The sequence below is a fragment of the Comamonas sp. F1-6 genome (assembly GCF_039581415.1).
Lineage (GTDB): Bacteria > Pseudomonadota > Gammaproteobacteria > Burkholderiales > Burkholderiaceae_C > Comamonas > Comamonas thiooxydans.
The window spans coordinates 1-57671 of record NZ_JBCPWN010000018.1 but is presented as its reverse complement, the minus strand read 5'-3'; the positions used below and the strand labels follow the sequence as shown (position 1 = coordinate 57671).

Annotated in this window: 49 protein-coding genes; 14 read left to right on the top strand and 35 right to left on the bottom strand. The window is 61.1% G+C overall.

What is annotated here, in order from left to right:
* Positions 1–58 precede the first annotated feature (58 nt).
* Positions 59–913, top strand: a complete 855-nt coding sequence (locus tag AAIL66_RS17515; protein WP_034353610.1) for a symmetrical bis(5'-nucleosyl)-tetraphosphatase — start codon at positions 59–61, stop codon at positions 911–913.
* Between the two features lie 60 nt (positions 914–973).
* On the opposite strand, the gene AAIL66_RS17510 is transcribed toward AAIL66_RS17515, so the two are convergent.
* From AAIL66_RS17510 to AAIL66_RS17500, 3 genes are all read right to left on the bottom strand, one after another.
* On the bottom strand, positions 974–2395 hold the full coding sequence (locus AAIL66_RS17510) for a DEAD/DEAH box helicase (protein WP_034353612.1): 1422 nt from the start codon (positions 2393–2395) through the stop codon (positions 974–976).
* A gap of 210 nt (positions 2396–2605) precedes the next feature.
* Positions 2606–3481: a neutral zinc metallopeptidase gene (locus AAIL66_RS17505; protein WP_034353614.1), complete on the bottom strand. Its 876-nt coding sequence runs from the start codon at positions 3479–3481 to the stop codon at positions 2606–2608.
* A 143-nt stretch (positions 3482–3624) separates the two neighbouring features.
* Positions 3625–3954, bottom strand: a complete 330-nt coding sequence (locus AAIL66_RS17500; RefSeq protein WP_034380505.1) for a hypothetical protein — start codon at positions 3952–3954, stop codon at positions 3625–3627.
* A 157-nt stretch (positions 3955–4111) separates the two neighbouring features.
* Here AAIL66_RS17500 and AAIL66_RS17495 point away from each other — a divergent pair, with 157 nt between their 5' ends.
* The 3 genes from AAIL66_RS17495 to nadB all read left to right on the top strand — a co-directional run bounded on the left by AAIL66_RS17495 (position 4112) and on the right by nadB (position 7960).
* On the top strand, positions 4112–5071 hold the full coding sequence (locus tag AAIL66_RS17495; protein ID WP_343497344.1) for a delta(1)-pyrroline-2-carboxylate reductase family protein: 960 nt from the start codon (positions 4112–4114) through the stop codon (positions 5069–5071).
* A 213-nt stretch (positions 5072–5284) separates the two neighbouring features.
* Positions 5285–6418, top strand: a complete 1134-nt coding sequence (gene nadA / locus AAIL66_RS17490; RefSeq protein ID WP_045839990.1) for a quinolinate synthase NadA — start codon at positions 5285–5287, stop codon at positions 6416–6418.
* Between the two features lie 15 nt (positions 6419–6433).
* Entirely contained in the window at positions 6434–7960 is a 1527-nt protein-coding gene (gene nadB / locus AAIL66_RS17485; protein ID WP_343497319.1) for an L-aspartate oxidase, read from the top strand.
* A gap of 77 nt (positions 7961–8037) precedes the next feature.
* Here the strand turns inward: nadB and dcd are convergent, their stop codons facing one another.
* From dcd to AAIL66_RS17470, 3 genes are all read right to left on the bottom strand, one after another.
* Positions 8038–8604: a dCTP deaminase gene (gene dcd, locus AAIL66_RS17480; protein WP_003052512.1), complete on the bottom strand. Its 567-nt coding sequence runs from the start codon at positions 8602–8604 to the stop codon at positions 8038–8040.
* Between the two features lie 63 nt (positions 8605–8667).
* Complete coding sequence (gene guaD / locus AAIL66_RS17475; protein ID WP_012839483.1) at positions 8668–9960, bottom strand: guanine deaminase; 1293 nt, start codon at positions 9958–9960, stop codon at positions 8668–8670.
* 242 nt (positions 9961–10202) lie between these two features.
* Positions 10203–11099: a LysR family transcriptional regulator gene (locus tag AAIL66_RS17470; protein WP_012839484.1), complete on the bottom strand. Its 897-nt coding sequence runs from the start codon at positions 11097–11099 to the stop codon at positions 10203–10205.
* A gap of 104 nt (positions 11100–11203) precedes the next feature.
* Between AAIL66_RS17470 and glaH the strand changes: the two genes are divergently transcribed.
* From glaH to AAIL66_RS17455, 3 genes are all read left to right on the top strand, one after another.
* Positions 11204–12127, top strand: coding sequence for a glutarate dioxygenase GlaH (gene glaH / locus AAIL66_RS17465; RefSeq protein ID WP_034353626.1), 924 nt, complete (start codon positions 11204–11206; stop codon positions 12125–12127).
* Positions 12128–12227: 100 nt separating this feature from the next.
* Positions 12228–13469: an alpha-hydroxy acid oxidase gene (locus AAIL66_RS17460; protein ID WP_343497318.1), complete on the top strand. Its 1242-nt coding sequence runs from the start codon at positions 12228–12230 to the stop codon at positions 13467–13469.
* A gap of 52 nt (positions 13470–13521) precedes the next feature.
* Entirely contained in the window at positions 13522–13962 is a 441-nt protein-coding gene (locus AAIL66_RS17455) for an HIT family protein (RefSeq protein WP_039049061.1), read from the top strand.
* 106 nt (positions 13963–14068) lie between these two features.
* Here AAIL66_RS17455 and AAIL66_RS17450 read toward each other — a convergent pair whose 3' ends face one another.
* The 20 genes from AAIL66_RS17450 to AAIL66_RS17355 all read right to left on the bottom strand — a co-directional run bounded on the left by AAIL66_RS17450 (position 14069) and on the right by AAIL66_RS17355 (position 40768).
* Positions 14069–15112, bottom strand: a complete 1044-nt coding sequence (locus AAIL66_RS17450; RefSeq protein WP_034380519.1) for an adenosine deaminase — start codon at positions 15110–15112, stop codon at positions 14069–14071.
* A 186-nt stretch (positions 15113–15298) separates the two neighbouring features.
* On the bottom strand, positions 15299–16273 hold the full coding sequence (locus tag AAIL66_RS17445; RefSeq protein WP_343497317.1) for an aromatic ring-hydroxylating dioxygenase subunit alpha: 975 nt from the start codon (positions 16271–16273) through the stop codon (positions 15299–15301).
* 181 nt (positions 16274–16454) lie between these two features.
* Positions 16455–17612, bottom strand: a complete 1158-nt coding sequence (locus tag AAIL66_RS17440; protein WP_034353641.1) for a BMP family ABC transporter substrate-binding protein — start codon at positions 17610–17612, stop codon at positions 16455–16457.
* Positions 17613–17807: 195 nt separating this feature from the next.
* Positions 17808–18953, bottom strand: a complete 1146-nt coding sequence (locus AAIL66_RS17435; protein ID WP_034409599.1) for a BMP family ABC transporter substrate-binding protein — start codon at positions 18951–18953, stop codon at positions 17808–17810.
* A 52-nt stretch (positions 18954–19005) separates the two neighbouring features.
* Positions 19006–19926, bottom strand: coding sequence for an ABC transporter permease (locus tag AAIL66_RS17430; RefSeq protein WP_003052482.1), 921 nt, complete (start codon positions 19924–19926; stop codon positions 19006–19008).
* Between the two features lie 3 nt (positions 19927–19929).
* Complete coding sequence (locus AAIL66_RS17425) at positions 19930–21024, bottom strand: ABC transporter permease (protein ID WP_034353645.1); 1095 nt, start codon at positions 21022–21024, stop codon at positions 19930–19932.
* On the bottom strand, positions 21017–22576 hold the full coding sequence (locus AAIL66_RS17420) for an ABC transporter ATP-binding protein (RefSeq protein WP_063664127.1): 1560 nt from the start codon (positions 22574–22576) through the stop codon (positions 21017–21019). The genes AAIL66_RS17425 and AAIL66_RS17420 overlap by 8 nt, the downstream gene beginning before the upstream one ends.
* A gap of 76 nt (positions 22577–22652) precedes the next feature.
* Positions 22653–23585 carry a LysR family transcriptional regulator gene (locus AAIL66_RS17415; protein WP_003067150.1) on the bottom strand — a complete coding sequence of 311 codons (933 nt, stop codon included), beginning with the start codon at positions 23583–23585 and terminating at the stop codon, positions 22653–22655.
* 155 nt (positions 23586–23740) lie between these two features.
* A complete protein-coding gene (locus tag AAIL66_RS17410; RefSeq protein WP_343497316.1) occupies positions 23741–25816 on the bottom strand; it encodes a diguanylate cyclase in 2076 nt (691 codons plus the stop codon).
* 248 nt (positions 25817–26064) lie between these two features.
* Complete coding sequence (locus AAIL66_RS17405; RefSeq protein WP_034353656.1) at positions 26065–26703, bottom strand: Crp/Fnr family transcriptional regulator; 639 nt, start codon at positions 26701–26703, stop codon at positions 26065–26067.
* Positions 26704–26868: 165 nt separating this feature from the next.
* The gene (locus AAIL66_RS17400) at positions 26869–29409 is read right to left on the bottom strand and encodes a TonB-dependent receptor (protein WP_343497343.1); all 2541 of its coding nucleotides are present in this window, start codon (positions 29407–29409) and stop codon (positions 26869–26871) included.
* A 143-nt stretch (positions 29410–29552) separates the two neighbouring features.
* Positions 29553–30506, bottom strand: a complete 954-nt coding sequence (locus AAIL66_RS17395; protein WP_343497315.1) for a FecR family protein — start codon at positions 30504–30506, stop codon at positions 29553–29555.
* A 1-nt stretch (position 30507) separates the two neighbouring features.
* Entirely contained in the window at positions 30508–30987 is a 480-nt protein-coding gene (locus tag AAIL66_RS17390; RefSeq protein WP_034353742.1) for a sigma-70 family RNA polymerase sigma factor, read from the bottom strand.
* 328 nt (positions 30988–31315) lie between these two features.
* Complete coding sequence (locus AAIL66_RS17385) at positions 31316–33520, bottom strand: TonB-dependent siderophore receptor (protein WP_343497314.1); 2205 nt, start codon at positions 33518–33520, stop codon at positions 31316–31318.
* Positions 33521–33618: 98 nt separating this feature from the next.
* Positions 33619–34560: a siderophore ABC transporter substrate-binding protein gene (locus tag AAIL66_RS17380; RefSeq protein WP_343497313.1), complete on the bottom strand. Its 942-nt coding sequence runs from the start codon at positions 34558–34560 to the stop codon at positions 33619–33621.
* Positions 34557–35333, bottom strand: a complete 777-nt coding sequence (locus AAIL66_RS17375; RefSeq protein ID WP_034348195.1) for an ATP-binding cassette domain-containing protein — start codon at positions 35331–35333, stop codon at positions 34557–34559. Before AAIL66_RS17375 ends, AAIL66_RS17380 begins: the two co-directional genes overlap by 4 nt.
* Positions 35330–36286 (bottom strand): iron chelate uptake ABC transporter family permease subunit, encoded by a 957-nt coding sequence (locus tag AAIL66_RS17370; protein WP_034391445.1) that lies wholly within the window; start codon positions 36284–36286, stop codon positions 35330–35332. Before AAIL66_RS17370 ends, AAIL66_RS17375 begins: the two co-directional genes overlap by 4 nt.
* Positions 36286–37227 (bottom strand): iron chelate uptake ABC transporter family permease subunit, encoded by a 942-nt coding sequence (locus AAIL66_RS17365; protein ID WP_034353672.1) that lies wholly within the window; start codon positions 37225–37227, stop codon positions 36286–36288. The genes AAIL66_RS17370 and AAIL66_RS17365 overlap by 1 nt, the downstream gene beginning before the upstream one ends.
* Positions 37227–38996, bottom strand: coding sequence for an ABC transporter ATP-binding protein (locus AAIL66_RS17360; protein ID WP_034380546.1), 1770 nt, complete (start codon positions 38994–38996; stop codon positions 37227–37229). Before AAIL66_RS17360 ends, AAIL66_RS17365 begins: the two co-directional genes overlap by 1 nt.
* Positions 38990–40768 (bottom strand): ABC transporter ATP-binding protein, encoded by a 1779-nt coding sequence (locus tag AAIL66_RS17355; RefSeq protein ID WP_034380549.1) that lies wholly within the window; start codon positions 40766–40768, stop codon positions 38990–38992. Before AAIL66_RS17355 ends, AAIL66_RS17360 begins: the two co-directional genes overlap by 7 nt.
* Before the next feature lie 159 nt (positions 40769–40927).
* Between AAIL66_RS17355 and AAIL66_RS17350 the strand changes: the two genes are divergently transcribed.
* On the top strand, positions 40928–41569 hold the full coding sequence (locus AAIL66_RS17350; protein ID WP_034380552.1) for a TetR/AcrR family transcriptional regulator: 642 nt from the start codon (positions 40928–40930) through the stop codon (positions 41567–41569).
* Between the two features lie 59 nt (positions 41570–41628).
* Here the strand turns inward: AAIL66_RS17350 and AAIL66_RS17345 are convergent, their stop codons facing one another.
* The gene (locus AAIL66_RS17345; protein WP_233425220.1) at positions 41629–42300 is read right to left on the bottom strand and encodes an MSMEG_1061 family FMN-dependent PPOX-type flavoprotein; all 672 of its coding nucleotides are present in this window, start codon (positions 42298–42300) and stop codon (positions 41629–41631) included.
* A gap of 94 nt (positions 42301–42394) precedes the next feature.
* Between AAIL66_RS17345 and AAIL66_RS17340 the strand changes: the two genes are divergently transcribed.
* A complete protein-coding gene (locus AAIL66_RS17340) occupies positions 42395–43192 on the top strand; it encodes a helix-turn-helix transcriptional regulator (protein WP_343497311.1) in 798 nt (265 codons plus the stop codon).
* A gap of 240 nt (positions 43193–43432) precedes the next feature.
* On the opposite strand, the gene AAIL66_RS17335 is transcribed toward AAIL66_RS17340, so the two are convergent.
* Positions 43433–44749 (bottom strand): urate hydroxylase PuuD, encoded by a 1317-nt coding sequence (locus AAIL66_RS17335; RefSeq protein WP_034396604.1) that lies wholly within the window; start codon positions 44747–44749, stop codon positions 43433–43435.
* 292 nt (positions 44750–45041) lie between these two features.
* Positions 45042–45872: a xanthine dehydrogenase accessory protein XdhC gene (xdhC, locus tag AAIL66_RS17330; RefSeq protein ID WP_003067126.1), complete on the bottom strand. Its 831-nt coding sequence runs from the start codon at positions 45870–45872 to the stop codon at positions 45042–45044.
* A gap of 265 nt (positions 45873–46137) precedes the next feature.
* Between xdhC and AAIL66_RS17325 the strand changes: the two genes are divergently transcribed.
* Positions 46138–46548 (top strand): hypothetical protein, encoded by a 411-nt coding sequence (locus AAIL66_RS17325; RefSeq protein ID WP_080746019.1) that lies wholly within the window; start codon positions 46138–46140, stop codon positions 46546–46548.
* A gap of 86 nt (positions 46549–46634) precedes the next feature.
* Here the strand turns inward: AAIL66_RS17325 and AAIL66_RS17320 are convergent, their stop codons facing one another.
* Positions 46635–47219 carry a YSC84-related protein gene (locus AAIL66_RS17320; RefSeq protein WP_034353706.1) on the bottom strand — a complete coding sequence of 195 codons (585 nt, stop codon included), beginning with the start codon at positions 47217–47219 and terminating at the stop codon, positions 46635–46637.
* A gap of 326 nt (positions 47220–47545) precedes the next feature.
* Here AAIL66_RS17320 and AAIL66_RS17315 point away from each other — a divergent pair, with 326 nt between their 5' ends.
* Positions 47546–47935, top strand: a complete 390-nt coding sequence (locus tag AAIL66_RS17315) for a DoxX family protein (protein ID WP_034353709.1) — start codon at positions 47546–47548, stop codon at positions 47933–47935.
* A 135-nt stretch (positions 47936–48070) separates the two neighbouring features.
* On the opposite strand, the gene uraH is transcribed toward AAIL66_RS17315, so the two are convergent.
* On the bottom strand, positions 48071–48421 hold the full coding sequence (gene uraH / locus AAIL66_RS17310) for a hydroxyisourate hydrolase (protein ID WP_003070903.1): 351 nt from the start codon (positions 48419–48421) through the stop codon (positions 48071–48073).
* A 304-nt stretch (positions 48422–48725) separates the two neighbouring features.
* Here uraH and ggt point away from each other — a divergent pair, with 304 nt between their 5' ends.
* Positions 48726–50555, top strand: coding sequence for a gamma-glutamyltransferase (ggt, locus tag AAIL66_RS17305; RefSeq protein WP_343497310.1), 1830 nt, complete (start codon positions 48726–48728; stop codon positions 50553–50555).
* 96 nt (positions 50556–50651) lie between these two features.
* Here the strand turns inward: ggt and glxR are convergent, their stop codons facing one another.
* The 3 genes from glxR to gcl form a co-directional block, all read right to left on the bottom strand.
* On the bottom strand, positions 50652–51563 hold the full coding sequence (gene glxR, locus AAIL66_RS17300; protein ID WP_343497309.1) for a 2-hydroxy-3-oxopropionate reductase: 912 nt from the start codon (positions 51561–51563) through the stop codon (positions 50652–50654).
* A gap of 84 nt (positions 51564–51647) precedes the next feature.
* On the bottom strand, positions 51648–52451 hold the full coding sequence (gene hyi / locus AAIL66_RS17295) for a hydroxypyruvate isomerase (protein WP_003063993.1): 804 nt from the start codon (positions 52449–52451) through the stop codon (positions 51648–51650).
* A gap of 149 nt (positions 52452–52600) precedes the next feature.
* The gene (gene gcl, locus AAIL66_RS17290; RefSeq protein ID WP_034383047.1) at positions 52601–54391 is read right to left on the bottom strand and encodes a glyoxylate carboligase; all 1791 of its coding nucleotides are present in this window, start codon (positions 54389–54391) and stop codon (positions 52601–52603) included.
* 109 nt (positions 54392–54500) lie between these two features.
* Here gcl and AAIL66_RS17285 point away from each other — a divergent pair, with 109 nt between their 5' ends.
* Entirely contained in the window at positions 54501–55418 is a 918-nt protein-coding gene (locus AAIL66_RS17285) for a LysR family transcriptional regulator (RefSeq protein ID WP_003052436.1), read from the top strand.
* A 250-nt stretch (positions 55419–55668) separates the two neighbouring features.
* Here AAIL66_RS17285 and AAIL66_RS17280 read toward each other — a convergent pair whose 3' ends face one another.
* Positions 55669–57021, bottom strand: a complete 1353-nt coding sequence (locus AAIL66_RS17280) for a glycerate kinase (protein WP_343497308.1) — start codon at positions 57019–57021, stop codon at positions 55669–55671.
* Positions 57022–57233: 212 nt separating this feature from the next.
* On the opposite strand from AAIL66_RS17280, the gene AAIL66_RS17275 reads away from it, so the two are divergent.
* Positions 57234–57671, top strand: a 438-nt coding sequence (locus AAIL66_RS17275; RefSeq protein WP_343497307.1) for a GntR family transcriptional regulator, incomplete at its 3' end; no start/stop codon positions are given.

Sequence of the window (57671 nt, the reverse complement as noted above, 5' to 3'; positions counted from 1 at the left end):
GCAGTGTCAGCAATGCAAACAGCAGAAAATCCCTGACTCGTCCACCAGAAAGAAGACCATGGCACTTTACTGTATCGGGGACATCCAGGGCTGCGATGACGCTTTCGAGCGCTTATTGCAAACCGTGGATTTTTCCGCAAGTCGGGACACACTTTACGTGCTCGGCGACCTTGTCAATCGCGGCCCCAAATCCGCCGAGGTATTGCGCCGCTGCATGCAGGGCGGCGATGCCATTCGCCCTCTGCTCGGCAATCACGACCTGCACCTGCTGGCCGCAGCCCGGGGCCTTCGCCGTCAAAGCAAGCGCGACACTCTGGCCCAGGTTCTGAGCGCACCCGATTGCGATGCCCTGCTGCACTGGCTGCGCCAGCAGCCTCTGGCTCGCCTGCACACCAATGCGCTGGGTGAGAACCTTCTCATGGTGCATGCCGGCGTGCTTCCTCAATGGAATGTGCAGGATGCCGTGGCCTTGAGCACCGAAGTTCAGGCCGTGCTTCAGCATGCCGACCATGCGCGTTTTTTGCAGAATATGTACGGCAACCAGCCCGATCGCTGGTCCGCCGACCTGCAAGGCGATGACCGGCTGCGCTGCATCGTCAACGCCTTTACCCGCCTGCGTTTTTGCAGTGCCGACGGCGTTATGGATTTTGAGAGCGCGGAATCCGCCGATCACGCACCCGAAGGACTGATGCCCTGGTTCGATGTGCCGGGCCGGCTCACTGCCGATACACCCATGGCTGTTGGGCACTGGTCCACGCTGGGCCATGTCAACCGGCCCGATCTGATGGCCATGGACACCGGTTGCGTCTGGGGAGGCTGCCTCAGCATGATGAGAATCGGGGAGCGCATGAACGAACGAGAGCTGATACAGCTGCAGTGCCCACAGGCTCAGGTGCCTGGCAGCAAGGGCTGATGCTTCAAAAAAGAAACGCCTGCATCCGCAGGCGTTTCTTGTGGCGCGATGACCCCGTGTTCAGGAAGCCACGACGGGAGCCTTGAACAAAGCGGCAATCTTGCGCTTGGGCTTGATGCTTGTGCTCTTGACCGGGGCTGCATGCTTGCTGTCCCAGGATGCGGTCTCGCTGACGCTGCTGGCCTCATAGGGCTTGTCAAAGAACGGATCCAGATTGACAGGACGCTGGGCCATGCGCGATGGACGATGCGCATGACCGCCACGCGATGCTGCATCGAATTCGCGCTCGCGACGCGGACGATATTCCTCGTCGCTGCGGCTGCGGCGTGCGGGACGAAAATCCAGCATGGGCGCGGGCTCGACTTCGATCTTCTTCTTGGTGAGCTTTTCGATGTCGGCCACATTGCGGCTGTCATGATCGGTCACCAGAGTCACTGCCAGGCCCGATGCGCCGGCTCGGCCGGTACGGCCGATGCGGTGCACATAGTCTTCCGCATTGAAAGGCACGTCGTAGTTGAAGACTGCGGGCACGTCCTTGATGTCCAGACCTCGCGCGGCCACATCGGTACAGACCAGCAGATCCACCTCGCCGGCTTTGAAGGCTTCCAGCGCCTTCAGGCGCTCGTCCTGGCTCTTGTCTCCATGCAGTGCGGCGGCACGCAGACCGTCACGCTCCAGGGCACGCGTCAGACGCGCACAACCCAGCTTGCTGTTGGAGAAGATGAAGGCCTGGCGAATGTCGCGCTCCTTGAGCACGGAACGAATCGCGTAACGCTTGTCGTCATCCGTGACCTTGTAGAAGCGCTGCTCCACGGTGGATGCAGTCTCGTTGGGACGAGCCACCTCGATGGTCACAGGATCCTGCAGATAGCTGCCGGCCAGACGCTTGATCTCGGGCGAGAACGTGGCCGAGAACAGCAGCGTGGTGCGGCTCTTGGGCAGATAGGAGAGGATACGCTGCAAATCGGGCAGAAAGCCGATATCCAGCATGCGGTCGGCCTCGTCCAGCACCACATACTCCACCTGATTGAGCACCACATTCTTGGCCTCGATGTGGTCCAGCAGACGACCGGGCGTGGCCACCAGCACCTCGACGCCTTTTTTCAGCTCGATGGTCTGGGGCTTCATATCCATGCCACCAAACACCACGGTGCTGCGCAGCTTGGTGTGCTTGGCGTACAGGGCAATCTGTTGTGCCACCTGGTCGGCCAGCTCACGCGTGGGCAGCAGCACCAGGGCACGCACCGGATGGCGGGCAGGCGATGCCGAGGCGTTTTCATGGCGCATCAGGCGCTGCAGCAGGGGCAGGGAGAAAGCCGCCGTCTTGCCTGTGCCGGTCTGGGCTGCGCCCATGACGTCCTTGCCGGTCAATACCACCGGAATGGCCTGCGCCTGAATCGGAGTCATGGACTCATAGCCCATGTCGGCCACTGCGCGTGCCAGGGGCTCAGCCAAGTGAAGATTGGAGAAAGAGCTTGTCATTGAGGGCGTTATTGTCGCACCGAGTGGGTTTTTCGCGTTGGCTTTGTGATTTTCTGCAGGCGCAAAGCCTTCGCTCCCTCTGTTTGAGGGCAAAAAAAGCCTTGCCAATATCCCGTGCAATCTATCGGGATAACCCGAGTTTTGAATTCTGCCGCCCCAAAAACAAAGGCGTGTGACAGTGCACACGCCTGGTTCAGAGCAGCTTGTGGCTCAAAGCGACTGAGCTGCGAAGGTGTCGCAGGCCTTGACGCTGCCGCTCTTGTAGCCCTGGGTGAACCAGCGCACACGCTGGGCGCTGGAGCCATGGGTAAAGCTGTCGGGACGCACCGTGCCCGTGGCTTCGCGCTGCAGCTTGTCGTCGCCGATCTGCTGTGCGGCATTCATCGCCGACTCGATATCACCCTGCTCCAGCCAGCTCTTGGCCTGCTGCGACTTGTTGGCCCAGATGCCGGCCAGGCAGTCGGCCTGCAGCTCCAGGCGCACGGACATGGCATTTTGCTCGCGTTCGCTGACACGGCCACGCATGCTGTCCACCTTGCCCGAGATGCCGAGCAGGTTCTGCACATGATGGCCCACTTCATGGGCAACCACATAAGCGCGCGCGAACTCACCGGGAGCACCAAGCTGACGGCTCATGGTGTTGAAGAAGTCCATGTCCAGATAGACCTTGTAGTCACCCGGGCAGTAAAACGGCCCCATGGCCGACTGTCCCGTGCCGCAAGCCGTGCGCGTCACGCCGGTGAACAGCACCAGCTTGGGGTTCTGATACTGAGCACCACCTTCACGGAAGATCTGGGTCCAGACATCCTCGGTTGAAGCCAGCACCGTGGAGACAAACTTGGCCCCCTGGTCATCGCCAGCCGGGCGATGCGCCGGAGCCTGCTGCACCTGGGGCGAGCCCCCCCCGGAGAGAACGCCAATCGTGGTCAGTGGGTTGATGCCGAACACGCCCCAGCCAATCAGCGCCAGCACCACGGTGCCGATGCCGATGCTGCGACCACCAATGGGAAAACCACCGCCACCACCACCACCGTCTCCACGGCGGTCCTCGACGTTGTCCGACTCGCGGTTACCTTCCCATCTCATGGTGCTTACTCCTTAGCTGTGTTGCACGCGGCCTGCGCCGGGTGGCGATATTAAGGGCTGCGGCTCCGAATGCAGGTATCAAGCTGTGCTTTTGCCACCTCAGTCAAGCTGCAGCGCAGCATTGTTGACGTTTGGCCTGGTGTTCAGCGGCCGGCAGGCGTGGAGATCAAGGGCACGCCCGGCGCGCCAGGCATCGACTGAGGCTGGTTACGGGCTACCTGTTCCTCCACCACATCGACCATGCTCAGAAACAGAAAGGCCACTGCCAGCAGGCCCACCACCGCCAGGGCCGCCGATACCCAGAGCTTGGCCGAAGAGGATTTGCGCGGTGCTGCCGCCTGCTGCTGGGTCGGCTCGTAGCTTGCAGCCGAGCCGCCATCCCGCCAGACAGGCTCGACATGACCACGGCTGGAAGGCGCTTGTGTCCAGGTAGGGTCCTTGCGTTGCCCGGAGCGGGGAGAAAAGCCAAACATGTGTACGACAGAATCGATGGATAAGACAGTGGCTATTGTGCGCGCTGGCAGCCTTCGCCAGAAGCGTTCGTGCAGCGAGATTCTGTCGGTCAACACCGGGCCGGGCTTGCAATTCTGTAAGCTCAGAAGCTTGTCCGCTGCCCCCATACGACTGCCCATGAATGCCCAGCCCCAGCCCTCGACAGCGTCTCTGGACGCCCGCGCCACTGCCGCACTGCTGCCATGGTCCGCCCTGGCCGATGAGATCGAAGCACTTTTGCGCCAGCTGCAAAACAGTTGCAGTGTCTCGGTTCCGCCACGCATCGTCATGCCGACGGCTGCGGGCAATTGCCTGTTCTGCATGCCGGCCACCGATGGCCAGGTGGTCATGACCAAGCTCATCAGTTTCACGCCAGGCAATGCCCGGATGGGCAGACCTACCATTCAGGGCGATATCGTGGTTTTTGATGCAGCGACCGGAGTGCGTCAACTGATTCTGGACGGCCCCACCGTCACGGCCAGACGCACCGCAGCCGTATCGCTGCTGGCAGCGCGCCGCCTGGCCCCCAGGCCTCAAGGCGCCCTGCTCATCGTCGGCGCCGGCGTGCAGGGCAGCGCCCATATGCAGGCTTTTGCTCAGGGCCTTGGCACGCAGGAGGTCTGGATTCACTCGCGCAGTGCCAGCAGCGCGCAGCGGCTTGCAGACCAGGCCCGCGACCTGGGTCTGCATGCGCGCATCACCGACGACCTGGAGGAAGCCGCCCGGCACTGCCCGCTGATTGTGACCTGCACGCCCGCGCAGGCCGTGGTGCTGCATGAGGCGGCAAGACCCGATGCCTTTGTCTGCGCTGTCGGCGCCTTCACGCCGCAAATGGTGGAGCTGGATCCCGAGTTGTGCCGGCGCTTTCTGCACCAGGGCCAGATCGTCGTCGACACCGCCGATGCTGCGCACGAGGCCGGCGACCTGCTGCAGGCCGGCATCGAGGTCGACACCCTGCCCACGCTGGCCGCCGTGGTGCATCAGGACTGGTCGCGCTCCACGAAGCCTGTACTCTTCAAATCCTGCGGCTGGGGCGGCTGGGATCTGGCCGCCACCCGCCTGGCCCTGCGCCAGCACCTGCTCAGGCAACCCGCCTGAACATCCTCCACTTGCTCATTTTTCAGAAGCATCAAGTCATTGCTGAATAAGCGATCCATCCATGCTCTGGATTGTCTTCCCAAGCACTGACTGCGCTGAAAAGCAACGCCATCCAGCCTAATTTGTCTCCCCGGTGACAAATTCAAAAAAAGCGGTTTTAATAATACTCAGATTGAGTATAAATATTTAACAGCGCAACTCAGGATGGAGACGATGACGATCAGAACCGTGGAATTCGACCAGCCCGCACCGGGCAGCAGCAGCCAGTGCAGCACAGGCCAGGCCTGGGCCAGGGTGCTGCCCCAGCAAGACCGCCAGCAGCAGCGCGAGACGGCGCAGCGCATCAAGGCTCTTCTCAAGGAACGCAATGCCGTCATGGTCGCCCACTACTATGTGGACGGTGCATTGCAGGACCTCGCACGCGATACCGGCGGCTGCGTGGGCGACTCCCTGGAGATGGCGCGCTTTGGTGCCAACCATCCCGCCAAGACCCTGATCGTGGCCGGCGTGCGCTTCATGGGCGAGACCGCAAAAATCCTCAGCCCCGAGAAGACCGTGCTCATGCCCGACGGCGATGCCACCTGCTCTCTGGACCTGGGCTGCCCGGCCGACGAGTTCAGCCGCTTCTGCGACGCCCACCCCGACCGCACCGTGGTCGTCTATGCCAACACCAGCGCTGCCGTCAAAGCCCGGGCCGACTGGGTGGTCACCTCGTCGGTAGGACAGGACATCGTAGCCGCCCTGCACGCGCGCGGCGAGAAAATCCTCTGGGCACCCGACCGCCACCTGGGCAGCCACATCCAGCAACAGACCGGTGCCGACATGCTGTTGTGGCAGGGCAGTTGCGTGGTCCATGACGAATTCAAGGCCGACGAGCTGCAGGCCCTGGCCAATGCCCACCCCGAGGCCGCGATTCTGGTTCACCCCGAATCGCCGGCCGCCGTCACTGCGCTGGCCGATGTGGTGGGCTCCACCACCCAGCTGATCGCCGCCGTGGGCAGACTGCCCACCGACACCTTTATCGTCGCCACCGACCAGGGCATTCTTCACGACATGCGCCAGCGCTATCCGGGCAAGCGCTTTCTGCCTGCCCCGACGGCGGGCACGGGCGGCAGCTGCAAAAGCTGCGCCTTCTGCCCCTGGATGGCCATGAACAGCCTGCCGGGCGTGGAGCGGACCCTGCTGCAAGGCAGCGGTGCCATAGAGCTTGACGCGATGCTGGGTCTGGCCGCCCGCAAGCCCATACAGCGCATGCTGGATTTTGCCGCTGCCCAGCGCCAGCCGGTACGCGCCAGTGGCGAGCTGGAACGCGACGCGGCCCTGTTCCAGAACTTCGGTCCGGCCTGAGAGAGAACAAGCACCATGCCCCAATCTCAGACTTGCAGCGATGTACTCATCATCGGCTGCGGACTTGCCGGCCTGACGCTGGCACTCAGCCTGCCCAACACACTGCGCATCACCGTGCTCAGCAAAAGCAGTGCCGACGAATGCGCCAGCGCCTGGGCCCAAGGCGGCGTTGCCGCTGTGCTGGACCCCGTCGACAGCCTGGAAGCCCATGTTCAGGACACGCTGATCGCCGGCGCCGGCCTCTGCGACGAAGGCGCCGTGCGCCGCATCCTGGAGCAAGGCCCCCAGGCTATCGCCTGGCTGCAGGCCCTGGGTGTGCCCTTCAGCACCGATGCAGACGGCCGCCTGCACCTGACGCGCGAAGGCGGTCACAGCGCCCGGCGCATTGTGCATGCGGCCGACCGCACCGGGCAGGCCGTGCACCAGACCTTGCTGCAGGCCTGCCGGCATCTGAAGCACATCACCTTGCTGCAGCATTGCACCGCCATGGAACTGCTGCTGGACGTGCAGCAGCGCTGCGTGGGTGCCAACGTGCGCAATGCCGATGGCCAGCAGCAGCCTATGCTGGCCAGCCATACCGTGCTGGCCACGGGCGGCATGGGCCAGATCTACCCCAGCACCACCAACCCGGTCACGGCGACCGGCGACGGCATTGCCATGGCCTGGCGCGCGGGCTGTGTCGTGCGCGACCTGGAATTCATGCAGTTCCACCCCACGGCCTTGCAGGTGGGCGGCCGGTCCGTGGGCCTGGTCTCGGAAGCGCTACGCGGCGAAGGAGCCTTGCTGTGCTTGCCGGACCGGCACGGCCAGCCCGGCGAGCGCTTCATGCTGCGCCACGACCCGCGCGCCGAGCTGGCACCGCGCGACATCGTGGCCCGCGCCATCGACCGCGAGATGCGTGCCCACCAGCTGCCCCATGTGCTGCTGGACATCACACACCGCAGCCGCGACTGGCTGGAGCAGCATTTCCCCGGCGTCATGGCACTGTGCGCTGCGTACGGCATAGACATTGCCACCCAGCCCATCCCTGTTGCGCCCTGTGCCCACTATGCCTGCGGCGGTGTACAGGCCCATGTGGACGGCCGCACTGCCGTGGCCGGGCTATGGGCGATTGGCGAGGTGGCCCGCACTGGCCTGCATGGCGCCAACCGTCTGGCCAGCAACTCCTTGCTGGAGTGCGTGGTCATGGGCAGGTCTGCCGCGCTGCGCATGGCCGAGCAGCCCTTGCACAAGCCCGCTGCCATTCCTGGCAGGCAGCGCAAGCCCGGCAAGAGCCTGAGCGCTGAAAGCCAGCAGGAGATGCGCCAATTGCTGCAGCAACTCATGCTGCACAACGTGGGCATTGTGCGCAGCAACCACAGCCTGATTGCAGCGGCCAAGCAACTGGTGCTGTGGCGCGCTCAATGGCGCGGTGTCGACCCTGCGCTGCGCAACCAGTTGGCCCTGTGCAGCCTGATGGTAGACGCGGCGCTGCAGCGCCATGCCAGCGTGGGCGCGCACTGCAATCTGGACTGGCCGGCGCTCGAAGCAGCAGCCGCCTGATCCCGCCCAGCAGCCATCCAGGAAAGCAAAAAAGCCCGCTGTATCCGCAGCGGGCTTTTTTGGCGGAGCAACAGGCCTCAGGCCTTGGGCAGGGTCACGCCATGCTGGCCCTGGTACTTGCCGTTTCGGTCCTTGTAGCTGACTTCGCATTGCTCGTCGCCCTGGAAGAACAGCACCTGGGCGCAGCCTTCGCCCGCATAGATCTTGGCCGGCAGCGGCGTGGTGTTGGAGAACTCCAGCGTCACATAGCCTTCCCACTCGGGCTCGAAGGGCGTCACGTTGACGATGATGCCGCAGCGCGCATAAGTGCTCTTGCCCAGGCAGACGGTCAGCACGTCGCGCGGGATGCGGAAGTACTCCACCGTGCGGGCCAGTGCAAAGCTGTTGGGCGGGATGATGCAATAGTCACCCTCGAAGTCGACAAAGCTCTTCTCGTCAAAATTCTTGGGGTCCACCACCGTGCTGTGGATATTCGTGAAGACCTTGAATTCGCGGGCGCAGCGGATGTCGTAGCCATAGCTCGAGGTGCCGTAGCTGATGATCTTCTTGCCGTCGACCTGGCGCACCTGGCCAGGCTCGAAAGGCTCGATCATGCCGTGCTGCTCCGCCATCTGACGGATCCATTTGTCGCTCTTGATGCTCATTAGAAATCCTGTATCGCTTGATTTTTCATAGCGTTGTGCGCTCACAAATCAAGCGCAAGACCGCTATTTTGCTTGAGAAACAATGGTTTGCTCAATCAGGCGGTCATCTCCGAGGATGATCATGGCAAACAGCAGCTCGTCCAGATTGCGCGCCTGGGCCGTCTTGCGCGCCAGCAGCGGCGTGCAGCCGGGGTTGATGACGACCAGGTCGGCCTCGCAGCCGGGCTGCAGATTGCCGATCACGCCCTGCAGGCCCAGCGCACGCGCAGCGCCTGCCGTGTGCTGCCACCACAGGTTTTGCGGCGACAGGCTCTGGCCCTGCTTGGCATGGCTCTCGCGCCCCACCACATAGGCGGCCTGCATGGTGCGAAACGGCGAGAAGCTCATGCCGCCGCCCACATCGCTGGCCAGGCCATAGAGCATGCCGGCCTGGTCGGCCTTGAGGTAGTCGAAATAGCCGCTGGCCAGAAACTGGTTGCTGGTCGGGCTGATGGCCGCTGCCGAGCGCGTGTCGTGCATGAGCTGGCGGTCGGTTTCATCGAGCCAGATGCTGTGCGCATAGACGGCGCGCTCGCGCATCAGGCCGAAGTCGTCGTAGACGGCCAGATAGCTGCGCGCGGCGGGGAACAGCTCCTTGACCCAGGCAATTTCGTCAAGGTTCTCGGCCACATGGGACTGGATCCAGACATCGCCGTACCTGGCTGCCAGCTCGCCCGCACCGCGCAGCTGCTCGGGCGTGCTGGTGGGCGCGAAGCGCGGCGTGATCGCATAGCCCAGGCGGTCCACGCCATGCCAGCGCTGGATCAGGGTTTCGGTGTCGATCAGGCCTTGCTCGGTGTCGTCGCGCACGCCGTCGGGGCTGTTGCGGTCCTGCAATACCTTGCCGGCAATCATGCGCATGCTGCGCTTTTGCGCAGCCGTCATGATGGCGTCCACCGATGCCGGATGCGAAGTCGCAAAGGCCAGCGCCGTGGTCACGCCGTTGCGCAGCAGCTCGTTCATGAAGAAATCGGCCACGCCATCGGCATATTCGCGATCATGGAAACGCGACTCGTGCGGGAAGGTGTAGTTCTCCAGCCAGGGCAGCAGGCCCGGGGCCGGCGCGCCGATCACATCGGTCTGCGGGTAGTGGATATGCAGGTCGACAAAGCCCGGTGCCAGCAGCTTGCCGGGCAGGTGAATGACTTGCACGCCTTCGCGCTCAAGGTACTGGTCGGCCAGCGCCTGCCAACTGCCCGCAGCCACCACGCGCTGCACACCCGCGGCATCGGGAGCAATCGCCAGCAAGGCGTCGGAGTCATAAACCGCTTGGCCGTCATCGGCGAAGCGCAGCAGGGCACTACGATAGATTTTCATGGACCAGAGCTTACGCGCCCGATCTTGCCTGCGGAACACGGCAGCGCTTATAGAGGCTATACGGCTGCGCGCAGGCCAGGGCTTGCGCTATCAATAACAAAGCTTATTGCGCTTTTCATGCATTGATTTCAATGCAATTCATATCCATAAACCAATATCAGCAAGCGATAGCAGCTATCACTTTAGGTAGTTAAACACCCGAAACCCTGCGCTGCAACACCGCCCTGCCCGCAGCCGCGTAACTAGGCGGCGCAGCTTCTGGCCACGGCCAGAAAGGCGCGCACCGCGGGTGAGTTCTCGCGCTCGCGGTAGGCCAGTGCCATGTGCACGTTTTCCTTGAAGTCGCGCAGCGGCCTGAAGGCCACGCCCGGCTGATTGAGCAGGCGGTTCGACTCGGGCAGCACCACAATGCCATACCCGGCAGCAGCCAGGCTGGTCGCCGTGACGAAGTCGTTGACGCGATAGGCCTCGCGAGCCGAAAACCCGGCCGTCTCGGCCAGCCGCGCCAGCACCTCGGCAAAGCCTTCGCTTTCGTTGATGAACTGCGGCGCAATAAAGGTCTGGCCGCGCAGATCGGCCACGCTGATGGATTCATGGCGTGCCAGCGGGTGGTTCTCGGCCAGTGCCACCATGAAGGGCTCGCTGTGCACGATGACCGCCTTGACGCCCTCTGGGTAGCGTCGGCGCGGCCGCAGCAGACCGGCATCGATCTCGCCCTGCTGCAGCGCCTGCAGCTGGCGCGGCGTCTCCATGGCCAGCACCTGCATGTGCACCTGCTCATGGCCGGGGCGGAACTGCGTGAGCATGCGCGCCAGCACACCCGAGGTCACGGACGAGGAGATATAGCCCAGCTTGACATGACCGCTCATGCCCTGGGCCGCCAGCTGCCCGATCTGCTGGGCCCGCTCCATATGGCGCAGCACGGCCACGGCTTCGTCATAAAGCAGCTCGCCCGCATCGGTCAGCGTGATGGGCTTGCGCTTGTTGCGCTGCAGCAGGCGCACGCCCAGCTGCTGCTCCAGTTGCTGCACCTGCACGCTGACGGCGGACTGGGCCACGCCCAGCTTGTCGGCGGCACGCGAGAAATGCAGCTCCTGGGCCACGGTGACGAAGTGCTCGAGTTGGCGGTAGCTGAGCATGGATTTAATCTGAAATTCTTATCAAAAAATGCATTTAACCCCATAGATCGTATCAAACAAGAAGTGTTCAATCACACCATTCCTGATTGAAGTACCCGCCCACCATGAACGCTACTACCCCCCAGCAACTGATTCAGCCTGCCGCCTACGAGATCGCCGCTCACCCCGAGCATCCCCGCCTGCTGAAGCTGACCCTGAACACCGAAGCCCTGAACGCCTTCCTGGCCGATGTGCGCGATATCGACGTGCAGAACCTCGAGTACGTGCCTTTCATGCGCTTTCATCTGGCACGCCGCCTGAAGGCCCACATGGGTGCCGACTTTGGCGAGACCCTGGTGAACATCATCAAGGACCGCAAGCATGGCGGCTTTGTGCTGGGTCTGGAAGGCGTTAGCCAGGATAGCGACGACTACGTGAAGTTCGGCACCGCCATCGGCCATATCCTGGGCCCGGCCAACCACGACTCCATGTCCAACAAGTACTACGCACGTTTCCTGGTCAAGCACACCGACGCCAGCGACTCCTATCTGCGCCAGGCTTACCGTCTGTTCACCATGCACACCGACGGCACCTTCGTGACCGAAGCCACCGACTGGCTGCTGATGATGAAGTTCGACGAGCAGAACGCCGTGGGCGGCGAGTCGCGCTTTCTGCACCTGGACGACTGGAGCGAGCTGGACTGCTTCGTGCAGGACCCGCTGGGCGCCAAGCCCCTGCTGTACAAGGCCCCGGGCTCCAAGAACGTGAACGAGCGCGTGGAACGCCCCGTGTTCTTCCACGGAGAGTTCGGCCTGTCGATCTCCTTCATCGACCAGTTCGTGCAGCCCGCCAACGACGCCGAAGCCGAATATCTGCAGAACCTGTCCGAATCGATGGAAAATTCGCCCGGCACCCGCACCGTCAGCCTGCCCGCTGGCGACCTGGTGGTTCTGAACAACTACTTCTATGTGCATGGCCGCGCACCGTTCGAGCGTAACGAGCAACTGCACCGCGAGCTGATGCGTCAGCGCGGTACATTCGCTCAGTAAACCTTGAACACCTGATGTTTCTGTCACGCCCCCGTGCACCGCAAGTGTGCGGGGGCGCAGCCAGTTAAACCCCTGAATTTCGCTCCCGAGGCGCCCTACCATGGCATCGTCACAAGCCCCTGCTGCAAACGCAGCCTCCGCCCCCAAAGCGCAAGCCGCCTACGGCCAACGCGCAGGGCTTCCCCGTCATCTGCAGAACATTCTGTCGCTGCATGACTTCGAGGCCGCCGCACGCAAGCACCTGCCCCGCCCCTTGTTTGGCTATGTCTCCGGCGCGGCTGAAGACTGCGTCTCGCTGCAGGCCAACCGTGACAGCTTCCAGCAATACGGCTTCAGCTCCAGGGTCATGGTGGATGTGTCGCAGCGCAACCAGAAGGTCGAGCTGTTCGGCCAGACCTGGGACTCGCCATTCGGCGTAGCCCCCGTGGGCATCAGCGCCATCAATGCCTACCGTGGCGATCTGGTGCTGGCACAGACGGCGGCTGCCAACCGCATTCCCGCCATCATGAGCGGCACCTCGCTGATCCCCATGGAAGATGTAGCCAAGGCCGCACCGTCTACCTGGTTCCAGGCCTATCTGCCCGGCGACACCACGCGCATCGACGGCCTGATCGACCGCATCGAAGCCGCAGGCTTCGGCACACTGGTCATCACCGTGGACATCCCCGTCTGGGCCAACCGCGAAAACAATGTGCGCACCGGTTTCTCGATGCCGCTGCGCCCTTCGCTTCGCCTGGCCTATGACGGCATCACCCGCCCGCGCTGGATGGTGGGCACCATGCTGCGCACGCTGATCAACCACGGCATGCCGCACTTCGAGAATTCGTTTGCCACGCGCGGCGCGCCTTTGCTGTCGGGTACCGCCATCCGCGACACCTCGGGCCGTGACCACCTGAACTGGAAGAACATCGAACGCATTCGCCAGCGCTGGAAAGGCAACCTCGTCATCAAGGGCATCCTCAACGAAGACGATGCCGTGATGGCCACCGATATCGGTGCGCAGGGCATCGTGGTCTCCAACCATGGCGGCCGTCAGCTCGACGGCGTGGTCGCGCCGCTGCAGATGCTGCCCTATGTGGTGGACCGCGTGGGCCACCGCACGGCCGTGATGATGGACAGCGGCATTCGCCGCGGCAGCGATGTGCTCAAGGCCGTGGCCCTGGGCGCTCGCATGGTGTTTCTGGGCCGCCCCTTCATGTACGCCGCCGCAGTCGGCGGTGCACAGGGCGTCCATCACGCCATCACCTTGCTGCGTGACGAGGTGGACCGCAATATGGCCATGCTGGGCGCGACATCCATGGCCGAGATCACCCCGGACTGCCTGCGCGCGACGCGGGCCTGAAACCGCTCAGCCTCTAAGATAGAACGCTTGAACCATAAAAAAGGAGAGCGTCATGCCCATGTTTGTAGACCACTCGCCCCCTGGCGAGTGCATTTTCTGCAAGCTCGTCAAAGGGGAGATTCCATCGGCCAAGGTCTATGAGGACGATCTGACCATCGCCTTCATGGACATCGGCCAGGCCACGCGCGGCCATGTGCTGGTGGCCAGCAAGCGCCATGCCGTCAATCTGCTGGAGCTGACGCCCGAGGAATCCGGTGCCGTGATGCAGACGGCCCAGCGCGTGGCGGCTGCGGTGAACAAGGCTTTCGATCCAGACGGCATCAATATCTTCCAGGCCAATGGCGCGCCTGCGGGGCAGACGGTGTTTCACTTTCATCTGCATGTGCTGCCGCGTTTCGAGGGCGATGGCCTGTCCGTGGTCTGGAAGCGCGAGGAGCCGGGCTTTGCGGCTCTGGGAGAGTTGGCTGAGCGCATCAAGGCCCAGCTTTCCTGAAGCAAGCCACTGATAAAAAAAAGAGCTACCAGCACTTGATATTCATAGATTTCAGATAGAAAACCATCTGAAATCCACATATAGCAAGCGCTGGAAGCTCCTATTTTTAAGCCGCAAATTGCGCAAAGATTGCATCCAGCTTTGCAATCCACTCGGCCTTCTGCGCCTCAGCGGCAAAACTCGCTTCCAGGCTGTTGCGCGCCAGCTGGTAGGCCTCGGGCGCGCCCATGCCCGTGGCAGCAAATAGCTGGGTGTAGTTTTCGTTGACATAGCCGCCGAAATAGGCAGGGTCGTCCGAGTTGATCATGACCTTGAGCCCGGCCGCCAGCAGGCGCGGCAGATTGTGATCGGCCAGGTCCTTGATCACGCAGAGCTTGAGATTGGACAAAGGGCAGACCGTCAGCGGTATCTGCTCCTGGACCAGCCTCTGCATCAGCAGCGCATCCTGCTCTGACTGCACGCCATGGTCGATGCGCTCCACATTCAGCACATCCAGAGCACCCCAGATATAGGCAGGCGGCCCCTCCTCCCCGGCATGGGCCACCAGGTGCAGGCCCAGTTGCTTGCAGCGCGCAAACACGCGCTCGAACTTCTCGGGCGGATTGCCCAGCTCGCTGCTGTCCAGCCCCACGCCGATGAAGCGGTCACGCAGCGGCAGCGCGGCCTCCAGCGTCTGCAGGGCGCTTTCTTCGCTCAGATGGCGCAGAAAGCTCAGGATCAGCGAGGAGGAAATGCCCTGCTCGATCTGCGCATCGCGGCAGGCGCGGTAAAGACCGTTGATGACGGTCTCCATGGCCACGCCACGCTCGGTGTGGGTCTGCGGGTCAAAGAAGATTTCCGTGTGCACCACATTGTCGGCCACGGCGCGGTCCAGATAGGCGCGCGCCATGTCGTAGAAGTCCTGCTCGTGCAGCAGCACGCTGGCACCCGCGTAATAGATGTCCAGAAAGCTCTGCAGATCAGTAAAGGCATAGGCCGCGCGCAGAGCTTCCACGCTGTCATAGGCCAGAGCCACCTTGTTGCGCTGCGCCAGCGCAAAAATCAGTTCGGGCTCCAGCGAACCCTCGATATGCATATGCAGCTCGGCCTTGGGCATGGCTCGCAGCAGCTCCGGCAGACGGGAAACATCTACGGCAGGCACGGTGTTCATCTTTATTCTCCTTGGCGCTACGCGCCATTCAATGTCTAGCCTATCAAACCGGCGCAGCTCAAGCCATATGGCCAGCCCCGACGAGTCTGTGACTTCGGCCTGGCGGCCACAAGCCCTTGGCGCGGCCTCCCGGCGAGCCGCATGGACGCCAAGCCGGGGCAGGCGGCAAAGCCTCTCAGGCCTGTCTCAGCAGGTTCCGAAGGCGATCTCCTGGGCCTTCAGGAAACGGCGATAAGCCGACGACATGCGGTCGGCCGCCGAGTGCATTTCCGCGCGTGGATCCAGCGGCAGGGCCTTGGGCAGCTGCGACTCCAGCACAGGCTGGTCCTGCACAAAGATGGTGTGCTGGAAGGTCTGCAATTGCTCATCGGTCGATTCGAAGTCCGCGACCGCCAGACGGAACCAGACGCGGCTGGTTTCGGGAGTGACAGGGCAGATGAACAGGCCGATCTGCTCACGCCAGCCCTGTTTGGAAGTGCCCTCTTCGGGAATCTTGGTCAGCACGGCAGTGTAGGCAGCAGTCACCTCATAGGTGTACTCCACCTCGGCCGCCTGGGTGGAGTGCAGATTGGACTGGGGCTGTACAGCCTTGCAGCCTGTCGCCAGCACGCCGGTGGAGGTGCTCTCCACCTTGTAGGTGGCAATGGCCGTGGCGTCACGGCTGCCCAGCCAGCCTTCGTGCACAAAGCCGAAGTGGGACATGTCGAGGAAGTTCTCGATGATGCGCGGTGCACTGGCCGCCACATCGTAAGGCCCGCAGTTCACCTTGCGCAGATGTTCATCCGTCTCGGCAGCGAACACGGGCAGCTGGCTATCGGAAGACTCCAGGCGCACCCAGATCAGTCCGTAGGCCTCTTGCACCTCGAAGGCCCGTACGCGCTGCGATGCGGGGGGAGTGAAATCGGGCACGGCGGGCACTTTCACGCATTGGCCACCGGAGGAGAACTGCCAGCCGTGATAGGGGCACTCCAGATGTCCGTTCTCCACGCGCCCCATGGACAGGCGTGCACCGCGATGCGGGCAGCGATCCACAAAGGACTGCACCAATCCCTCGGTATTGCGCCACAGCACCAGCGGCTGTTCCAGCAGCAGCACGGAAAACGGCGCGCTCACCACCTCGGAGGATTGGGCAACAGGATGCCAGAGGGTACGTTCAGTCATGGGGATACTCGTCATTATCGAAATACAAAGGGCCGCTCTGCGGCGGCCCTGTCGCTGCAAGTCGTGTCTGGACGACTGCTAACAGCCAACACTACCCGGCAAACCCGGGGTCTGCCGTGAAGACATGCGCTACCGGCCGCAATCGGTGCGACGAGGCGGCGCGATGCCTGATCAGCAGTGCTTACTTGGCGTCGCCGCCGGGCACTTTTCCTTCCACGCCCTTGACGTAGAAATTGATGCCTTTGAGGAAACCGTCATCGGCAACCTTGTCGGCAGCGATCAGTTCCTTGCCGTCCTGGCCGGTGATAGGGCCCTTCCAGATGGTGAATGTACCTTCCTTCAGTCCCTTTTTCACGTCCTCAACCTTTGCCTTGAGCTCGGCAGGAATGTCGTCAGCCAGTGAAACGATGTCGATCACGCCTTCCTTGACGCCCCACCAGGTCTGGCGGCTGCTCCACTTTCCTTCCAGCGCGCTGCGGGTGGAGTCGATGTAGTAAGGCGCCCAGTTGATGATGGACGAGCCCAGGTGAGCCTTGGGACCGTAGGCCGTCATGTCCGAATCCCAGCCGAAGGCACGCTTGCCCTTTTCCTCGGCCGTCTTCAGCACCGCCGGCGAATCGGTATTCTGGAACAGGATGTCGGCGCCGCCGTTGATCAGGCTGGTCGCAGCTTCGGTCTCCTTGGGAGGGCTGAACCATTCGTTGACCCAGACCACCTTGGTCTTGATCTTGGGGTTCACGGACTGGGCACCCAGGGTGAAGCTGTTGATATTGCGGATCACTTCGGGAATAGGCACCGAGCCCACCACGCCCAGGGTGTTGGACTTGGTCATGCCACCGGCAATGATGCCGGCCAGATAGGCACCTTCGTAAGTGCGGCTGTCATAGGTGCTGACATTGGCGGCGGTCTTGTAGCCGGTGGCATGTTCCCACTTCACATCAGCGAATTCGGGGGCCAGCTTCTGGATCACGTCCATATAGCCGAAGGTGGTACCGAACACCAGCTTGTTGCCCTGCGAGGCCATGTCGCGCAGCACGCGCTCGGCATCGGCACCTTCGGGCACGCTCTCCACATAGCTGGTCTTGATCTTGTCACCGAATTCTTTTTCCAGAGCTTTACGGGCCTGGTCATGGGCAAAGGACCAACCACCGTCGCCCACCGGGCCGACATAAGCAAAAGCAATCTTCAGAGGTTCGGGAGCAGCGGCCGCAGGAGCGGCAGCGGGGGCTGCTGCCGGCGCAGCTGCTTCTTCCTTCTTGCCGCAGCCCACGAGAGCGGCCGAGGCAATAGCCGTCAGTGCGGCGACCTTGATCAATGAACGCTTGTGCAAATCAGTCATTAAAGTTTCCTTGGAACAAAGAGTGAGGTTTGAAACCGACAGGAGCGCAAGCCCATGGATACCGGTTACACCTTGGGCAATATATGCATAAACTGCGCCAAATTGCAGATAGGTATCCTGAAAACGACAGCGCAAAAAGAAAGGCCCCCTAGGGGCCTTTGATCGGACGCTGGTCAGGCGCCCCGCAAACAGTGCTTATTTGGCACCGGGCACCTTGCCCTCGATACCGTTCACATAGAAGTTGATGCTGCGCAGCCAGGCGTCATCGGCAACCTTGCCGGCTTCCAGCAGTTCCTTGCCGGTGTTGTCCTTGATGGGACCGGTCCAGACGGCGAAGGAGCCGTCCTTCAGGCCGGCGCGAGCCTTCTCAACCTTGTCCTTGATTTCCTGGGGCACGTCGTCAGCGATCTTCTTCAGGTCGATGGCGCCTTCCTTCACACCCCACCAGAAGTTGCCGGTCTGCCACTTGCCGGCCAGCGTGTCCTCCACCACCTTGCTGTAGTAAGGAGTCCAGTCGATCACGGCCGAGCCCAGGTGAGCCTTGGGCGCGAAGCCGCTCATGTCGCCATCCTTGCCGAAGGCACGAGCGCCGCGCTCTTCAGCCGTCTTCAGCACGGCGGGAGAGTTGGTGTTCTGGTACATCACATCCACGCCGCCGTTGATCAGGCTGTTTGCGGCTTCGGATTCCTTGGGAGGAGCAAACCACTCGTTCACCCAGACCACCTTGGCCTTGATGGAGGGGTCGATGCTCTGAGCGCCCAGCACAAAGCTGTTGATGTTACGCACCACTTCGGGGATTGGCACCGAAGCCACCACGCCCACAGTCTTGGTCTTGGTCATGGCACCCGCCACGATGCCGGCCAGATAAGCGCCTTCAAAGGTCTTGGTGTCGTACACGGCTGCGTTGTCGGCCGTCTTGTAGCCGGTGGCGTGCTCGAACTTCACATCCTTGACGTCAGCGGCGACCTTTTGCACAAAGTCCTGATAGCCGAAGCTGGTGGCGAAGACCAGCTTGTTGCCCTGACCGATCATGTCGCGCATCACGCGCTCGGCGTCTGCAGACTCTGGCACGCTCTCGACCATGGAAGTCTCGATCTTGTCGCCGAACTTCTCCTGGATGGCCTTGCGGCCCAGCTCGTGCTGGAAGGTCCAGCCGCCGTCGCCGATGGGGCTCACATACATGAAGCCGATCTTGAGCTTGTCGGCAGCAGGAGCCGCCGCAGGTGCGGCGGCAGGAGCTGCAGGTGCTTCTTCCTTCTTGCCGCAAGCGGTCAGCACAGCCATGGAAACAGCCGACAGGCCGATCATCTTGATCAGAGCGCGTTTGCCCAGAGTTGTCATTGAAGTTGTCCTCTCATTATTTTTGAAAAACGGATTGCACCACATTTGGGCATCACGCTCCAGGGTAGAAGGGTTTTCCCAGGGAAGCCGGCATATTGGCTCGAATCCAGGTCGGATTCCGGGAGATCAGCACCAGCACCACGATGGTGGCCAGATACGGCAGCATGGACAGAATCTGGCTAGGCACCTGAACCCCTGTGGCCTGCAGATGGAACTGCAACATGGTCACGCCGCCAAACAGATAGGCGCCCAGCAGGACGCGAGCCGGCCGCCAGGTCGCAAAAGTCGTCAGCGCCAGAGCAATCCAGCCTCGACCCGACACCATGTTCTCCACCCACAGCGGCGTGTAGACCACCGAGATGAACGCCCCCGCCAGACCGCACATGGCACCGCCAAACATCACGGCCATCAGACGGATGCGGCGCACAGGGTAGCCCAGGGCATGGGCTGACGAGGGCGACTCGCCGACCGAACGCAACACCAGGCCCGCACGCGTGCGGTACAGAAACCAGACCATCAGGGCAGCCAGCACGATGGCGCCGTAGACCAGCGGGTGCAGCGTGAACAAGGCCGGGCCCACGACCGGCAGATCTGCCAGGCCCGGGATGGAGTACTTGGGCAGCTCGGGCAGCTTGGCCTGCACATAGCCCAGGCCCACGAAAGCCGAGAAGCCCGCGCCGAACAGCGAAAGTGCAAGACCGGTTGCGTACTGATTGGTGTTGAACCAGATCACCAGTCCCCCGAAGATGGCGGCCAGCAAGGCCCCTGCCAGCATGCCCGCGCCAAAGCCCATCCAGGTATTGCCGGTGTGCACGGTAGCGGCAAAACCGGCAATGGCAGCGCAGAGCATCATGCCTTCGGCACCGAGATTGACGATGCCCGATTTTTCATTGATCAGCAGGCCCAGGGCCGCCAGCGCCAGAACGGTGCCGGCGCTGAGGGTGGAGCCCAGCAGCAGTGCATAGGATTCCATGGATCAGGCTCCCTTCACTGCAGAAATGGCGCTGCCGGCTTTTTTTGCCACCCAGCGGATGCGATAGGCCACCAGCGTGTCGCAGGCCAGCAGCGCGAACAGCAGCAGTCCCTGGAAGACGCCGGTCAGCGCCTTGGGCAGGCCCAGACGCGACTGCGCCAGCTCGCCACCGATATAAAACATGCTCATGAGAATGGCCGAGAAAATCATGCCCACAGGATGCAGGCGCCCCACAAAGGCCACGATGATGGCCGCAAAGCCGTAGCCGGCGGGCACATAGGGCGTGAGCTGACCCAGAGGGCCAGCGACTTCCAGTGCCCCCGCCAGACCGGCGGTGGCGCCGGAGATCAGCAGCGCCGTCCACAGCGCCTTGCGCGAGGAAAAACCGGCATAGCGTGCCGCCGACGGCGCCAGGCCGCCGACCTGCAGGGCAAAACCTGCACGCGTGCGAAACAGAAATGCCCACAGCAGACCGGCCCCCACCAGCGAGATGATGACGCCGATATTCATGCGCATGCCCTGCACCAGCCGAGGAATCTGCGTGACACGCTCAAAGCTCTTGGTCTGCGGGAAGTTGTAGCCCATGGGGTCCTTCCAGGGACCATAGACCAGATAGCCCAGTACCAGCGTGGCCACATAGACCAGCATCAGGCTGACCAGAATCTCGTTGGCGTTGAAGCGGTCACGCAGCAAGGCCACAATGCCCGCCCAGAGCATGCCGCCCAGCATGCCGGCGATCAGGATGGCCGGCACGATCCAGGGACCGGTGGTCTTGTCGGCCAGCAAGGCAATGCCGCCCGCAGCCACCGCCCCGATGACAAACTGGCCTTCGGCACCGATATTCCAGACATTGGAGCGAAAGCATACGGCCAGCCCCAGCGCGATCAGCAGCAAAGGCGTGGCCTTCACGGCCAGCTCGCCCAGGGCATAGCCCGATTTGATGGGTTCCCAGAAAAAGGCCTGCAAGCCCTTGACCGGATCCTTGCCCAGCAGGGCAAACAGGCAGACCCCTACCAGCACGGTGATCAGCAACGCCAGAATTGGCGAGCCATAGGTCCAGAACTTCGATGCCTGGGGGCGTTGTTCCAGCTTAAGCATGGGCACCTCCCTGCACGACTGCCGCATCCCACAGGCCGCTCATCCATTCACCAATCTGCTGCACCGTGGCAGCCGCTCTATCCACCGAAGGACTCAGGCGGCCCTTGGCCACCACATGCAGGCGGTCACAAATCTCAAACAACTCGTCCAACTCCTCACTGACCACCAGCACGGCGCAACCCTGGTCGCGCAGCTTGAGAATCTCGCCCCGAATCTGTGCCGCAGCCCCCACATCCACCCCCCAGGTGGGTTGAGAGATGATGAGCAGACGTGGTTTGGCATCAATTTCACGACCCACGATGAACTTCTGCAGATTGCCGCCCGACAGCGACTGCGCGGCCGAATTCGGGCCCCCGGCCTTGACGTTGAAGCGACCGATGATGTCCCGCGCCTGCGCCTGCAGAGCCGCCATGCGAATCCAGCCGCCCTTGCCCACCGCAGTCTTGCGCGTCAGCAACAGGTTGTGGGCCAGGCCCATGCTGGGCACGGCTCCGCGCCCCAGACGCTCTTCGGGCACGAAATGCAGGCCCATGCCACGGCGCCGACTCGGCCCCATGCGTCCCACGCCCTTGCCCAGCAACTGCACGGCCTCTGCCTCGGAACGTGTGTCCTCGCCGGACAGCGCATACATCAGCTCTTTCTGGCCGTTGCCGGAAACGCCTGCAATACCGACGACTTCGCCCGCACGCACCTGCAGCGCAATGCTCTGCAGATCGACACCAAAAGGATCCTGGCTTCTGAGCGACAGGCCCTGCACACGCAGCACGGTATCGCCGGTATTCGCACTGCGGTGTTCCAGCTCCGGCGGCTCCGAGCCGATCATCATGCGTGACAACGAAGCATTGGTCTCGTTGGCCGGGTTGCACTCTCCCGTCACCACACCGCCGCGCAGCACCGTGCAAGCCGTGCACAGCGAGCGGATTTCATGCAGCTTGTGGCTGATATAGAGGATGGAGCAGCCTTCCGCAGCCAGGCGGCGCAGCACCACAAACAGCATCTCCACGGCCTGTGGCGTGAGCACCGAGGTGGGCTCGTCCAGAATCAGCACGCGGGGATTGGTCAGCAGGGCGCGGATGATTTCCACGCGCTGCATTTCGCCGACGGAAAGCGTGTGTACGGGACGATGCGGGTCCACCTCCAGCCCGTAATCGCGGGCCGTGGCCTGAATGTTCTCGATCACCTTGGCCAGTGCAATGCTCTTGTCCAGGCCCAGCCAGACGTTCTCGGCCACGGTCAGCGTGTCGAACAGGCTGAAATGCTGGAACACCATGGCAATGCCCAGTGCCCTGGCTTCCTGCGGATTGCGGATCTGCACCGGCTTGCCGTCGACCAGGATGGCACCCTCATCAGGCTTGACCGCACCGTAGATGATCTTCATCAGCGTGGACTTGCCAGCGCCGTTTTCGCCCAGGATGGCGTGGATCTCGCCGGGCTTAACTTTCAGCGATACCTTGCTGTTTGCAACCACAGCCGGGTACCGCTTGGTAATACCCTCCAGCTGCAAACGCGCAGGCGCACTCGCAGATGGGGAATGTGTCGGGGGGGGATTCATCGCTGGATTGTCTCTCAATTCAAATAACAAATTGACTCAAACAGGCTCTATGCGCTGAACAGGAATACGATACAAGCTATTGATTTCGCAGCGTTAGTGCAACGTTGCGAACCACCTCTCGCAGCCAGCGTGTGGCGGCTCCGGCATGCGAACGCGCATGCCAGAGCTGGTAATAGACCAACGGAGGGAATTCCACGGGGCAAGGCAGTATGGCCAGGGACAGACGTTCGCTGAAACGCTCACAGAACAATCTGCCCGAGGTCATGACAAGCAAGCTTGATGCCACCATGTCGGGAATCAGACTGAAATGCGCGCAGCGTGCCACCACCTGGCGGCTCAAGCCCATGCCCGCCAATTGTTCGTCTATCACGCCCAGGGCACCGGGATAGGCCGGGGTTGGCGCAATATGCTCGGCCTGCAGCCATTGCTGTACATCCCAGCCCCTGCGCACTGCCGGATGCTTGGGACTGACCAGACAGACCACCTCGTCCTCGAACAGCTTGGCCATGTGCAGGCCTTCCGGTGGCTGCGGCCAGTTTCCGATGACGACGTCGATCTCGCCATCGGCCAGTTGCCCCTCGTAATGCGCCTCGGCGCTCAGCGGCAGAAAGTCCACCGGGCAATGCGGGGCCTGTGCCTTCATGGCCGACATCAGCCGCGGCAGGAACTGGGGATCCAGATAGTCGCTGGCCGCAATGCGGAAGGTACGAGTCGAGGTGCGCGGGTCAAACTGCCGCGCATCGCTGAACAGCCCCTCGGCCGCACGCAGAATGTCTGCCGAGGGTTGCACCATGCGCAGCCCCACATCGGTAGGCTGCATCTGTGCCCCGGAGCGCACCAGCAAAGGGTCGCCAGCGAGCTCGCGCAGACGCCGCAGTGCTGCAGACACCGCCGGCTGGTGCATGCCCAGTCGCAGCGCTGCCCTGGAGACGCTACGCTCCGTCAGCACCGTGTGCAGCACCCTGATCAGGTGCAAATCTATCTTGTCGAACAAGGTCTGGTCACGCATAGGTCACGGCCATCCGGGCGCTTTGGCACGGCCAGCCTCATCCATTTTGTATACAAAGCAGCCGCAGAGCGTAACTCAGCCAGCCCCTTTGAGCAGCCAAGGGATTGCCCTCTAGGCTGTCATATCTGCCTTGAATTCAGCATGCGCAATCCGGCTCAGACCGCAGCAGTCATCACTTCCACACGGTTGCGCCCTTTGCGCTTGGCGGCGTAGCAGGCCATATCGGCCCCCTTGAAGGCGCTGGCCGCCGTGTGGTAGCTGGCATCCAGCAACAGCATGCCGATGCTGGCACTCAGCATATAGCGCTGCCCCTGGTAGGAGCCCTCCCAGTCCTGGATGGCCATGCACAGCAGCTGCGCATGGCGCATGCCCTCTTCCCGGCTGATTCCAGCCATGAGAATGGCAAATTCATCGCCCCCAACCCTGGCCACCCAGCCATGAGGGCGTACCGTTGATTCGATCAACCGGGCGATATGGCCCAGCACCTCGTCACCCACTTCACGCCCGCCCTGGCGATTGACCTGGGAGAAGTGGTCCAGGTCCACATACAGCACGATGCCATGCGCCTTGGGCTCGCTCTGCGAACGGGCGATCACATTCGCGCCGCCCAGGCTCTCCAGATAGTCTGGAGTCGTATATTCGCGCAGCCATTCCTTGAGCCGCAGAGCAAACGCCGTTCGGTTGGGCAGACGGGTCAAGGGATCGTGCATGGCCTTCCAGCTCGATTGCTCGCGCAACTGCCGCTGCGTGGTCACATCCTCCAGCTCCCAGACCAGGTATTGACCATCCAGCGCCTTGCCCGACTGCTCCCAGGCCCTGTGCATGCGCTGCATGCTCTGACCGTGAATTCGTACCCATATCGGCCTTGAATCCTTGCGCACCAAGCAGACTTCGCTATCAAATTGTCCGTAAGTATCCAGAGCCCGCCGGACCCGCCCCATCAGATCCTCATAGTCGGCATCGCTGGCACACAGATCACGCACAGCCAGGCCCTGCATTTCCTGAGGCTGATAGCCAAGTACTCTGGCTGCCTGCATGCCCACACGCTGCACCTTCGAGCCATGCGTCACGATCAAACCTACGGGGGCATAGTCCATCAAGGTCTGCAACTGCATTTGCAAATCACGCTCCAGCTCGCCATGCGCCTCATATCCACCGCCCAGGGCCTGCAAGGCAGTGCGCAGAGTCTGGGCCTCTCCCCAGTCATGATCGGACAGGCCATGCCACCAGTTGTCCCCCCGGCTGCCCAAGTCCACTTCCAACATCAGCCCGCGTCGAGAAGCCTGCTCTGCCGAGCGGAACAAGGCCGTCAGCGGATAGGCGATCAGGCAAAGCACCGCTCCAAGCAGTCCAGCCAGTAACAGCAGGGCCGTGGCCAGCCAGCCCATCATCTTGACCGAGACTCCCGGCACCCATTCCTGAACGTTGCTGACCTTCAGCAGAGTCCATTGCGCCCAAGGCAGCGGCATGGCGCTCCAGAGCTGGTTGTTTCTCTGTTCACTGACCGCACCGGTCTGTGCCGTCTTGAGCCAGGCTTGATCCAGCCCGCGAGGTAGCGCAGCATCTCGCAAGGCAGGGGGCAATTGCCACTGCCCTTTGCTGCTGAGAGCCAGCGGACGCAGATCACGGTCGATCAGCAGCAACTGGCTACCCGCTTCGGCAGAGGCAACCTCCAGCGAAAACAACACCGACAAAGGCGTCCGGTAGCTGCCGCCAAGAACGCCTTGCAACTTGCCTTGCAGATCACGCACCGGCACGACATTCTGAAACTCCAGCTGCAGGCCCGCATCACCGGCACGCACCCAGGCTTGGGTGATCGGCTTGCCCTCAGCCAACGAGCGCTTGAGCACTTCACGCAGCGGCTCTTCAAGCTGTTCTGCGGCCAGCGCCTGCTCCTGATGCAGATTGACCAGCAACTGCCCTTTTCCATCAGCCAGTTGAAGTTGCTCATACTGCTGTGCCATGGATGTGGGCTGCTTGAGCATGGCCTGCAGTGACTCCGGAGAATCATGCATATGGCCCGCCAGCACAGAGGACAGACTATGCAGGGGCTTTTGCTGCTGCTCGACTCTGAAGGCCAGCGAACGAGCCGCGTATTCCAACGCCTTGGTCTGCGCCGGCAACGCTCCGTCCATGACCGCCCGGCGCAGTGAATAAGCCACCCAGCCCGCAGCGCCAGCTCCAGCCAGCAGCACTGCAATCATGGCAACAAGCACCATGCTGCGCAGCATGGGGCCTGGGCCTCTGCGTATCCGCCCAGACTGTGGCGCGGCAGCAACCTCCTCTGGCTGCGACGGCGCAACCCATGGCGGCTCTGCTTGCAGGGAGAAGACAGCATCTGACATGGGCCTCAATATAGAGAGCCGATGTCTGCAACCCAACGAGAGGAAACCCCGGAGATTGTCGACAAATGCTACGCCGCAAGCTCCTGCTCAGAGCAGAAGCCAAGCGCTGCATGGCCTGCAACCCGGCCCGGTATTTACCCCAGCGCCAGCACCTCCAGTGCGCCGGGCTTGGGCAATTCAATGACATTGCCTCGCCCGGCAATCAGCCCATGCTCTCGCAACTGTCGGAGCACGCGCGAGAATGTTTCCGGCGCAATACCCAGTTGCGCTGCAATCAGGCGTTTGCGTGCCTTGAGGGTGACATGCAGGGCATTGTCATTTCCTCCCGGGCTCGCATGGTTCAGCAGCCACTGGGCGCAGCGAGCTTCGGCGTCCTGAGCCAGGCGGCTGACCGCCAGCTCGGTCTGCGAGCAATAGGCTCTGGCCAGATCTTTGAGCAAGTGCTGCACGGCGGGTGCAAGCTCCGCCACCGAACTTAGAAAGCGCGCCAGAGGAATGATGTAGATGCGCCCGGCCGTCTGCGCCTGCATATCGAGGCAGGAAGGACGCTCTTGCAGTGCAAAAGCGGCATCCAGCCAGGTCGGCCCTTCCACCTGCCCCAGTTGATGGCGCATGGCCGAATCCTGCCCGACCCCGAGCATCACGCTGCCGCTTTCCAGATACAGCACCGAATCGAGGGGTTGGCGACGTTGCCTGAGCCAAGAGCCTGGAGCAAAGCTCTCAGGCTGCCCAAACGTGGAAGCGATTTGCGACATGGAGGGCATGGTGAACATATGCGCCACACTGTGCCGGGCTTTGCCCCGGCTCATATTGAGCCAAGTCAACAAGCCAGGCCGAGCAGCAAAAAGGGCCGCTGTCGAAACTGCGGCCCTTTGCACCTATCAGGCGCTGCTGTCGCAAATCATCGCCATTCGTCGACCGGCTTGTATGACGCGCACCTACCAAGTGTGTGCATAGCTGACTCGCAACACAGTGCCCGCTGCAGGGAGACGGCTGGTGTTGTTGTTATTGCGAAGCAGCTGGCTGTATAGCGGGAAGTAGTTGCGGTTGAGCAGGTTTTCCACACCGAGCGATACGCGGTTCTTGGAATCGATTTTCCATTGGCTGATCAAGTCCACCGTGGTGTAGCCTTTGGTGTCATGGCGCCCAAAGCTGGCCTTGCCATCCAGGCGGTAATCCTTGGAGGCATATGCGCTTGCCTGGATACGGTGGCTCCAGCTGGCATTGGGACGGTATTCCACATAGGCAGTCAGTTTGAGGGGCGGAATACGATAGCCCGTCATGCCCTGATAAAGGCTTGAGCCCTGCGGGAGTTCACGACCTTTCATCCAGGTAAAGCTCCCACCGCTGCTCCAGCGGTCATCGTCGCTGAAGTAATCGAGGCCGCCTTCGATCCCCCGGATTTTTTCTTTGGTTCGCAGCAGCGTGAGCCCGTTGTTGAAGCTCTGCACGGCACCGAGGTCGGAGCTCGATTGAAAGGCTCCCAGGTTGGCAATGACGTTGGAAAACTTGCCGCGCCAACCGACTTCCACGGTATCTGTTTTGACGGCCTGCAGGTTGGAGTTGCCGATGTTGAAGCCCGCTGTGGCATTACGTACCACGACCCCGATATCCGGTAGCTCAAAGCCCTGGCTGTAGGACGCATAGAACTCGTGTCCCTTGATAGGTGCAAAAACCGTGCCCAGGTTGTAAGACCATGAGCCATATTTAACGGTACCGCCAGAGACGGACTGGGGACTGGGCAATTTCGATTGCGACAAAGGGGTGAAGTCGTTGAAGCTGGCCTGAGCTCGGTCGTAGCGCGCTCCGCCTTCCACAGACCACTGATCGTTGAATTTGTGTTGCAGCTGGGCAAAAGCGCCAATGCTTCGGGTCGTGACCTGAGGCATATAAATCAGGCGGCCAATCTTGTTGAACACCAGACCTCCACTGGCGTCATAGGCCTTGGGATCAAAGATATCGATCGGCATGTCGGTGCGCTCGTGATTGAAGTCCGCCCCCCAGATCAGCAAAGTGTTCTTCTCTTGTCCGAGAGGTGTTTTGATGGTCAGGCGACCACCGAACACATCGGAGTTCTGCATGGACTGATCGACGTTGGCGCCTCGCACAGGAACGGCTCGTGCATCGAAGGGCGCAAAGCGCGTATAAAAATCCCGGTAATAGAGTTGAGCCGCCACGGCGCTGCCTGCGAGATCGCGGTTCTCATAGTCAAGACCCAGCATGGTGTTCTTGATCTGGTTTTGATCTGCAAGTACCAAGCCCTTGATAGGCCTGGCGGCTGCCGTACCTGCGGGCAAGCGGGTCACTGACGGATCGGATGCATAGTCAGTGTCCTGGCTGGCGTTGTAGTGGCTCGCGGAGAATTGAAACCGTTGATTTGCGTCCAGCTTGAAGCCGATCTTGGCCGACACGTTGTAGATATTGGAGTCGAACAAGTCTCCCTGGCTGGGCTCTGGTGCAATGCGGTTCCCCTTGGCATCGAAAGAGCCTCCGACATGCTTTGCGCCCAGGCTGACGGAATAGTCGACCACATCGCCGCCGCCAGAAAGATAGTGCTGGACTTCGGCTCCAAGCCCGGCGCCTCTGAGTTTGGACAGCGGTGCAGATCCCGTCACGATGGTCTCTGCTTTGGTCTCACCCGAGGGGCGTTTGGTACGCACAGAGATGATGCCGCCTGCTGCGCCGCTGCCGTAGATGGCACTGCTGCCGCGAAGCACCTCGATCTGTTCGATGTCTGCAGGATTGATGTTGGCGAGGTTTCTGGATGAGTCGCGATTGGTGTTCAGCGGAACGCCGTCTACGAGGATCAGCATGTTCCGGCCACGCAGAGTCTGCCCATAGTCGGTGATTGTGTGGCTGGAATCGGCCATCCCTGGGACGACTTTGCTGAGCATGGTTGCCAGACTGTCGGAGCCTTGCCGAAGTTGCTGAACTTCTTCAGCTTCGAGAATACTGACCTGCCTAGACGGCGCAACGAGATTATTCTGGGTACGTGCCGTCACTGTAACGGCAGCAAGCTCCGGAGAGCCTTGGCCGCTGACGGGCACGGAAGCACTGCTCTTTTGCTCGATGGATGCCTTGGTGGTCCCCGGGACTTCCAGTGCATAGTTGCCTTCACTTAGACGACGTGCACTCAGCCCCGAACTTTCCAGCAAATGTGCAAAACCGCTATCGACGGTGTGGAAACCAGACAGGCCAGGAGTACGCTTGTCCTTGAGCTGGCTCAGATCCATGCTGAGATTGATGCCCGCCTGAGCTGCAAAGTCCATCAGCGCGGGGCCAATTGGGCCAGCAGCCACCTGATAGGACTTCTGCGCAGGACTGGTAACCGGATCTGCAGCAAAAGCCTCTGGCATGTGCAAACCGATAGCGGCTGCGCCGACAATGGCAACAAAAATTCCTCTGACTGCCGTTGCGACCGGGCGCAGTCGCATCGCATTGGCGTTCCTGTTGGGTTTTCGGACGTAATTTTCGGGCATCTGCTCAATCCTCTTGGCTGTCAATAAACGGGTCTTGATGCACTTGACAGGCGAGATTGAAAAACAGGACAGCGATTTAAAAGAGTCATCGCTGCAACCTGAATTTCCGAGGGCAGCATGCGAGAACCTGATCCTGAGAAACGTCAGGAACGCGTGATGCTTATCCAGTAACGGGTGCGTTGCTGCCTATGGATTGGCAGGGTCCGAGCCAGCAGCTCGAGAATACGATCTGTGTCGCGCAAATGGAATGTGCCGGACACAAGCAGCTCAGCAGCACTTGGATCGCAGCGCAGGATTCCTTCGCGATAGCGCTGCAACTCCTCCAGGAAGTCAGCCAAGCGCATATTCTCGGCATACAGCACACCCCGAGTCCAGGCATCGGCGTGGGATGGCAGCGAGGTGAAGGCCCCCACCTTGTGAGCATCGAAGTTCACTTGCTCGCCAGCCTGCACGACAAGCGATTGCCTGGAATGCGCAGGCATTACCTGCACCGCGCCTTGCAGCACCGACAGCGTCGTGCTCCGTGCATGCTTTCGAACGATGAATTTGGTGCCCAGTGCCTGCAGCCGCCCATCGGCAGTCTGGACAACAAAGGGCAAGGTCTTGTGTTCGCTCAGGTGTGCGGTTTCCACCAGAATCTCACCAGCAAGATGCTGGATCAGACGTTCTTTGCCATCGAACTGAACGCTTATTGCGGAAGCCGTATTCAACAGCACCTGACTGTTGTCAGCCAATGTCAGTTCGCGTCTTTCGCCTGTTGCTGTTCTGAAGTCTGCATTCCAGATGTGCCATGGCAGATAGCGGTAGGAGAACCAGCCAAGCATTGGAGTTGCCAGAGCGAGTGCCGATGCACGCAGAATCTGCCGGCGATTTCCTGCCGCACGTGGACGATCCAGAACGGCCATGCCGACTGCCGAGGGAACACTATCCATTCGGAATTTCAGTTGCTCTATGCGTTGCCAGACTTCCTCGTGGGTTGCACTGAGGCTGCGCCATCGAGCAAGCTCGGCCTGCTCTGCCTCGCTGAAATCCGATGCATGCCGACGAGCCAGCCATTGAGCGGCCTCATCGAGAATGCTTGCATCGATTGCACTCATTTCAGGCGTCCAGCATCACGCGCAGGCATTGTCGGAAGCCTTGCGCCATATAGCGGGTGACCGTACGCACGCTTACTTGCATCTGCGTGGCGATCTCCTCATAAGCAAGCCCTTCGAGCTGCGAAAGCAGGAATGCGGTGCGAACTTTCGTTGGAAGCTCTCCCAGCAATGCATCCAGCTCCTCCAGGGTCTCCAGCAAGATGGCTCGGGCCTCTGCGGAGAGCGCGGTGGCTTCAGGCAATAGCTGCAAGGAGGCAAGATATGCCTGTTCGAGCGAGCGGCGTTCCAGGTGATTGATCATCAATCGCCTGGCGACGATTGTCAGATAAGCCCTGGGCTCTCTGATGTCTTCGATTGCTTGCGTTCTGGCAGTTGTCCAAATGCGCGTGAATGTGTCCTGCGCAATGTCTGCCGCATCACAACGATTACCAAGCTTGCGCTGCAGCCAGGAGATCAGCCAGCGGTTGTGCAGTGTGTACATGCTGCCAAGTGCTTCACTGGCGATGCTGTTGGCGTGGGTAGGCACCGAAGTCTCTCGTGCATTGGAAATGCAACGATTCTACATAAATGATACCCATTCTCACTTATTGAGAAGCCCCACCGCCCAGCGGGCACAGCCCTCTGCCAGGCCAGATCCGGTCCGGCCGAGCGTCATCGCAGCCATGAAAAGCGGCCGCGCAGATGCATTAGCTGCGCGGCCGTCGTCAAAGGATCTCGGATCCGTACCTGCTCGGAATTAGCCAGAGCGTCGTCCACCTGGAGACCAGAGGCCTGGCTGCAAACTCCAGCCCCGCTCCAGCACACCCGCGTCAGAAGTCAACCGTTGCCGACAGTGCAAGCGTACGCGGCGCCCCCAGAGCCAAGCTGGACAGCAGTGGCATGCCCCAATAGGCCTTGTTGGAAACGTTCAGCACCGTCGCACGAAACGTGACTGGGTTGCCGGCGACCTTGGTTGCATAGCGTGCACCGAGGTCGTAGGTCACACGACCTGCCGCCCAAAGGCTGTTGTCCGCACTGATATATTGCTTGGACACCGCCGTGGCATTACCCGTAACAGTCAGCCCGGCAATGGCAGGAACATCCCATTCAGCACCCAATTTTCCTTGCAGCTTGGGTACACCCGTGGCGACTTTGCCCTGATTGACGCCGCCTGCGGTCTGCGTCAGCTTGGGCGTGGTGTAGGCAATCCCGCCCATCAGGCGTACGCCACGCAGCGGTGATCCCCAGAAGCCCCATTCGATGCCGCGATTGCGCTGCTCTCCGCCGAACGAGAAGATATTGGTGACCGGGTCCGTATAGCTGCTGGGACGAGTGATCTCGAACAGACTGAGCGTGTGCGCGAATTCCCCAAGATCAAGTTTGACACCCACTTCTTTCTGCTTGGTCTTGTAAGGCGCAAACACTTCGCCCGCGTTTGCAGCGGTCATTGGTGCGGTTGCGCCCTGGCTCAGGCCTTCGATGTAATTGGCATAGGCCGCAACATGCTCCGTCGCCCTGAACAGCAATGCTGCAGCTGGCGATGTGGCGCTCTGGTCATATCGCGAAGTGCGCGCCCCGGTGGTGATACTGAAGGCGTCGCTGACCACTTGCTGGCGGCGCATACCCAGGGTGAGTTGCACACGATCTTCGGCAAATGACATGGTGTCCGCCAGGCCATAGCTGCTCAGGCGCACCTCGGTGTGCGAGATGTGCGGCGCAACAAAGGGCGCTTCCGGTCCCCAGACCGGGTTGTAGAGGTTGGTGGTCCAGTCTGCACCAGGCACGCTGCGGCGACCATAGTCGTCCTGCTTGTGAGCATAGTGCGTTGCATTGAGCGCCCATTGATGCTTGATGGCTCCGGTTTGGAGCCTTCCCTTGAGACCAATTTCAGCCGAACGCTTTTTCTGCTCGAAGGCCAGTTGTCCCATGGCGGTCTTGAAATCGCCCGCTGCGTTGAGCACCTGAGCCGACATCGCACCGTTGTATTCATAGTCGGTTTTGCTGACGCCGAAGGCCGCGTAGGCCATTACCTGATCGCTCACATCGAATTCACCGCGCACCATCGCCGCCTTGTCCTGGTTGTGCACATGCGACCAGTTGGGGTTCAGCAAGGTCTCAGGCTTGGGCGGCCTGGGAATGGCCACACCCGGAGCCAGACTGATGCCGCGTGTCACGCCGTTCACGCGGTCATCGCTGCTGTAGAAGTCGGCGGAGATACGGGCTCGATCGCCGCGCCAGTCAAGGCCCAATGATGCAAGCCTGGATTTCTTGTCCTGCTGGTTTACCGCCCCTTCACCTCCACGGTAAACACCATTGAAGCGGATGCCGAACTGCTTGTCTGCGCCAAACCTGCGCCCCAGATCAATATGACCGCCAAACTGCGAATCCGACATATAGGTGGTAGTCAGCCGCGTGATGGGATCGCTGGCAGCGCGTTTGGGAACCAGGTTGACGGAGCCCCCGACTGATCCTCCAGGGGGCATGCCATTGAGCAATGCGGACGGTCCTTTGAGGACTTCGATGCGCTCGAACATCTCCGGCGTGGTGCGGTAGTACGGTGCCATGCCATAGAGACCGCCCAGCGTCATGTCGGAGCTGCTCGAAGAGAAACCGCGAATCGAGTAGTTCTCGCTCCATGACGCGGCAACCCCATTGCTGAACACCGTGGGATCGGTGGCAGAGATCACATCGGTGATGGTCTGTGCCTGACGATCCTGCGTGAACTTTTCCGTATAGCTGATGGTGTTGAAGGGCGTCTCCATGAAGTCCTTGTCTCCCAACAGGCCGACACGACCGCCGGAGTTGACCTGCCCCCCCGCATAGGGAGCGGTGACGGGAGCGACTTTTTCTTGCACGGTGACTTGTGGCAGAGTGGCCTCGGCCTCGCTGGTCTGCACTTGGGCGTGCGCCGCTCCCGCCAGCTGACTGCCCATGGCCAGTCCCAGCAGCACATAGGGGCACATCACGCTACGCCGGCGCGCAAATGGAGGAGTCGTCAGAGAGTTTTGTGAAATGAGACCTGGGTTCTTGGGCATACCCGATTCCTGTCGATACATGCATGACGTTTTTGCACCGCATGCTTAATAGAACTGCTGGCTGGGTATGGACCTGGCTACGACAAATAAAGAAGCAATCAGCGCGAATAGCCCTTGAGCACATCGCTAAACAACAGCTTCAGTGAGCTTGGGCTGGCACCTGTGGTGTACCAGGCATCTGCATCGACAAACACCACCCGCCCGTTCTTCCAGGCCTTGGTCTGGCGCAGCAAGGGATTGGCAATGCCATCGGCATTAATGACGGGGCGGCGCTCCATCACCGCAGTGCGATCCACCACATAAAGGATCTCCGGATCCGCCTGCTGGATGAATTCGCTGGAGATGGGTTGCCCGTGCAGACTGGTTTCCAACGCAGAGCTTGCGGGCTTCACGCCCAGCGCGCTGAACACGAAGCCGTAACGCGATTGCAGACCGAAGGAGCTGAAAGCTCCGTTGTTGTGCAACACGATCATGGCCCGCTCCGGCCGACCTTGCGTGATGCGCCGCACCTGTTGAACCTGTGCATCCAGCTCTGCAGCCTTGGCGCTGGCAAGCCCTTCCTTGTTGAATATGCGGCCCAGGGTCAGCAGATGGTTCTTGACGACTTCGATATGTCCCTTTTCGCTGTTCTTGAAGTCCACCTCGTAGTACAAGGCGGGGGCAATTTCAGCCAGCTCCTCGTATTTGCCGGCCTGCAGCGATGTCATCAGGATGAGATCCGGCCGCAGCGCGTGCACACGCTCCAGATTGGGCTGTACGATGGCGCCGAGGTCCTGCACCTTGGCGTCGCCCTTGTACTTGGCAAGGAAATGGGGAACGTAGTCCTTCACCATTCCCGCAACGGGCACGCCAAGCTGATCGAGGAAGTCCACCTCGTTCATCTCCAGCGCCGCCACACGCTGCGGCAGACGCTTGATGAGCGTGGTGCCCAGTTTGTGACGGATGGAAATAGGCTCATAGGCGTGGGCCATGCCGGGCGCGGAGGACAAAGCCGCCATGCCGCCAACAGAGAGCAGGATTTGCCTGCGCAACGAATTCATGAATGATCTTCCCTGGATGTGAAGTAATTGCAGAAACAGCCACGCTGGTTGCGCGTGATCTCGAAATCCAGCTCGTACAGATCGGCCATGCGCGTCTCGGTCACCACGTCCTGAGCGGGGCCGCAAAAGCGCAGGGCTCCGTTCTTGAGCGCGACTATGTGGTCCGAGTAATTGACCGCAAAGTTGATGTCGTGAATCACCAAAATCACGGTGCGGCCCTGCTCGTCGCAGAGGCGACGCAGTGCGCGCATGATCTGTACGGCGTGCCTCATGTCGAGGTTGTTGAGTGGCTCGTCAAGCAGCAGCACATCCGTCTGCTGCGCAATCGTCATTGCGAGAAATGCCATCTGCCGCTGACCGCCACTGATCTCATCGATGAAAGCGTGACGCAGCGACTCCAAAGACAGAAAGGCGATTGCCTCATCCATGGCTCGGCGATCCTGAACAGTCAGCGCGCCACGGCTATGCGGGAAACGTCCAAAAGCGACCAGCTCTTCCACCGTCAGGCGCATATTGAAGCCGGGGGCCTGACGCAGCGTGGCAACATGCCGTGCGTATTCGGCAACGGGAATTCGGCTGACGTCACGTGCCTGCCACTGAATCGCACCGCTGCTGGGCTCCAGCAAGCGCGCCATCAGCATGAGCAGCGTGGACTTGCCCGCACCATTGGGTCCGATCAGCGATGTGACGCGCTGAGCAGGAAACTCCACGCTCACGTCTGACAACACCGTCCTGCCGCCATATTGCTTGGAAAGATGGTTGACACCCATCATGCTGCACCCCGTTTGCGCACAATCAGTGCCAGGAAATACACACCGCACACCAGATTCACCAGGATGCTGACGGTGGTCTTGTAGTTGAAAACATGCTCAACCAGCAGTTGAGCAGCAAGAAAAATGGCAATGGCAACCACACACCCCAGCGGCAGCATGACGCGGTGGCGTGCATGCGGAACCAGGGCGTAGACGATGTTGGCCACAAAGATGCCCATGAAGGCTGTGGGTCCCACAAGGCTGGTGGACAGCGCCACCAAAATGGCGATCAGCGCCAGGTAGAGCTGCAAATACCGGCCATGCGGCACGCCCAGAGAAATGGCCTGCTCACGCCCCAGAGCCAGCACATCCAGCACCGCCAGCGTCTTGCGGACCACGGCACAGGCGACCGCTACCGCAATGGCTGCATAGAGCAAAGTCTGCGGCTTGGCACGATTGAAGGATGTGTAGCTCACGCCCTGAAACACTGCAAACTCGCCGGGGCTGATGCGCAGTTGCACAAACTGGGTGAACGTGCCGATCACCATGGTCAGCACCAGACCGAGCAGCAGCAGCACATAGACATCATTGCGGCCGCGGCGCAACAGCCACCATTGAAGTGCCCATGAATAGGTCAGCATCAACAGCACGGAGACGAGGAAATTCCCGTGTACGCCAAGCATGCTCAAGCCATGTGTACCCAGCAGCAACAGCAGCATGGCCTGCCACAGCAGATACACGGCCTCGTAACCCATGATGGAAGGCGTCAGAATGCGGTTGTTCACCAGCGCCTGAAACACTATGGCCGACACTGCCACGCAGATGCCGCCGATGACAATCGACGCAAGGCGTACAAGGCGCTTGGGGATCACATAATCCGTATCCAGTCCGGAGCCCAGCAGCACAAAAGCAAGCGCCAGGAGTGCAATCGACAGCGCTGCGAACCAGCAGGTCTTGGTCAACGACATGCGCATCAGCGAAGTCCCCGCACAATCAGCACCAGGAACATCACACCGCCCACCGCACCGGCAGTAAGGCCGATAGGCACCTCGAACGGGTACATCACCAGGCGGCCTGCAATGTCGCAGGCCAGCAGCAGTGATGCACCTCCCAAAGCCACCAATGGCAATGTGCGTCGCAAGTTCTCACCACAGCGCATGGCAACCAGCTGGGGCACGACAAGGCCCACAAAAGGAATCGCCCCCACGGCAATCACCGTGGCAGAAATCGTCAATGCCACCAGCACCAAACCGATGATGGCCGTGGCTGCATAACCCAGGCCCAGACTCGTGGCGATGTCTTCGCCCATGCCCAGCACAGTGAAGCGGTGCGCATACAGATAGGCCAGCATCACTACCGGAAAAATAATGTAGAGAATCTCGTAATGGCCTTGCACCACGCGGGAAAAGTCACCCAGCAACCAGCCCTGCATGCTTTGCAGAATGTTGTGGCTGTATGCATAGAACTCGGCAATCGAGGTGAGCACGCTGCCGTACATCAGACCGACGACGGGCACCAGCACCAGATTGCGAAACTGGATACGTCGAATCACGGCAATGAACAGCAGACTTGCCATCAGACAGAACACCAGCGCAAACAGCATCCGGCTTAGGGTTCCCGCAGCAGGCATCACGGTCAGCGCCACCAAGATACCGAGCTTGGCCGCATCCAGCCCCCCTGTGGTGCCCGGCTCCACAAACTTGTTGCGCACGATGTGCTGCAGGATCACGCCGCACACCGACAGACCCGCCCCCGTAAGCACCAGCGCCGCCAAACGCGGCAAGCGGCTTGCAGTCAGGGTGAGCCAGGCATCGCCGGAGAATGAAAGCACGTCCGACCACACCATCTGCCGCGCCCCCAGCAGCACGGACACCACGCACAGCACAGCAAACACCAGCAACCAACGCTTGCGCATCACACGGAATCCCCAGACATTTGCACTGCGTCCATGCGCCAGCCTTTGGCAGCGCGGCTCTGCGCAAGCAATTGGGCATAGCGACCCTGACTTGCCTTTAACTGCGCAGGTGATCCGCTCTCTACCACGCCGCCGCCTTCCAGCACCACAATCTGATCGGCCATGGCAATGGTGGAGAGCTGGTGCGCGATCACGATGAGCGTGCGCTGCCCCTTCAGCCGTGCAAGTGTTTGAGCGATGATGGACTGGTTCTCTGCGTCCAGCGCAGCAGTGGCTTCATCCACCAGCAGGATGGGGGACTCCTTGATCAAGGCCCGGGCAATCGCTATGCGCTGGCGTTCGCCTCCGGAAAGACGTGCGCCGTTTTCGCCCACCATCGTCAGCACCCCGTCTGGCAATCGCGCAATGACTTCATCAAGCCCGGCCTGATGCGCAGCTTGCAGAACTTGCGCATCGCTGGCGTCCGATTTGCCAATGCGGATGTTGTCGGCAATGCTGCCGCAAAGCAGGTAACTGTCCTGAAAGATCTGGCTGATTTGCCCGGCCAGTTGCGCATCGCCAATGTCACGGACATCCACGCCTGCGATCAAGACCTTCCCCTGCGTGGCATCGAAGAAACGGGCGATCAGTCGCATCACCGTGGACTTGCCGGAACCAGATGCACCTATCAGCGCCGTCATGCTGCGCGGCGGCACATGTAGGCTCACACCGTGCAGCACTTCATCTGCAGACCCTGGATATTGAAACCGCACATCACGCAACTCCACGGAAGAATCGCCAACAAGTGTTGCCTGCTTCGGTTGCGGCAGCGGCTGCACGGCAAATAGCTCCTGTACTGCTTGCAGCTGCGAGCCTGCACTCCTAAGCACTTCCGCGTAGCCGGCGATTTCCTGCAAGGGCTCGATAAAACGCACCACAAGCAATAACGCAACCGTCAAGGCAATGATTTGCGCTGTGGACAAAGAGCCACCGGACGCTGCGTTCAAACCGGATATCGCGACCACCAGCAGCACGGCAAAGATCAGCTGCACGGTCCATACACAGAATACGGAGGACAGCGATGACAACACCACCAGCCGCAGTCCGGATTGACGTTGCTCGGTAATGGCCTGCTCCAGAAAGCGTGTGCTGCGGCCATCGCCGCTGAACGCGCGCAGCACGGATTGGGCCTGGGCAAATTCCACCACACGCTGACTGGCTTGGGCAAAGTCGCGCTGAAAAGCTGCATTGGCGCGCGCCGACATCGACGAGGTCAATGCGAACGATCCTGCAAGCAATGGAAGCGCAATCAGCGCAGTGAGCCCCAGGACCGGACTCACAACCAGAAGTGCCACCAACACGATCACGGCCGTGGCCGCACCACTGATGAGTGGAGTGAAAACATGCGCTGGCAATTGCGCAATGCCCATCATCCCCTGCGTCACCACATGGCCGATGCGCGCGGTATTTTTCGGCGTATACCAGCCGATGGGCAGACTCGCCATATGAAGGCCCAGGCGATGCCGTCCGCCTTGCAGAACCGCCACGCCGACACGGATGCCCGCCTGCTCCACGACACGTCTGGCAATCCATGACAGCAGCACACCCAGCAGCAGCACGCATAGCCAGCCCATGGCTGCACGCCAGTCACCTTGCAACCAATGCGTCAGCAACGGTTGCAGCACTGCCATCGTCAGACCGCACAGCACACCGTAGGCAGCAGCCATCCATGTGTAGCGGCGCAGCAGGCGTGCATCATCACCCAGCAACTTCAAAAAGGTCTTCAGCATGGCAGCTCACTCTTTCGCATCGGGCTGGCATAAGCACCAAGCTGCCACAGCCGCGCATAGAGACCGTCTTCAGCCAGCAGTTGCGCATGTCTGCCTTGCTCGGCAATCTCTCCATCGCGCAGCACCAGAATGTGATCCGCATGCACGATGGTGTCGAGCCGGTGTGCAATCACCAGCAAGGTGCGCCCGCGTGCAAAGCGAGAAAGTGCGTCCTGAATGAAGGCTTCGCTTTCCACATCTGCAGATGCGGTAGCTTCATCCAGCACGAGAATGGGCGGATTCAGCAGCACTGCCCGGGCAATGCTCAGGCGCTGGCGTTCCCCGCCGGAGAGCTGCGCATCCTCGCCCACCACGGAGTCGTAGCCACGCGGCAACGCCAGAATGCGATCATGGATGTGGGCTGCGCGGGCTGCGGCCTCGATTTCCTCCATGGTGGCCGATGGACGGGCCAGCGCAATGTTCTCGCGCACACTGGCGTGAATCAGCTGCACTTCCTGCAGCACAAAGCCAATGCGTTGATACAGGGTTGTGCTGCTGATCTGCCGCAAATCGACTCCACCCAGAGTGATGCGCCCTTGTGCGGGATCGAAAAACCGCAACAGCAAACGTGCCAGCGTGGATTTTCCGGAACCCGAAGGGCCGACCACGGCCGTGACGGTGCCGGGCTGCATGTCAAAGCTGATGCCGGACAGCACCTGATGCTCTGCCGCATACGCATAACCCACCTGCTCGAAACGCACGGCATTGCCTTCAGGATGCGATGGCTGCCCCGGCGCCGGTTGCGGCAGCACCGGAGTGTCCAGCAATGCCAGCACGCGCTGGGCCGCACCGGTTGCACCCTGCAGGTCATGCAGCAAGGTATGCAAAAGCAAAAGCGGCGCACAAATACCGGGCGCGACGAGTGCGAACGGCAATACATCAAGAGGCTGCATCCAGCCCATGGCAACAAACGCAGCGCCAGAAGCCAGCACCACACCGAGCACGGTCACAGGCGCAATCAATGCATGCGCACGAGCCATGGAGATCACCAGCGGGCGAGTGAAATCCGTAAAGGCACTGGCAAATCCATCCACGGCATCTCTGTAACCTGCGTGGACCGGGCTCGCTCCACCAAAGGCCTTGATGACCGGAATCCCCCCCGCAAACTCCACCGTAGCGCTGTTGATCCGCCCCAGTCGCGCAACGAACTCCTGCATGTGCGCATTGCTGGCTTTCATTGCGCGCTTGAGAAAAACGAAGAATCCGGGAAATGGCAGCAGCGCAAAGATCGCCATGCGCCAATCCAGCACAAACAGATAAATCACTGCAATCACGATCGCCCCGGCCGCACGCCCCACGGCGGTATAGAAATGCGCAGTCAGACTGTGCAGCGTCGCGATATCGTCCTGCAGCGCCTGCTTGACCTCCCCTGAGGCGCGGGCAGTAAACCAGCCCAAAGGCACTTGCGACAGCCGCTTGATTACAGCAAGGCGCAGATCGTAAGTGAGGCGGTTGTCTGCCAGGTGCGCGATCAGCTCAGCGACGATCACCAAACCCATGCCTACGAACATGCACAGCACTCCGACAGCGATGCTGATCCATATGCCCCCCAAGTCATCGAGCAAGGCTTGCTTGACGATATGCGCGATGACCGCCAGTGGCACCAGCGTGAACATGGTGCCAACCGCAGCGCTCAGGCCAGCAAGCATCAAGCGCCCGCGAACAGGCGCGAATATCCGGGCGATCGGCTGCGCGGGTCTGGCAGCAACTGCAAGCGATTCAGAGGTAGACATTCGATATGGAAGAAGGCTATCTCTCACAAAGATGCGAACGAGAAGCTTTACGAGAATTAGTTGCATTATGATAAACTAATTCAAAACGATTCAAGCAATAGGTCTACGACGAGTGATGTGAATCACCGACAATCTCGCCCAGAGACTGAGAACCAGCGTATGCCCCACACACCCAAGCCCTCGACTCGTGGGAGACCACGCTCCATCACCAGAGAGAAAATTGCAGACGCCGGAATTTCCATCGGCCTTCCTGGCATTACGTTCGTCGGCGTTGCCGCTGCACTGGGCGTCAGCCACATGGCGCTCTACAAGCATGTGCCAAGCCTGGAAGCACTCAAACACCTGATTGCAGAGGAAATCTTCAAGCGCTGGGAGTTGCCGCAGGCAACAAGCCCTCAGCAGATCGGGCTGGAGGAATACCTTATGGGGTTCACTGCGTCCACACGACAGTTCGTAAAAGCGCACCCCGGCGTCACTCCCTTCGTGATTCGCCGCCTGGCGGCCACACCGGCCATGCTGGAGAAGATCAGCGCCCATCAGGCCCATATTGCACAGGCCTACGGCATCACCAAGGAACAATCACGCTGGCTGCTCTCCACCGTGACCTTCTTTTGCATCTCTGCGGCCGACACGGTGTATGCCGCAGCCCGCCTGGAGCCGCTTGACGAAGCGGACGGGCAACTGCAAGAGGCAGAGATGGAGGCAGAATTGCTTGAGGGAACCCATGCCTTGATAGCAGGAGCCCTGGGGCTACTCGAAAGCAGGCCAGACCCCAAGATCGGCGCCCGCATAAACAAGTAATTCGAGTCCTGCGAGACCGCAGGGGGCATGCGGCAGAGATGGGGCGAAGCTGTGAGTGCTCAATAAAGCTCAGTTCTTACGGCACTTGAGTAGCGCTCATTTGCGTGAACGATCTGTTCTGATGTGAATTGAGCGTCACCCTGCAATTGGGCCAGGCCAGCCATCACATCTCCGACTGTAGGCAGATGATTGGGGTCCAGATGACTCTCGTCACGCCACAACCGGGCGCGATTGATGGCACGTCCACAGTGGAACAACACTTCATCGATCCGAATCACTATTGCAGTTTTTGGCACCTTGATCCCTTCTCGCAACTCTTGCATCAGGTCACCATCGGATGAAACTCGACCGCGTCCATTGATTCGCAAAAAGGTTTCCAGACCAGGGAAGAGAAACAGCATCGCCAACCGGTCGTCATTCTGAAGATTGCGCAAGGAGGCAATGCGATTGTTGCCGGGCCAGTCCGCAAAAACCAAGGTGCGTGCATCCAGTACCCGCACAAAACCGGGAGGACCTCCGCGTGGCGATGCATCCAAGCCATTCCCATCTCCCGTGGCAAGACAGAAAAACGTCGCTTTTGCCAAATACGCCTTGTGGAAATCCATCAAATGATCGAGAACCGCTTTCTGAATTCGCTCCGTTGGGTGCGCGTATAGCCGATTCAGATCAACTGCATCTGACTGACTGCTCTCGTGCAACCCTTGATCCGCCGAGTCTTTTGATAAAGGCACGTGAAACTCCTGTGTTTGAGGAAAGTTGCAAGCGTAGGCCTAGGTGATATGGCGGCTGTAGAATTTATCGGCCATTAGATAACTCAAATCCGCCATGCCTGATCTCATGCATCTGTTGGGCTCCTATATGGACTCTCCTGACGGGCCCAGTGTTGTAGCGGCCACTCAAATGCTGGAGAGTGAACTCTCTTCCGAGATGCATCAGCATGCACGCGGTCAATTGTTTGGTTCAATCAAAGGCCTGATCTCGGTGCAGGTCGATGGCGGTCTCTGGGTGGTGCCGGCCATACATGCCGTTTGGCTTCCTCCCCATCATGCTCACGCTGGGCGCTCCTTCGGCCCCTACCATGGCTGGAGCGCCTATGTGGCAGAAGCCGCATGCGCCAATTTGCCGGCACAACCCTGCATCATCAGGGTATCGGGCCTGCTGCGCGAAGCGGTGCTGCGTATTGCCAGCTCCATGCCGCAAGCCTCCGATCTATCGAGTCAAGCACAGTCACATATATGCGCTGTGGTTCTGGACGAGATCAGAAGCCTGCCGGTTGAGGAGTTTGGTCTGCCCATACCAGCAGATGCGCGTCTGCAACGTATCGCCAAAGCTTTGATAGCCAATCCAGCCGACGAGCGCAACATCGATGACTGGGCAAGTTTCGGGGCCATCAGCTCGCGCACTCTCAGTCGCAGGTTTGTCAGCGAGACAGGCTTTAATTTCACTGCCTGGCGCCAGCGCGTACGCCTATTGCGATCACTTGAAATGCTTGCCGAAGGCATAAGCATTACAGCCATTGCACTGGATCTCGGCTATGCCAGTATCAGCGCTTACATCAGCCTGTTTCGCCGGACCTTCGGTGAAACGCCGGCATGTTATCGATCACGCTTGAAAGCCGTTTAGCAGGGATCAGTTGAGTCCTCAGACCAAGGCAGACTTCACACTTTCATTTGCTGCAGTCGTCTTGTTCAACACCGCATCACCGCAGCTTTAATGTTGAATTTCAATAAAAAAAGCGCTCACAAGGAGCGCTTTTTACGAGGAGAAGGAGTCTAGGCTTTGCTGACGCAACCTAGCTCCACAGAAAGCCGCATGGATACCAGATCGCTGCCTACGACTTCAATTACCCCGAACAGCTGATGGTCAGTTCACGGCAGCGCCGGACTCGTACCAGGTCTTGATCAGGTTGCGTTCGTCGTCGGACAGAGCCGCAGGGTTGCCAAAAGGCATCTTCTTCAGCTGCACCACCTGTTGGTAGATCTGCTGGGCGTGCGATTTCACCGCTTCGGGGGAGTCCAGACGGACAGCCTTTTGCTGGATGGCCGTGCCGTGGCACACCACGCAGTGCTGCTGGAAAATGGCATTGACCTTGGCAAAGCCTTCTCCGCCAGCGGCTGCGGGAGCAGCAGCAGGTGACGTGGCTTCGGCTGCAGGAGTTGCGACTTCAGCAGCAGGGGCCGCGGGAGTCGCAACCTGCCCAGCTGCGGGTGCCGCTGGAGCAGCCGCTACTGGAGCAGTTGCAGCCACAGGAGCAGGCTTGAGCCAGACGAACACAGCAAGCAGAGCAGCTACGCCGACAGCAGCGTAAGGCCAGGGGTGGCTGTTGCGACCCAGCTTGTAGCCGTGGCGCATCACGAAGAACTGGCGAATGGCAGCACCGGCAAACATCATGCCGATCAGCACCAGCCAGTTCAGCTTGTGGCTGTACAACCAGCCATAGTGATTGGACAGCATGGCGAACAGCACGGGCAGCGTGAAATAGGTGTTGTGCACGCTGCGCTGCTTGGCACGTTGGCCGTGACGTGGGTCCACAGGCTCACCAGCCTTGAGCGAAGCCACCACCTTGCGCTGGCCAGGGATGATCCAGAAGAACACGTTGGCGCTCATGGACGTCGCGATCATCGCGCCCATCAGCAGGAAGGCTGCCTGGCCGGGGAAGATGTGGCAGGCCAGGTAGGCTGCGATACACACCAGCACCAGAACCATGGCACCGACGGTGGCATCGCCATTCTTCTTCTGGCCGAAAGTGCGGCAGATGAAGTCATACAGCAGCCAGAAGACCACCAGGAAGCCCAGAGCCGAAGCCACGGCAGCGCCGGTGCTCATGGCATTGGGGTCGCCGGGAGTGACCAGATAGATGTTGGCGTTCCAGAGGTAGGAGACCGTCAGCAGGGCAAAGCCGGACAGCCACGTGGTGTAGCTTTCCCAGTAGAACCAGTGCAGGTGATCCGGCATCTTGGGAGGAGACACATTGAACTTGACGGGGTGGTAGAAACCGCCACCGTGCACAGCCCAGAGTTCGCCGTTAACGCCCTGTTTCTTCAGGTCGTCATCCACGGGCGGCGTCAAGCTGCTGTCCAGGAACACAAAGTAGAAGGAGGAACCGACCCAGGCGATCGCGGTAATGACGTGGAGCCACCGCAACAGCAGGCCGGCCCAGTCGAGAATGTAGCTTTCCATAGCTCTCAACCTTGGCAGCGTGGGGCTGCCGAACAACCTGCTCACCACTGCGGGCGCTCTGAGCAGAAGAAAAGGCCGCGCTCCCGGACGTTACACACGGGGCACCGCTGCGACCATTCTGTCGACCGAAAGTGTATGCAATTTTTGCTGCCGCAACTCTCGAATCAGGGATAAACCACCCTAGAGATTTCCCTAATACAAGAGCAATACGCAAGGATCGGGCCTGATTTTTAGGGCAGGTAACCGCATGTTTGCGGCCACACGCACGAGATCAGGTGCATTCATTGCACCATCAGCTCGCAGACAAGCGCTGCAGAAGCTGCGCCGCCACCGCCACAGCGATCACCTCGGGCTCCTTGCCGGTAATGCCCGGCACACCGATCGGGCAGGTGATGTGAGCCAACTCTGCATCGCTGAACCCTCGCCTGCGCAAGCGACTGCTGAAACTGGCCCATTTGGTCTTGCTGCCAATCAACCCCACAAAAGGCAGATCTCCTCGCTCGCGCTGACGCAGCAGGCATTGCGCCACCACCTCCAGGTCTTCGGCATGGCTGAAGCTCATGATGAGCACCTGCGACTGCGGCGGCAGCTCTGCCACTGCGGCCTGCACCGGATCGGAGTGCTCGCACTGCACCCCTATCTGCTCCTCCACGGGAAAGACTGCATCACGGCTGTCCACCCAGACCACGCGGTACGGCAAGCTGCGCAAAATGCGCACCAACGCATGCCCCACATGGCCAGCGCCGAACAAGGCCACACATTGCGACGGCTCGGGCATCAAGGCCCGCAGACGTTGCGCATCGCGGGCGTCAAACCATGCAAAGTGCAGCTCCAGCGCACCGCCGCAACATTGGCCCAGACTGGGGCCAAGCGCATACCGCTGGACATGCTCACGCAAGGCTGCAGGGTCTGCGTCCCACTGCGCCAGCAGCTGGCGCGCCTGGGCAATGGCCTGCCACTCCAGATGACCACCGCCGATCGTCCCCATCACCTCATCGGCGAACACTGCCATCCAGGCCCCCTCCTCACGGGGCACGGAGCCACGAGTGGCCTGTACCTGCACCCAGCACAGCGGCTGCTGCGCCAGACGGTTCAAGATTCCTTGCTGTGTTTCGCTCCACATGACTGAACGCCGATTGCTTTGATGCCCGATGTTCATGCATTTTGCGAGTCCCAATAGACAGACAAGCGTATGAGCACATTAATCGGATGCATATCCGGACCGGATTTGACGAGTCGTTGCAGATTTTTCACGAGGAGGCTTCAGAATTGTGTCCCCAGGCAGCTGCCTCCATCCATTTGCGGCTACGCTTGGCGTCATGTCTGAAACCCACAACCCCACCCGCACCACACCAGCCCGCCGCCCCCTGAACTGGCTGCGGACCGGGATGATGGCTGCCGTTGCAGCGGTGCTGACCGCCTGTCAGATCGCACCTCAAAGCCCATCCATCGGCACGACGCCTGCCGACAAGGCCAGCCCCGGTTATCGCAAGCAGGCCGCCCAGCATCTGTATGAACGCAACTCCGGCCGCATCTACCAGGGTATGCTGCCGCCTATGCTGTATGCGATCGGCGTGCTGCAGGTTCAACTCGACGGCCAGGGCCGCGTGAAAAACCTGCACTGGATGCGCAAGCCAGGCCATGCCCCCGAAGTGGTGGCCGAGATCGAGCGAGCCGTGCGCTCCGCCGCCCCCTTCCCGGCCCCGGGTCGCAGCGTGACCTATACCGACACCTGGCTATGGGACAAGTCGGGACGCTTCCAGCTCGACACCTTGACCGAAGGTCAGTTGGGCCAGTAAAAGCGCACAGCGATGCAACCCGCTGCATCGGACAACAAAAAAACCGGCCAAGGCCGGTTTTTTTGTTGTCACAAGCCAGGCGAGGCTTATTCGACCACTTTGGTGATCTTCGTGCCCTGCAGCGATACGCCGGCCTCCAGGCCCGCGTTGGTCAGCACATAGCTGGTGACCGGAGCCTGAGCGGTCGTGGTGTCCACGCTGCCATTGGCACCGATCTTGCCAGCTGCCACGGTGGCATCAGCCCCCACGGACCAGCCGTCGCTCTTGAGGAACTTGTCCAGCGCCTCCTGTGTGTTGAACACATAGATCACAGCCTTGGACTGACCACCAGCTTGCCATCCGATAGAGGCCGCTGTCGTGCTGTAGAAACCACGGTTTTGACCGCCCACGCGCAGTACGCCGCGGCCATGCTCCACCCCGACCACAAAGCTGCCGCCAATCACCGACGGGAAGATCAGCACCCCCTTGGCGCGTTGCACCATTTCCTTGGATCCTGGTGCGGTCTGGTACAGGCGCTCCAGAGCTGCATTGGCACGGGTATTGACCGTTGTGGAATCGGCACGGGGAGCCGATGCCGTGTCAGGCTTGGTCGTGGTGCAGGCCGTCATGGTCATGGCACCGGCAGCCAGTGCAGCAGCCATCGCAACAGAACGCAGAGAAATTTGACGCATACCTATATCCTTTCATGGGATGAATGTGCAGACACATTTCAGAGGTAGAAGGTCCTGCAGTCCGACATTGAGTCGCTTTTGCACATCCCCCCGATGCAAAGCTGTCAGAAACAGGGTTGGCACGATGCTAGTGCGCAGCGTTGCCGATAAAACTCAGCGGTTACAGCTTGCGCCATTGGCCTACAGAAGGCAAGAGCAGTTGTCGAAAAAGACCTACAACATGAACATAAGACAAGACTTGGCCCCATCCATAGGCAATCCGACGAATTGTCTGAAACAGGCGCTAGCATTGTTGATATAAGCATCGCGCGGACGACAGGAAGTTCATGAAGTTCTGGAATTACTTTCACCACCCCAAGGCAGCTCTGGTTGTGCTGCGTGTCACCCTGGCCTTGCTCATGCTGCTGCACGGCTGGGCCAAGATTCGTTATGGCATAGGCAGCATTGAGGCGAAGGTCGAGAGCCTGGGTGCGCCGGGATTTCTGGCCTATGCCGTCTATCTGGGCGAAGTGGTCGCGCCTTTGCTTTTGCTGGTGGGCCTGTGGGTGGTGCCTGCCGCACTGGTGATTGCGGTGAATATGGTGGTGGCATTTGCGTTGATGCACACCCGGCAGATTCTGATGCTCAACAACACCGGCGGCTGGGCACTGGAGCTGCAGGCCTTTTATTTCGTGAGCGCCCTGGTCGTGGCCATGGCGTATTCCAAGGGCAAATAAGTCCTTAAAAACAGGAGCGGCTTGCGCCTGTCATATCTTGGTTTCAATGCCTTTTAATGCTGAAACCTTGAAATGACCTGCGCAAGCCGCTCTTGTTTTTGCCATGTCTCCCGCTTCGAGAGACTCACGTCCCGCTCAGGAGCCGCGATAGGTGGAGTAGCTCCAGGGGCTGACCAGCAAAGGCACGTGGTAGTGCTGCTCCACATTGGCCACGCCGAAGTCCAGGCTCACCTTGTTCAGAAAGCTGGGTTCTGGCAGTTGCACGCCACGGGCCTTGAAGTAGGCCGCAACATCAAAGGTCAGACGGTAAGTGCCGACCTTGAGCGTGTTGTTGTCGAACAGCGGCGCGTCGGTGCGGCCGTCATGATTGAGCACCAGGCTCTTGATCAGCGTGGCCTTGTCGCCTTCGGTGGAAAACAGCTCGACAGCCATGCCTGCGGCGGGGCAGCCATTCATGGTGTCGAGAACGTGGGTGCTCAGGCCCATGGAAATCTCCTCACAGGCAGTTTGCCACTGCCCTTGGTTGTATCAAACACACGACTTACGCAAAACGGGTTCAGGCAGACCGTTGTTGCATTCCTGTTTGCGTAAGCCCTGAAACATCTATGCCATCACAAAGTCTGCTCGCGCATGAGCGCAGCGCTTTGATCGCTAAAGTGTATACAGTTCCTGTACTCCATCAAAGGCTTTTCTGCCTTGACTTTCAGGCACATAGCCAGCTCTGTCCGGTTGGCATCTGTGCAAGCCTCTATACACTGGCCCGATTCATCAAGCGAACAGGAGACAACGCATGCAATTGCGCACCACCGCCCTGGCAGCCAGCCTGCTCATCGCCCTGGCCGGCCTGAGCGCCTGCAGCAGCACGGCCACGCTAGAGCCCGCCAGCAACGAACGCGCGGCCATCCGTAACGACGCCACCGCTCAGGCCGCAGCGCCGGCCGTCACCCAGACCGCCGCCGCCCAGGCAGCCGCTGCTGCCTATGACTTCGAGCTGGATGTCTTTCACCCCGTCATCGCCAAGAACGGCATGGTGGCCTCGGAGCAGGAGCTGGCCACGCAGATCGGCGTGGATATTCTCAAGGCGGGCGGCAATGCCGTCGATGCCGCTGTGGCCGTGGGTTTTGCCCTGGCCGTGGCCTTGCCCAATGCCGGCAATATCGGCGGCGGCGGCTTCATGATGGTGCACGACGCGCGGAGCGGCAAGGACATTGCGCTGGACTTCCGCGAAGTGGCACCCAAAGGCGCGTCACGCAATATGTATCTGGATGCCGCGGGCAAGGTCATCGACGGCAAATCGCTCTACACCCATTACGCCGTAGGCGTGCCCGGCACCGTGGCGGGCATGACGCACGCGCTCTCGCGCTGGGGCAGCATGCCGCTGGCCAGGGTCATGGCTCCGGCGATTGCGCTGGCGGACAAGGGCTATCCCGTCAGCGTCACCCTGGCCAAGACTCTGGAGCAGGAAAAAAAGAATATGGGCCGCTGGCCCGCCACCCAGGCCGTTTTCTGGAGGAACGGCGCTCCGCTGCAAAGCGGCGAGAGGCTGGTGCAAAAGGATCTGGCGCAGTCCCTGCGCCTGATCAGCCAGCAAGGTGCCAAGGCCTTCTACGAGGGTGCGATCGCGCAGAAGATCGTGGCGGAGATGGCGCCGCACGCCAATGCCCTCAGCCTGCAGGACCTGCGCGACTACAAGGTGGCCGAGCGCGAGCCCGTGCGCGGCAGCTATCGCGGCTACCAGATCGTGACCATGCCTCCGCCCTCTTCGGGCGGCGCCCATCTGATTCAGATCCTGAACATGATGGAGCGCTGGCCCATGAATCAATGGGGTGCCGACAGCGCGCAAAGCGTGCACTACATGACCGAGGCCATGAAGCTCGCCTATGCCGACCGCTCCGAGTATCTGGGCGATCCGGACTTTGTGAAGATTCCGCTCAAGGGGCTGATCTCCAAGAGCTATGCGAGCGAGCTGGCCGCCAGCATCAAGCCCCAGCAGGCCAGGCCCGCCAAGGACATCCGGCCCGGCAGGCCCCAGCCTTATGAAAGCGACCAGACCACCCATTACTCCGTGGTGGACAAGGCCGGCAACGCGGTGGCCGTGACCTATACGCTGAACACCAATTTCGGCAGCGGCATCGTCGCCAAGGGCACGGGGATTTTGCTCAATAACGAGATGGACGATTTCTCGGCCAAGCCCGGCGTGGCCAATGCCTACGGTCTGGTGGGCGGCGATGCGAATGCCGTGCAGGCCGGCAAGCGGCCGCTGTCCTCCATGACACCGACCCTGGTACTCAAGGACGGCAAGCCGGTTCTCGTCACCGGCAGTCCGGGCGGAGCGCGCATCATCACCACGGTGCTGCAGCAAGTCGTGAATCACATCGACTTCGGCATGAACCCGGCCGAGGCTGCGGCCACGCCGCGCTTTCATCACCAGTGGACGCCAGACGAGTTGCGCGTTGAAAAAGGCTTCAGCCCCGATACGCTGGCCCTGCTCAGACAATGGGGCCACAAGGTGGCACTGAAGGCATCCATGGGCCGCACGCAGACCATCGAGATCCGCGACGGCCTGCTGCGCGGCGCTTCGGACCCGCGCAACCCTGACGGAAAGACCATGGGTTACTGACGCTGAACAAAAAAGCCGCGCTCCCCCGAGCGCGGCTTTCACTTGAGGCGGCTGCTGGCCGTACGCTTGGCCAGTGGCCGCCCTCCCCACCTCTCTTTATTCAGCCTTCTGACCGATTTCGAAGTTGGCCTGGATTTCCAGGGCACGCACCATGCCCGAGTGATCCCAGGCAGCGCCGCCGTGAGCCACGCAGCTGTTGAACAGCTCTTGAGCCTGAGCGGTGTTGGGCAGGGACACGCCCAGCTGACGAGCGCTGTACAGGGCCAGGTTCAGGTCCTTCTGGTGCAAGGCAATGCGGAAGCCAGGGTCGAAAGTGCGCTTGATCATGCGTTCGGCATGCACTTCCAGGATCTTGGAAGAAGCAAAACCACCCAGCAGGGCTTCACGCACACGTGCTGGATCGGCACCGGCGCGCGATGCAAACAGCAGGGCTTCGGCCACGGCTTCGATGTTCAGAGCCACGATGATCTGGTTGGCCACCTTGGCGGTCTGGCCGTCGCCGTTGCCGCCCACCAGGGTGATGTTCTTGCCCATCTTGTCGAACAGAGGCTTGACGCGTTCGAAGGCTGCATCGGGGCCGCCAACCATGATGGACAGGGTGCCGTTCTTGGCACCGACTTCACCGCCGGAGACGGGAGCGTCCAGGTACTGGGCGCCAGCGGCTTCGATGCGCTTGGCAAAGTCCTTGGTGGCCACGGGCGAGATGGAGGACATGTCGACCACGATCTTGCCAGAGCTGCCCTTGAGGCCGGCTGCCACGCCGTCTTCACCGAACAGCACCTTCTCCACGTCGGGAGTGTCGGGCACCATGATGAAGATGATGTCGGCGCGCTCGGCCACACCGCGAGCAGTGGTGCACTGGGTGGCGCTGGTTTCGGCGATGTTGGCAGGCACCTTGCCCACGGTGTTGACGAACAGTTGGTGGCCGGCCGCAATCAGGTGGCCGCACATGGGCGCGCCCATGATGCCCAGACCGATAAAGCCCAGCTTGAGAGACGATGCGTTCATGGTTGTACTCCTCAGTTTTCTTGATACTCAAATTCGATGGCCGATGGCGCTTTGCGAGCCGGCGCCACAGACCGGGTCATCCATTCATGCAGCCACGGCAACCTTGTTCCAGCCGCCGATCTTCTGCAGCCAGCCCAGGCCGGACTCGGTGCCGTTGGCGGGCTTGTATTCGCAACCGATCCAGCCGTCGTAGCCGATGCGATCCAGGTGTGCGAACAGGAAGGGGTAGTTGATCTCGCCCGTGCCGGGTTCGTTGCGACCGGGGTTGTCGGCCAGCTGGATGTGACCGATGCGGCCCAGCTGCTTTTGCATGGTGGCTGCCAGCTCGCCTTCCACGCGCTGGGCGTGGTAGATGTCGTACTGCACAAAGGCGTTGGGCGCACCCACTTCGTCCAGGATGGACAGGGCATCGTCAGTGCGGTTCAGGTAGAAGCCGGGGATGTCGAAGGGGTTGATCGGCTCGATCAGCAGGCGGATGTTGGCGGCGCTCAGGGCGGCGGCAGCAAAACGCAGGTTTTCCACGAAAGTGCGGCGCACCACGGCAGCGTCAACACCGGCAGGAACCTTGCCGGCCAGGCAGTTGAGCTGGGGCACACCCAGGGCGTGGGCATAGGTCACGGCCTTGGCCACGCCAGCGCGGAACTCGTCCACGCGCTTGGGGTCGCAGGCAATGCCACGTTCGCCCGCGTCCCAGTCGCCGGCGGGCAGGTTGTGCAGAACAATCTTCAGGCCGGTGGCGTCCAGACGCTCCTTGATCTCTTCCACGGTATGAGCGTAGGGAAAGAGAAACTCCACGGCTTCAAAGCCTGCGTTTGCGGCACGCTCAAAACGCTCGAGGAAAGGCACCTCGGTGAACAACATGCTCAGGTTGGCTGCAAAACGGGGCATGATAAAAGTCTCCGGTAATCGTTAATAGTTGCAGGCGCTAGACGCCAAGCAAGGGCCTAAGCCGGCCGCGCTGCCCCGCAGCGAAGGCGTCGTCCCCCTCCCGCGCAGAGAGGGGGAAGCGGCAAAGCCGCTCCGGGGGAGTTTTCCTATCAGTCCAGCAGGGCCAGTGCGCTGGGCGCGTCGGCCTTTTCGGTCGCCAGGTCTTCGAACTCGACCACGTTGTCGATTTCGGCGCCCATGGAGATGTTGGTCACACGCTCCAGGATGCACTCGATCACCACAGGGGTCTTGTGCTCGGCCATCCAGGCTTCGGCCTGCTGCATGGCGGGGGCAAAGTCTTCGGCGCGATGAACGCGGATCGCCTTGCAACCCAGACCTTCAACGACCTTAACATGGTCAACACCGTAGCCGCGGGTCGCATCACCCTCATCCATGTTGATATTGTCGAACGCCAATTGCACGCAATAGTCGATCGAGAAAGCGCGCTGTGCCTGACGGATCAGACCCAGATAGCTGTTGTTCACCAGCACGTGAACATAGGGCAGCTTGAACTGCGCGCCCACGGCCAGCTCTTCGATCATGAACTGGAAGTCGTAGTCGCCGGACAGGGCCACGATTTTGCGCTGGGGGTCGGCCACGCGCACGCCCAGGGCTGCGGGAGTGGTCCAGCCCAGAGGACCGGCCTGGCCGCAGTTGATCCAGTTGCGGGGCTTGTACACGTGCAGGAACTGGGCGCCGGCGATCTGCGACAGACCGATGGTGGACACATAGGTGGTGTCGCGGTCCAGGGTGCGGTTCATGCACTGGTAGACGCGCTGGGGCTTCATCGGCACGTTGTCGAAGTTGGTCTTGCGCAGGTACTCGACGCTGTTCTTGCGACCCTGGCACTCGGCCACCCAGGCCTTGCGGCACTTGAGCTTGCCGGCAGCCTTCCACTCCTTGGCGACGGCAACGAATTGCTCCAGAGCCGCCTTGGCGTCGGAGACGATGCCGTAGTCGGGGGCGAACACGCGGCCGATCTGCGTGGGCTCGATGTCCACGTGGATGAACTTGCGGCCCTTGGTGTAGACCTCGACCGAGCCGGTGTGGCGGTTGGCCCAGCGGTTGCCGATGCCGAACACGAAGTCCGAAGCCAGCATGTTGGCGTTGCCGTAGCGGTGGCTGGTCTGCAGACCGCACATGCCGACCATCAGGGGGTGATCGTCAGGGATGGTGCCCCAGCCCATCAGGGTGGGGATCACGGGCACGTTCAGGATCTCTGCCAGCTCGACCATCAGATCGGAAGCATCGGCGTTGATCACACCGCCGCCGGAGACCAGCAGGGGACGCTCGGATTCATTGAGCATCTCGATGGCCTTCTCGGCCTGCTTGCGCGAAGCGGCTGGCTTGTAGGCAGGCAGGGGCTCGTAGGTGTCGATGTCGAATTCGATCTCGGCCAGCTGCACGTCGATGGGCAGATCGATCAGAACGGGGCCGGGACGGCCGGAGCGCATCAGATGGAAAGCCTGCTGGAAGGCGCGGGGCACCTGGGCGGGTTCCAGCACGGTGGTGGCCCACTTGGTCACGGGCTTGGCAATGGAGGCGATGTCCACGGCCTGGAAGTCTTCCTTGTGCAGACGCGAGCGGGGAGCCTGGCCGGTGATGCACAGGATTGGAATGGAGTCGGCGCTGGCCGAGTACAGACCGGTGATCATGTCGGTGCCGGCGGGGCCGCTGGTGCCGATACACACGCCGATATTGCCTGCCACAGCACGGGTGTAGCCTTCGGCCATGTGGCTGGCGCCTTCGACGTGACGGGCCAGAATGTGACCGATGCCGCCGTGGTTCTTCATTGCAGCGTACAGCGGGTTGATGGCCGCGCCGGGCACACCAAACGTCACGGTTACACCTTCTTTTTCGAGCACCAGGACTGCGGCGTCGATTGCTTTCATTTTGGCCATGAGGGTCTCCTAAAAACTTGATTGAACTTTAGTCAAGACCCTTGCTTGCTGGAAGCCACTCTCAGACCATAAAATTTATTCCACCCAAGAATAAATAGGAGACAAACCCATGGACAGACTCGATGCGATGCACATGTTTGTGCGCGTGGTGGAGACCGGCAGCTTCACCAAGGTGGCGCAGGAATTCGCCACCACCCAGCCCACCGTTACCAAGCAGGTCGCGGCCATGGAGGCACGCCTCAAGGTGCGTCTGCTCAACCGCAACACACGCGGCGTAAGCCTGACCGAAGCCGGTGCGCTGTACTACGAAAAATGCAAGATCATCGTCAGCGACGTGGCCGAGGCGGAGAACGTGGTCAAGGTACGCCAGACCCAGGTCCAGGGTCAGCTGCGCATCGGCAGCTCGGTGGCCTTCGGGCGCCGGGTGCTGATTCCGCTGGCCATGGATTTCATGAAGCACAACCCGCAGGTGCAGGTCGATCTGAGCTTCGAGGACCGCTACACCGATCTGGTGGCCAACGGCATCGATGTGGCGCTGCGCCTGGGCAAGCTGGCCGACTCCTCGCTGGGCGCGCGCATGCTGGGCGTCAATCCCTGGGTGCTGGTGGCCTCCAACACCTATCTGCGCAAGCACGGCACGCCGCGCCGCCCCTCGGACCTCAAGGAGCATTCCACGCTGATCTACAGCAGCGTGCAGGGCAACGATATCTGGCGCCTGCGCAATGCCAGCGGCGAGCCGGTGTCGATTCCCGTCACCGGGCGGCTGCGCTCCAACAATCTCTCGGCCCTGCTGGCCGCGGCCCGCTCGCACATGGGGATTGCGGCCCTGCCGCGCTATGTGGCCCAGGACTCGCTCAAGGACGGCCGCGTGGTGGAAGTGCTCAAGACCTGCCGCCTGCCCGAGCAGGAAATCCACGCCGTCTACCCCTCGCCGCGCCTGGTGCCGCAGAAGGTGCAGTCCTTCATCGCCTTCCTTCAGGGCAAGTTCGACGATGCCTGGTGGGAGGATCTGCCAAGAGGGGGCTAGCTCCCCCTGAGGCGCTTCGCGCCTAGGCGGCCCCGCCTTCCCCTCTCTGTACGCGCTGCGCGCTAACGGAGGGGGACTGCTCCTTCGCCGCGAGGCAGCTCTTGCTCGGCGCACTGGGATGGGTAGCGCCAGTTGTACACTGCAGCTATATAAAAAATAGCAGCTACCGCTTTATGAGCGGTAACTGCAGATATTTTTCCACTTAGAACCGTTGAATAACCTGCGCAAGCAGCTATTCAATTTGATGGTTTCAAAGAATCAGAATTGCGCGGAAGTCGTTGACATTGGTGTGCGTAGGACCGGTGATCACCAGATCGCCCAGTGCCGAGAAATAGCCATAGGCATCGTTGCGATCCAGGTGATCGCTGATGCGCAGGTTCAGCTCTGCCGCGCGCTTGAGCGTGCAGGGCGAGACACGGGCTCCCGCGTTGTCCTCGACACCGTCGATGCCGTCGGTATCCGCAGCCAGCGCCCAGACCTTCTCCTGACCCTGCAGGGCCTGGGCCAGACCCAGGCAGAACTCGCCGGCACGCCCGCCGCGCCCCTTGGCGGCACCGGGCTGACGCGGGCGGATGGTCACCGTGGTTTCGCCCCCCGAGAGAATCACGCAGGGCCTGGCAAAAGGCTGGCCATGCCTGGCCACGGCACGCGCCAGCGCCGCATGGACCTTGCCCACCTCGCGGGATTCGCCCTCCATCTCGTCGGACAGCACATGCACGGCAATGCCTGCCGCGCGGGCTGCGGCGGCCGCCGCTTCCAGCGACTGCTGGGGCGTGGCGATCAGATGCACTTCATGGCCTTCAAAGCGGGCATCGCCGGGCTTGGGCGTCTCCAGCTCGCCGGCTTTCAGCGCAGCGCGCACGGACTCGGGAATGCCGATCTGGTAGCGGTCCAGGATGGCCAGTGCATCGGCACAGGTCGACGCGTCCGGCACCGTGGGTCCGCTGGCGATCACCGAAGGATCGTCGCCGGGCACATCGCTGATGGTCAGCGTCACCACCTTGGCGGGATGGCAGGCAGCGGCCAGACGGCCGCCCTTGATGCGCGACAAATGCTTGCGCACGCAGTTCATCTCGCCAATCGCCGCGCCACTCTCCAGCAGTGCCTTGTTGATGCGCTGCTTCTCGGCCAGGTCGATGCCTTCGGCGGGCAGTGTCAGCAGGGAAGAGCCGCCGCCGGAGATCAGGCAGATCACCAGATCGTCGGCCGTCAGGCCCTCGGTCAGCGCCAGGATGCGCTCGGCCGCAGCCAGACCGGCCGCGTCCGGCACGGGGTGGGCGGCTTCCACCACCTCCAGGCGCTGGGCCAGCCCTTCGGGGCGTGGGGGAATATGTGCATAGCGCGTCACCACCAGGCCCGACAGTGGCGCATCCTGCGGCCACAGAGCTTCCAGCGCCTGCGCCATGGAGCCGCCGGCCTTGCCGGCGCCCAGGACCAGCGTGCGGCCCTTGGGCGGCTTGGGCAGATGACGCGCCAGACCCTCGATGGGCAGGGCATTGCGCACTGCCACGTCATACAGATGACGCAGAAAGCCAGCCGGGTCTTGCTGGGGAACAGGCGTTGCCGCGGCCTGCGCGCGCGAGGATGTATTCTGTGCTTGCATAGCTGCGCATTGTGCATTCGGGCTTTTTTCCCTTACAGAGGGTCCCCAGTCACAACACTGCTGATCTTTGCAATACCAATGTTGCAAGCCCTTGCTCCCATTGGGTTTGCGCGCTTGCGCACAGCTTTCTGCGCCTGAACATCGATACAAACACCATGTTTGGTGAACAGAAACTGTATACAAAACTTGTCTTCAACCGCTATGATGGATTTATGGAAACTTCCACCACCAGTTTCATTGTCGAAAGCCTGACCAAGGCCATCGTCGAGCATCGCCTGATGCCCGGCACCAAGCTGGCCGAGCAAAAGCTGGCCGACCACTTTGGAGTTTCCCGCACCCTGGTGCGCCAGGCCCTGTTCCAGCTTTCACAAAACCGTCTCATCCGGCTCGAGCCCGCCCGCGGCGCCTTTGTGGCCACGCCTTCGGTGGACGAGGCGCGCCAGGTGTTTGCCGTGCGCCGCATGCTCGAAGCCGAGATGGTGCGCAGCTTTGTCAAGCAAAGCAGCGCTGCCAAGATTCGCGCCCTCAAGCAGCATGTGGCTGCCGAGAAAAAGGCCATGGAAGCCAATGACGTGGGCCAGCGCACCGAGCTGCTGGGCGACTTCCACGTGCGCATGGCCGAGCTCATGGGCAACGAGGTGCTGGCTCAA

Coding starts and splice junctions, on each gene's coding strand:
- AAIL66_RS17515 (WP_034353610.1), top strand. CDS start 59: ATGGCACTTTACTGTATCGGGGACATCCAGGGCTGCGATGACGCTTTC.
- AAIL66_RS17510 (WP_034353612.1), bottom strand. CDS start 2,395: ATGACAAGCTCTTTCTCCAATCTTCACTTGGCTGAGCCCCTGGCACGC.
- AAIL66_RS17505 (WP_034353614.1), bottom strand. CDS start 3,481: ATGAGATGGGAAGGTAACCGCGAGTCGGACAACGTCGAGGACCGCCGT.
- AAIL66_RS17500 (WP_034380505.1), bottom strand. CDS start 3,954: ATGTTTGGCTTTTCTCCCCGCTCCGGGCAACGCAAGGACCCTACCTGG.
- AAIL66_RS17495 (WP_343497344.1), top strand. CDS start 4,112: ATGAATGCCCAGCCCCAGCCCTCGACAGCGTCTCTGGACGCCCGCGCC.
- nadA (WP_045839990.1), top strand. CDS start 5,285: ATGACGATCAGAACCGTGGAATTCGACCAGCCCGCACCGGGCAGCAGC.
- nadB (WP_343497319.1), top strand. CDS start 6,434: ATGCCCCAATCTCAGACTTGCAGCGATGTACTCATCATCGGCTGCGGA.
- dcd (WP_003052512.1), bottom strand. CDS start 8,604: ATGAGCATCAAGAGCGACAAATGGATCCGTCAGATGGCGGAGCAGCAC.
- guaD (WP_012839483.1), bottom strand. CDS start 9,960: ATGAAAATCTATCGTAGTGCCCTGCTGCGCTTCGCCGATGACGGCCAA.
- AAIL66_RS17470 (WP_012839484.1), bottom strand. CDS start 11,099: ATGCTCAGCTACCGCCAACTCGAGCACTTCGTCACCGTGGCCCAGGAG.
- glaH (WP_034353626.1), top strand. CDS start 11,204: ATGAACGCTACTACCCCCCAGCAACTGATTCAGCCTGCCGCCTACGAG.
- AAIL66_RS17460 (WP_343497318.1), top strand. CDS start 12,228: ATGGCATCGTCACAAGCCCCTGCTGCAAACGCAGCCTCCGCCCCCAAA.
- AAIL66_RS17455 (WP_039049061.1), top strand. CDS start 13,522: ATGCCCATGTTTGTAGACCACTCGCCCCCTGGCGAGTGCATTTTCTGC.
- AAIL66_RS17450 (WP_034380519.1), bottom strand. CDS start 15,112: ATGAACACCGTGCCTGCCGTAGATGTTTCCCGTCTGCCGGAGCTGCTG.
- AAIL66_RS17445 (WP_343497317.1), bottom strand. CDS start 16,273: ATGACTGAACGTACCCTCTGGCATCCTGTTGCCCAATCCTCCGAGGTG.
- AAIL66_RS17440 (WP_034353641.1), bottom strand. CDS start 17,612: ATGACTGATTTGCACAAGCGTTCATTGATCAAGGTCGCCGCACTGACG.
- AAIL66_RS17435 (WP_034409599.1), bottom strand. CDS start 18,953: ATGACAACTCTGGGCAAACGCGCTCTGATCAAGATGATCGGCCTGTCG.
- AAIL66_RS17430 (WP_003052482.1), bottom strand. CDS start 19,926: ATGGAATCCTATGCACTGCTGCTGGGCTCCACCCTCAGCGCCGGCACC.
- AAIL66_RS17425 (WP_034353645.1), bottom strand. CDS start 21,024: ATGCTTAAGCTGGAACAACGCCCCCAGGCATCGAAGTTCTGGACCTAT.
- AAIL66_RS17420 (WP_063664127.1), bottom strand. CDS start 22,576: ATGAATCCCCCCCCGACACATTCCCCATCTGCGAGTGCGCCTGCGCGT.
- AAIL66_RS17415 (WP_003067150.1), bottom strand. CDS start 23,585: ATGCGTGACCAGACCTTGTTCGACAAGATAGATTTGCACCTGATCAGG.
- AAIL66_RS17410 (WP_343497316.1), bottom strand. CDS start 25,816: ATGCTGCGCAGCATGGTGCTTGTTGCCATGATTGCAGTGCTGCTGGCT.
- AAIL66_RS17405 (WP_034353656.1), bottom strand. CDS start 26,703: ATGTTCACCATGCCCTCCATGTCGCAAATCGCTTCCACGTTTGGGCAG.
- AAIL66_RS17400 (WP_343497343.1), bottom strand. CDS start 29,409: ATGCCCGAAAATTACGTCCGAAAACCCAACAGGAACGCCAATGCGATG.
- AAIL66_RS17395 (WP_343497315.1), bottom strand. CDS start 30,506: ATGAGTGCAATCGATGCAAGCATTCTCGATGAGGCCGCTCAATGGCTG.
- AAIL66_RS17390 (WP_034353742.1), bottom strand. CDS start 30,987: ATGTACACACTGCACAACCGCTGGCTGATCTCCTGGCTGCAGCGCAAG.
- AAIL66_RS17385 (WP_343497314.1), bottom strand. CDS start 33,520: ATGCCCAAGAACCCAGGTCTCATTTCACAAAACTCTCTGACGACTCCT.
- AAIL66_RS17380 (WP_343497313.1), bottom strand. CDS start 34,560: ATGAATTCGTTGCGCAGGCAAATCCTGCTCTCTGTTGGCGGCATGGCG.
- AAIL66_RS17375 (WP_034348195.1), bottom strand. CDS start 35,333: ATGATGGGTGTCAACCATCTTTCCAAGCAATATGGCGGCAGGACGGTG.
- AAIL66_RS17370 (WP_034391445.1), bottom strand. CDS start 36,286: ATGCGCATGTCGTTGACCAAGACCTGCTGGTTCGCAGCGCTGTCGATT.
- AAIL66_RS17365 (WP_034353672.1), bottom strand. CDS start 37,227: ATGCGCAAGCGTTGGTTGCTGGTGTTTGCTGTGCTGTGCGTGGTGTCC.
- AAIL66_RS17360 (WP_034380546.1), bottom strand. CDS start 38,996: ATGCTGAAGACCTTTTTGAAGTTGCTGGGTGATGATGCACGCCTGCTG.
- AAIL66_RS17355 (WP_034380549.1), bottom strand. CDS start 40,768: ATGTCTACCTCTGAATCGCTTGCAGTTGCTGCCAGACCCGCGCAGCCG.
- AAIL66_RS17350 (WP_034380552.1), top strand. CDS start 40,928: ATGCCCCACACACCCAAGCCCTCGACTCGTGGGAGACCACGCTCCATC.
- AAIL66_RS17340 (WP_343497311.1), top strand. CDS start 42,395: ATGCCTGATCTCATGCATCTGTTGGGCTCCTATATGGACTCTCCTGAC.
- AAIL66_RS17335 (WP_034396604.1), bottom strand. CDS start 44,749: ATGGAAAGCTACATTCTCGACTGGGCCGGCCTGCTGTTGCGGTGGCTC.
- xdhC (WP_003067126.1), bottom strand. CDS start 45,872: ATGTGGAGCGAAACACAGCAAGGAATCTTGAACCGTCTGGCGCAGCAG.
- AAIL66_RS17325 (WP_080746019.1), top strand. CDS start 46,138: ATGATGGCTGCCGTTGCAGCGGTGCTGACCGCCTGTCAGATCGCACCT.
- AAIL66_RS17320 (WP_034353706.1), bottom strand. CDS start 47,219: ATGCGTCAAATTTCTCTGCGTTCTGTTGCGATGGCTGCTGCACTGGCT.
- AAIL66_RS17315 (WP_034353709.1), top strand. CDS start 47,546: ATGAAGTTCTGGAATTACTTTCACCACCCCAAGGCAGCTCTGGTTGTG.
- uraH (WP_003070903.1), bottom strand. CDS start 48,421: ATGGGCCTGAGCACCCACGTTCTCGACACCATGAATGGCTGCCCCGCC.
- ggt (WP_343497310.1), top strand. CDS start 48,726: ATGCAATTGCGCACCACCGCCCTGGCAGCCAGCCTGCTCATCGCCCTG.
- glxR (WP_343497309.1), bottom strand. CDS start 51,563: ATGAACGCATCGTCTCTCAAGCTGGGCTTTATCGGTCTGGGCATCATG.
- hyi (WP_003063993.1), bottom strand. CDS start 52,451: ATGCCCCGTTTTGCAGCCAACCTGAGCATGTTGTTCACCGAGGTGCCT.
- gcl (WP_034383047.1), bottom strand. CDS start 54,391: ATGGCCAAAATGAAAGCAATCGACGCCGCAGTCCTGGTGCTCGAAAAA.
- AAIL66_RS17285 (WP_003052436.1), top strand. CDS start 54,501: ATGGACAGACTCGATGCGATGCACATGTTTGTGCGCGTGGTGGAGACC.
- AAIL66_RS17280 (WP_343497308.1), bottom strand. CDS start 57,021: ATGCAAGCACAGAATACATCCTCGCGCGCGCAGGCCGCGGCAACGCCT.